Genomic DNA, 42,518 nt, shown 5'->3' with positions numbered 1-42,518 from the left:
GTGGTGCAGTCCTAGACAGCTCCACCACACCGGAGGTCTTCGCCATGATCAAGACCTGCGAGTGTCAACAACGCTCGTGATCAATACACCTAGGGGATGATGTGGCCGCATTCCTCGATGACGTGCCCGGTGAGGTTGTCGCCGTTGCTCCCCGGCTCGCCCGTGCGCGGGACCGGGCGGGCGGGCCGGGGAGCCCGGCGGTGTCACTTGGTCGCCCCCTGCGCGAACCCGTTGTAGATGTAGCGCTGGAGGAAGAGGAACACGAGCAGCGTCGGGACGATCACCAGGATGGTGCCGGCCGAGATGTTCTCCCAGTGCGCTCCGAAGGGGCCCTTGAAGCGGAACAGGGCGGTGGAGATCGTGCCCAGGTCCTCGGAGGGCATGTAGAGGAAGGGGATGTAGAAGTCGTTGTAGACGGTGATGCCCTTGATGATGACGACCGTGGCGATGGCCGGCTTCAGCAGGGGCAGGATGATCTTCCAGTAGATGGTGAAGGAGTTCGCCCCGTCCAGGCGCGCCGCCTCGTCGAGGGAGACGGGGATGCCCCGGATGAACTGCAGGAAGATGTAGATCGAGACGATGTCCGTGCCCATGTAGAGCAGGATCGGCGCCCAGAGGCTGTTGAACAGGCCGAAGCTGTTGACCACTTGGAAGGTCGCGACCTGGGTGGTGACGCCGGGGACCAGGGTGGCGATCAGGAACAGCGCCATGACCGGCTTCTTCGCGCGGAAGTCGAAGCGGTCGATGGCGTACGCGGTCATCGAGCCGATGAGGACCGTTCCGGTGATGGAGAACAGCAGGATGAAGCCGGTGTTGGCGAACGCGGACAGCATCCGGCCGTCGGTGAACGCCGTCGCGTAGTTGCCGAAGTTGAGCCAGTCGCCCGGCAGGGACAGGGCGCCGCCGTCGGTCACCTCCTCGGACGTCTTCAGCGAGGTGAGGAAGACGACGACGAGCGGCAGCAGGACGATCAGCGACGCGAGGATCAGGGACAGGTACGTCAGGGCGGGCGCGAGGCGGCGGCGCCGTGCGGGCGCGGGCGTGGTCATACGAGGTCCACCTTCTCGTCGGGCACGAGGCGGCGCTGGATCCAGGTGATGAGCAGGATGATCAGCAGCAGGACGACGGCGGCGGCCGACGCGAGGCCCGTCTTGTTGAACTGGAAGGCGAGCTTGACCGTCTGGATGACGAAGGTCGTCGTGCCGGTCGCGCCGCCGGTCATGATGTACGGGATCTCGAACACCGCCAGGGAGCCGGAGATCGCCAGGATGACGCTCAGGCTGACCACCGGGCGGATGCTCGGGGCGATGATGTGCCGGAACTGCTGCCAGCGCGTGGCCCCGTCCAGCTGGGCCGCCTCGTACAGCTCGGCCGGGATGGACTGGATCGCGCCGAGGAACAGCACGAAGTTCAGGCCGGTGAAGCGCCAGACGGAGACCCCGGCCAGCGAGGTGTTCGCCGAGGTGGGATCGCCGAGCCAGGCGTGGTCGGTGCCGGCGCCGAACCACGACAGCACCGAGTCGAGCGTGCCGCCGTCCTGGAAGAAGTACAGGAACACGAAGCCGATCGCGACGCCGTTGATCAGGTAGGGGAAGAACAGGATCCCCTTGAACAGGTTGCGGAAGCGCAGGTCGAAGCTGAGCACGGTCGCGAAGTACAGCGCGATCGCGATCTGCACGGCGGAGGCGGCGAGGTAGAAGAAGCTGACGAAGAACACCCGGAACAGCTCGGGACGGGTGAAGATCTGCCGGTAGTTGTCGAGGCCCGTGAAGTCGCGGTCGGGGCTGACGCCGTCCCAGTCGGTGAAGCTGTAGTAGATCATGTTGCCCACGGGCACGTAGGTGAACGTGACCAGCAGGACCAGGGGGACGGTGAGGAAGAGCCACGGCGTGAGGCGGCGGAGCGTTCCGCCACGCGGTGGCGCGGGGCGGCGCGCCCTCCCTGGAGGCCGGGCGGCGGCGCGCGGCACCTTCGCGGGTGCCGTGTGGGTCGTCTCGGTCATGTCGGGCCTTTCATCGTCCGCTGGTCTGCGACGGGCGGTCGGCCCCGTCCGCTGGTCCGGGCGGGGCCGGTGACGGTGGGTGGGAGAGAAGCCGGCGGGGGAGTCGCCGGGGTCGGGAACCGGTCGCCGGGGTCAGGAACCGACGGTGCCGGCCGCCTCGTTCCACCGCTTGTCGAGGTCCGCGAAGAACTCCTCGCGGCTGCCCTGCTGCGCGCCGCGCGCGGTGTCGACGAGCTTCTGGCGGTAGTCCGGCTTGTTGAGGCCGATCTCGGCCGCGTTGTCGATGGCGTTCACCGCGCCGGTCTCGGCCTCGGAGCGCTCCAGGAAGGTGACATCGTTGTCAACGAAGTCTTCGAGGGTCTCGGGCATGGGGGCCGACCGCAGTGCGGGGACCGCGCCCTCCTTCGCGGAGAAGCCGGACTTCTCGGTGAACCAGTCGATCCAGGCCCGCGCGGCGGTCTTGTGGTCGGAGTGGATGTTGACCGCCTGCTGGTAGTCGGAGGCGAGGACGGCGCAGTACTTGCCGTCCTTGCGCGCCGGGAAGGGCATGAACCCGATGTCGTCGGGGTCGGTGCCGGCCTTCTCGGCCGCGGCCCGCATCTGGGTGATGGCCCACGAGCCGAGCTGCATGGTGGCCACCTTGCCCCGGGCGATCATGTCCTTGGACGCTTCCCAGTTCGTGGTGTTGGGGTCCTTCTCGGACAGGCCGCCCTCGACGATGTCGTACAGCAGCGAGTCGATCGTGTGCAGGTCGCCGCCCCGCTTCCACGGGGACACGGGTCCGGCGAGCTTGTCGTTGGCCTTGGCGTCGCAGGTGACCGAGCCGATGTTGTTGCTCCAGGCGGTCAGCGGCCAGCCGTCCTTGAAGTTCGTGTAGTACGGCAGCGCGTCCGTCCTGGACTCGATCGCCTTCAGGTCGGCCACGAACTCCTGCGGCGTGGCCGGCCAGTCGGTGATGCCGGCCTTCTTCCAGACCGCCTTGTTGTAGAGGAAGCCGTTGGCGGTGCCGAAGGTGCTGATGCCGTAGATCTTGCCGCCGACCTCGGCCTTGTCGCTGAAGCGGTACTTGTCGCCCAGCTCGCCGGTGCCGCCCAGCGGGGCGAAGAACTTCGGGTAGTCGTTCTTGGCGACGGCGGCCGGGATCATCAGGACATCACCGTAGTCGTCGGTGTTCATCCGGATCTTGACCTCACCCTCGTAGTCGGTGAGTCCCTCGAACTTCACCTTCACGTCGGGGTAGACCTTGTTGAACTCGGCGGCGTACCGGTCCATCGTCCCGTTCTGCACGAGGTCGGTGCGGTGGGTCAGCACCTTGATGGTGCCCGAGGCGTCGGCGGGGTCGGCGGGTGCCTTCGCCGTCTCACCGGACGCCGCGCCCTGGCCACTGCATCCCGCGACGGTCATGATCGCGGTGGCCAGAAGCGCTCCCGTGAGCGTCTTCTTCTTCCCCATGTGCCCAGCTCCTTCAGGATTGCGGCTCAGCTCTGCGGGTGGGATGTCGGCACTATGTCAGTCCCGCGTTAACCGGTAAAGCTCAGATTTCGAGCGCGATGCCTAATCGTTACCGGAGTGCGGGAGGAGGGCGGGCTTCACGTGCGAAGACCGGGGTCTGTTGAATGATCTTCAGTGCTAGACCGGTTTATGGACAGGGGCTCGTCAGCGGGTTAGGTTGACCGCCGTTGTCCGTCCACCTGCCTGAGTCAGGCGATTGGAGCCGCACGATGAAGGACGTCACCCAGCTCACCGAGGGCTGGAGCCTGCGCCATGGAGACGAAGTGCTGGAGGCCACGGTGCCCGGCTGCGTCCACACCGATCTGCTGGCCGCCGGGGTGATCCCCGACCCCTTCCTGGACCGCAACGAGACCGACGTCGCCTGGGTGGGCCGCCGCGCCTGGACCTACGTCCGCCACCTCGGGTACGACAGCGGACACGAGCGCACCGACCTGGTCTTCGACGGCCTGGACACGGCCGCGTACATCACCCTCGGGGGCCGCCCCGTCGGCACCACCCGCAACATGCACCGCCGCTACCGGTTCGACGTCACGGGCCGGACCGGGCGGCTGGAGGTCCGCTTCGCCTCCGCGTACGACGAGGCCGCGGCCGTCCGCGCCGTCACGGGGGAGCGGCCCAACGTCTACCCGGAGCCCTCGCAGTACATCCGCAAGATGGCCTGCAACTTCGGCTGGGACTGGGGGCCGACCCTGGTGACCGCGGGCATCTGGCGGCCGGTGCGGCTGGAGCACTGGTCCACCGCCCGCATCGCCCACGTCCGCCCCCTGGTCACCGTGGACGAGGGCACCGGCCGCGTCGAGGTACGGCTGGAGATCGAACGCACCGCACAGGGACGGGGACGTACGCTGCGCGCCGAGGCCCGGGTGGCCGGCGCCCGCGCCGAGACCGTCCTGACCGGCGACGAGGCCGTGCTGCGCCTGGAGGTCCCGCAGGCGCGCCTGTGGTGGCCCCGCGGCCACGGCGACCAGCCCCTGTACGACCTCGAGGTCACCCTCGCCGACGACAGCGGCCCGCTCGACACCTGGCACCGGCGGATCGGCTTCCGCACCGTCGAGCTGGACCGCTCCGCCGACGAGCACGGCACCGGGTTCACCCTCGTCGTCAACGGCGTACGGATCTTCGCCCGCGGCGTCAACTGGATCCCCGACGACGCCTTCCCGTCCCGGATCACCCCCGAGCGCTACCGCACCCGCCTCACCCAGGCCGCCGAGGCGAACGTCGACCTCGTCCGCGTCTGGGGCGGCGGCATCTACGAGGACGACGCCTTCTACGACGCCTGCGACGAACTCGGGCTCATGGTCTGGCAGGACTTCCTCTTCGCCTGCGCCGCCTACCCGGAGGAGCCGCCGCTGCGCGGCGAGGTGGAGGCGGAGGCTCGCGACAACGTTGTCCGGCTGATGCCGCACCCCTCACTGGTGCTGTGGAACGGCAACAACGAGAACCTGTGGGGCTTCCGCGACTGGGACTGGGAGGGCCCGCTCGCCGGGGACTCCTGGGGCGAGGGCTACTACCTCGCTCTGCTGCCGCGGATCGTCGCCGAGCTGGACCCGACCCGGCCGTACACCGCGGGCAGCCCCTGGTCCGGATCCTGGGACCACCACCCCAACGACCCGGCGCACGGCACCCACCACTCCTGGGAGGTGTGGAACCGGGAGGACTACGCCGAGTACCGGGCGAGCGTGCCCCGGTTCGTCGCCGAGTTCGGCTGGCAGGCACCGCCCGCGCTCGCCACGCTGCGCCGCGCGCTGCCCGGCGAGGAACTCGCCCCCGACTCCCCGGGCATGCTCCACCACCAGAAGGCCGAGGACGGCAACGGCAAGCTGAACCGCGGCATCGCCCGCCACTTCGACCCGCCCGCCGGCGACTTCGACCGCTGGCACTACCTGACCCAGCTGGTGCAGGCCCGGGCGGTCGCGGCCGGGATCGAGCACTGGCGCTCGCACTGGCCGGTGTGCGCGGGCACCGTCGTCTGGCAGCTCAACGACTGCTGGCCGGTGACCTCCTGGGCCGCCATCGACGGCGACGGCCACCTCAAGCCGCTCTACCACGAGCTGCGCCGCGTCTACGCCGACCGGCTGCTGACCCTCCAGCCCGACGACGACGGCCTCGTGCTCGCCGCCGTCAACCAGTCCGCCGATCCCTGGCGGACGCCGGTGACGCTACGGCGGCTGCGGGCGGACGGAACGACCGTCGCGGAGAGCGTCCTTGACGTCGCCGCGGACCCGCGTGCCGTCGCCAGGATCACCGTCCCCGAGAAGCTGCTGCCGGACCCGCGCTCCGCGCGGGAGTTCCTGGTCGCCGACGCCACCGCACCGGGGGAGGACGACGGTCTGCGCGCCCTGCACTTCCCCGTCCCCGACAAGGACTTCGCCTACCCGCGGCCCCGCTACGACGTCACCCTGGAACCGGTGCCCGGACAGGGGGATAGAGTCGACATCGTGGTGAGTGCCCATACTCTCGTGCGAGACCTCCTGCTCCAGCCCGACCGGCTCGGACCGGCCGCCGCCTGCGACCGCGGACCGCTGACCCTGCTGCCCGGCGAGCGGGCACGCATCCGGGTGCGGGGCTGCGACACCGTCACCGCCGACGCCGTCACGGCCGCGCTGTTCTGTGTGGAACCGGTGTGAGCGCCTCCGCGGAGCGCGTCACCATCAAGGACGTCGCGGCCAGGGCCGGGGTGTCCAAGGGAGCGGTGTCGCTCGCCTTCAACCACAAGCCGGGCGTCTCCGAGGCCACCCGGGAGCGCATCTTCGCGGCGGCCCGCGAGCTGGGCTGGGCCCCGAGCGCCACCGCCCGCAGCCTGTCCAGCCAGCGGGTCGACATCATCGGGCTGGCCCTGTGCCGGCCCGCCCGGCTGCTCGGCCTGGAGCCGTTCTACATGGACTTCATCTCCGGCATCGAGAGCGTCCTCGCGGAACGGTCCTGCTCGCTGCTGCTGCGCCTGGTGCGCGATCTCGACGAGGAGGCCGCGGTCTACAAGGAGTGGTGGCGCGGCCGGATGATCGCCGGGGCGATCCTGGTGGACTTCCGCGAGGACGATCCCCGGCTGTCCTCGCTGCCGCCGCTCGGCATGCCCGCGGTCGCCGTGGGCCACCCCTCCCTGACCGGGCCGTTCCCCGCCGTGTGGACGGACGACGCGTCCGCGGTCGCCGAGGCCGTCCGCTACCTGGCGGCCCTCGGCCATCGGCGCATCGCCCGCGTGGGCGGCCCCGCCGACCTCGGGCACAGCGCCATCCGGGCCCGCGCCTTCACCGCCACCACCCGGGAGCTGGGCCTGGAGGAGGCACGGCAGATCGCGACCGGCTTCGACGAGAAGGAGGGCGCCCGGGCCACCCGCAGCCTGCTGCTCACCGCCGAGCGGCCCACCGCGATCGTCTACGACAACGACATCATGGCGGTCGCCGGGGCGGGCGTCGCGGCGGAGATGGGCTTCACCGTCCCCGACGATCTGTCGCTGCTGGCCTGGGACGACTCCCAGCTGTGCCAGATCACCCACCCGGCGATGTCGGCGATGAGCCACGACGTGCACCACTTCGGCGCCGAGGTGGCGCGGGTGCTCTTCGACGTGATCAACGGCTCGGACACGGTCGGTCATCAGGCGCCGACGCCGTCGCTGATCCCGCGCGGCTCCACCGCACCCGCACCGGGCACGCAGACCCCGTGACCCGGAGAAGGGCCGCGTCCGGTGCGGACGCGGCCCTCCTGTGTGCCGTACGACGGTTCCTCAGCTCTTGGCGCAGGCGGTGCCGTTGAGGGTGAAGGCGGCCGGGACGCCGTTGGTGCCGGTGGACGAGCCGTTGAAGCCGAAGCTCACCGAGCCGCCGGCCGGGATGGTCTCCGTCCAGGACTCGTTGGCCGCCCGTACCTCGCTGCCCTGCTGGACGGCCTTGGCGTTCCACGTCCGGCTCAGCTTCTGGTCGCCGGGGAAGGCGAACGCGAGCTGCCAGCCCTTGACGGCGGTCGTGCCGGTGTTGCGGATGGTCACGTCGGCGTTGAACCAGTTGCCCCAGTCGCTGAGGCGGTAGTCGACCGCGCAGCTGCCGGTGGCCGGGGCGCCGCCGTCGAAGACACCGGCCTCCTTGGCCGTCTGCTGGATGCCGTCGGCGCCGGTGAAGATGCGCCGCCCCCAGGCGGTGAGGCGTGTGGCGTCGAAGCCCGTGGCCATGTCCAGGTACTCGACACCGCCGCCGTTGCCGCTCCACGACCAGCCGAGGTAGCCGACCCCCAGCTGCCGCGCGGTGGACATGATGGCGTCCTCGTGCGGATCGCCGTCCGAGTGCATGTCGCCGAATTCCCCGACGACGATGGGAAGACGCTGGGAGGTGAACCGGTTGAGGTAATCCCTCACCTTGTCGGCGGTGTTGAATACGCCGTACATGTGGACGGAGAACACCGTGTTCTTCGCGGGATCCGCGGCGAATACCTCCGCCGCGTGGTCACGCATGGTGAAAGACCAGTCCTGGCCCCAGTTGGGGGCGTCGACCATGAGGGTGTGCTCGAATCCGGCCGCGCGCATACGGCCGATCGCGTTCTTCGTGTCGGCGGTCCACGGCGTCACTCCGGACGTGCCGTTGCCGTGCGGCTCGTTGCCGATGTTCAGGATGACGTACTTCTCCTGGCCCCTGACCGCGTCCCTGACGCTGATCCAGTAGTCGACGGCGCGGGAGAGGGAGACGGCTCCCTCCTGCTCGCCGTAGCCGGTCGTGTCGTGCGCCTCCAGGACGCAGACGAGCCGGTTCTGCTTGCACTGCGCGACGACGGCCGCGACGTCGGCGGTGTCGTTCTTGGCCCAGCGGTCGCCGGTGGCGAGCACCACGCGCACCGAGTTGGCGCCCAGCGCCTTGATGTCCTTCAGGGCCTGCGCGGTCCTGGTGGGGTACCAGGCGTGGGCGTGGTTGACGCCGCGCAGGACGAAGTCCCGGCCGCTCGCGTCCAGCAGCCGTCCGTCGGCGACGCGGAAGCCCGGTGCGGCCTGTGCCGCCGTCCGCGCCCCGCTGTGCGGCTCGGCCTGTGCGGTGGACGGTGCGGCCAGGACCGCGGAGGCGAAGGCCAGCAACGCTCCCGCCGCGGTGGCCAGTTTCTTCCTCATGCTGCTCCCGAGGTGATGGCTCGTGCGGCCGGTCTCCGGGCAGGCCCGGGCGGCGCGGCACGGCCGAGGTGTGTGGGGTTGTGTCCGGCTCGTCCGGTCCGGCCCGGCGTGGGGCGCCGGCGGACCGGGAAAGGCAGAGTTCTGAGCCGGTGGGATATCCCGCTGCCCGGGTTTCGAAAAGCGGCTCACACCGGGCAGCGGGACGCCTGTTCACCGCCGGCGAAGAACGGTTGCCGACGTCCTCGCGTCGAAAGGGGCGGCGAGGATTCGCCGTTCGATCGGCGGCTGGCAGAGAGGCTAGAGCGAAGACGTCCGCACGGACAACAGTTTGCGCGAAACCGGTTAAGTTTAGTGGTGGTTCAGTTGTCGTGCTCCGGTGCGGTGGTGGCCCGGAAGAGGGTTCCGGCACCGGAGACGGTGACGTTCTCGCCGGCCGGCGCGTACGCGGACTCACCCGGCGCGAGGGTGACTTCGGCGCCGTCGGAGGTGAGCCTGATGGTGCCCTCGGTGCACAGCAGGATCTGCGGGCGCGAGCCGGGCAGGACGCGGGCGCCGTCCCCCGCCTGCCGTACGAGACGGGACAGCCGGAAGTCCTCGACGGGCGCCGGGTACACCTCTTCGCCGTCCTCCGCGCGCTCCGGGCGCACCACCGGGGACGGGAGGGCGGCGAAGCGGACGACGCGCAGCAGCTCGGGCACGTCCACGTGCTTGCTCGTCAGCCCGCAGCGCAGCACGTTGTCGGAGGCGGCCATGATCTCCACGCCCAGTCCCCGCAGATAGGCGTGGGGTACGCCCGCTCCGAGGAACAGGGCCTCGCCGGGCGCCAGCCGGACGTGCCGCACCAGCAGGGCGGCCGGGACGCCGGGGTCAGCCGGGTAGGCCCGGGCGAGCCCGTCGTACACCGCGAACTCCTCCCGGAGCGGGCCGTCTTGCGCGGCGGCCGGCGCCAACGCGTCCCCGAACTCGGCCAGTCGGCGCGGGGAGAGGGAGAGGAACGCGGAGAAGACCTCCCGCAGCGCCGGTTCCGCCGGGTCCGAGCGGAGCGCGGCGATGTACGGGGCCGTCCAGTCCAGGTCCAGGGCGGCCAGCAGATCGGCGCTCTCGTGCGTCGGCCGGAATCCGCACAGGCCCTCGAACGGGGTGAGGGCGACGATCATCTCCGGCTTGTGCTGGGGGTCCCGGTAGGTGCGGTGCGGGGCGTCCAGGGGGATGCCCTGGGCGTTCTCCCGCGCGTATCCGGCGGACGCCTGGGCCGGGTCCGGGTGCACCTGGAGGGACAACGGGGCGTCGGCCGCCAGCAGTTTGACGAGGAAGGGCAGCCGCGGCCCGAAGCGACGCACGACCGCGTCGCCCAGCTCGCCCCGCGGATCCTTCTCGATGACCTGGTCCAGCCCGCGGAGGTACCCGTCGCGCTCCACCCGGGAGGGAGCCCCCGGATGCGCCCCCATCCACAACTCCGCCTGCGGCGAGCCGTCCGGGACGGTACCCAGCAGAGCGGGCAACGCGGTGCGGGAGCCCCAGGGGTAGGGGCGGATGGAGTTGATGAGGCGGTCCATGTGAGGTGGTTCCTTTCGGGCGGACGCCTGGTGTGGGGGTATGGCTGCGGGGTGGGGGTGGTGTGGGGCGCGGTGGTCGGGCCGGTGGCCGGCCGTCACCTGGGGGTGGGGTCGTGCAGGAAGGGGGCGGGTGTCCCGCGGCCGGGCACGGTGTGGTCGGCGGGGCTCTGTGGAGCGGCCGGCGCGGCGTCGGCGGAGGCGCGCGGAGCGGCCGGTGTGGCGCCGACGGGGGCTTGAGCGGCGGCCGGTGTGGTGTGGGTGGAGGCGCGCGGAGCGGCCGGTGTGGCGGCGACGGGGGTTTGCGCGGCGGCTGGTGTGGTGTGGGCGGGGGAGCGCGGAGCGGCCGGTGTGGCGCCGACGGGGGCTTGAGGGGCGGCCGGTGTGGTGTGGGTGGAGGCGCGGGGCGCCGCCTGGCTGCCGTCGGCGTAGGCCTGCGGTACGGCCGGTGGTGCGGCGTCGGCGGGCAGGGCCGCCGTTCCCCGCGGCCTCCCCGCGCTCGGAGCCGACGCGGCCACGCTCTGCGTCTGCGTCGCTCCGGCCGCCGGGTCCTCCGTCGTTCCGGCCCCTGGGCCCGCCACCGTTCCGGTCACCGACCGCGCCGCCGCCCCGGCCGCCGATTCCGCCGCGGCGCCCGCGCCGCCCGCCGCCACCGCCGCCGCGCCGATCAGCCCGGCGTTCAAGGCGAGGGCGGCCGGGACGACCGGGAGGTCGCGGGCGAAGTCGAGGACGGCGTAGTCGGCGAGGTGGCGGCGCAAGGGGGCGAACAGGGTGTCGCCGGCCTGTGCCACGCCTCCGCCGATCACGACGAGGTCGAGTTCGACCAGAGCGGCCGTCGCGGCGATCGAGGCCGCCAGGGCCTGCGCGGCACGGTCGTACACGGCCCGGGCGACGGGGTCGCCGGACCGGGCCGCGGCGGCGACACCCGCCGCGGTGGCGGCGACGCCCGGGGGCGGGGTCCAGCCCGCCGCCAGGGCGCGCGCGGCGATCGCCGTGCCGCTCGCCAGTCCCTCCACACAGCCCCGCGCACCGCACGGGCACGCGGACCCGTCGAGGTCGACGGAGATGTGCCCGATGTGGCCCGCGTTCCCCGTGCGCCCGGCGTGCAGGCGTCCGCCGAGGACCAGTCCGCCGCCGATGCCGGTGGAGACCACCATGCACAGCGCGCTGTCCACCCCGCGCGCGGCGCCCAGCCAGTGCTCGGCCGCTGTCATGGCGACGGCGTCCCCGACCAGTACGGGATCCGCGTGGGCGGGCACCCGAGGATGCGAGCGGACCCGTTCGACCAGCGGAAAGCCGCGCCAGCCGGGGATGTTGACGGGGCTCACCGTCCCGGCGGCCCGGTCCACCGGCCCCGCGCTCGCCACGCCCAGGCGCGCGAGGTCCTGCCAGGCGGAGTGGCCGGACAGCTCGTCCAGTACGGCCGTCACGGCGCCCATCAGCACCTCGGCCGGCTCACGGGCGGGTGTCGGCCGCTCCGCCCGGGCGAGCAGCCGACCGCGCGGATCCACCAGTGCTCCGGCGATCTTCGTGCCACCGATGTCCAGCGCTCCGTACACGACCATCACGTCGGTCCTTCCATGCGAACGGCGGGCGAGCCGCGCGGCTCGGCCCTCGAGGACGGAACTCTGCCGAGTCCTGACAACGTTGTCTAGCTGGACTGCGAGTTTAGCTCTAGGTTTAGTCAAATAAACGAGTAAGTGAGAGCCCAGAGCGCACGAGAGCTGTACAGAACCGGTTTAGGTGTCGAGGATCTTTGGCTGTGAGTGACTTTCCTTCCTTCCCGCCCGGGTTCGTCTTCGGGGCGGCCACCGCCGCCTTCCAGATCGAGGGCGCGGTCCACGAGGACGGCCGGGGCCCCTCCATCTGGGACACGTTCGCACGGCGCCCCGGCGCGGTCCTCGGGGGCGACACCGGTGACGTGGCGTGCGACCACTACCACCGCTACCGCGAGGACATCGCCCTGCTGAAGGAACTCGGCGTGCGCTCCTACCGGTTCTCCGTCGGCTGGCCCCGGGTGCAGCCCACCGGCTCCGGACCGGCCAACGCGGCGGGACTCGACTTCTACGAGCGCCTGGTCGACGGCCTCCTCGACGCCGGCATCGAACCCGCCGTGACGCTCTACCACTGGGACCTGCCGCAAGCCCTGGAGGAGCGCGGCGGCTGGCGTGACCGCGACACCGCCCACCGGTTCGCCGACTACGCGCGACTGGTCGCCGAGGCACTGGCCGACCGGGTGCCCCGGTGGATCACCCTCAACGAGCCGTGGTGCAGCGCCTTCCTGGGCTACGCGGGCGGGCAGCACGCCCCGGGCGCCCGCGAGGGGACACCGGCCCTCGCCACCGCCCACCACCTGCTCCTCGGCCACGGACTGGCCGTACCGGTGCTGCGCGAGGCGGGCGCCCGCGAGGTCGGGATCACGCTCAACCTCGACCACGTCACCCCCGCCACGAACGCCCCCGAGGACGTGGCCGCGGCGCTGCGCGCCGAGACCCAGCGCAACCTGATGTGGACCGAGCCGCTGCTCAAGGCGCGCTACGCGGACGGCGAGGACGACACCTGGGAGGACCTGATACGCCATCAGTCCTTCCGCCGGCCCGGCGACCTCGACGTCATCGCCGCGCCGCTGGACTTCCTCGGCCTCAACTACTACACCCCGTCGGTCGTCCGGAACGCGCCCTACCGGGACCCCGACCCGCGCTCGCGCACGGCGGACGACAACCGCTTCGAGGGGGTGGGCATCCCGGAGGCCAGGCACACGGCCATGGGCTGGCCGGTCGTCCCGCACAGCCTGCGCGACCTGCTCACCGGCCTGCGCGAGCGCTACGGGGACGCGCTGCCGCCGGTCCACATCACGGAGAACGGCTCCGCCGAGGACGACGTACCGGCGCCCGACGGAGCCGTCCACGACCCCGACCGGATCTCCTACCTGGACGGCCACCTCCGGGCCGTGGCAGCCGCGATCGCCGACGGTGTCGACGTACGCGGCTACTACGTCTGGTCGCTCCTCGACAACTTCGAGTGGGCGTACGGGTACGGGAAGCGGTTCGGTCTCGTGTACGTGGACTACGCCACCCAGCGCCGTATCCCCAAGGACAGCTACCGCTGGTACCGGGACTTCGTCGCCACCGTCACCGGCGGCGGCTGAGCCGTCGTACGCGACCGGCAGCACCCTGACGCCCGCCGGTCATGTGGTCAGGAACGGCCGGCGGTGGCGGTCTCGCTGTCGGGATACAGCGGGAAGATCTGGTCGAGGCCCACGATGCCCAGCACGCGCAGGGTGTGGGGCGGCACCGCGGCGAGGGCCACGTCGGCCTGGACCGCCTGGGCGTGGTTGCGTGCGGCGATCAGAGCGGTGATGCCGCTCGAATCGCAGAACACCATGTCGGCCAGGTCCAGGACGAGGCGTTGGCCCGGCTGGAGGGCGAGGACGGAGAGCTGGGCGCGCAGCTCGGGCGCGGTGCTGTAGTCCAGGTCGCCGATGATCTTCAGAACGGGACCGGTCAGGGCGTCTCGGGCAGTGATCTTCAGTGGGCTCATTCTGGTGTTCTCGTCGCAGGGCCGGTGGGGAGGTCGGCGGGGACGCCCAGGGCCAGCAGGGCGGTGTCGTCGTCGAGGCCGTCGCCGAAGCTGTCCAGCAGCTCGGTGAAAGCCCGGATGACGGCGCGCGGGGTCGCCGGTGTCGTGCGGGTCGGGCCGCTGTTCGCGGCACATCATCGCAGGGCCGCCAGGAACTCCGTGATCGCCCGGTTGGTGGCCTCGGGTGCGGACAGGTGGGGGCAGTGCCCGGTGGCATCGAGCGTGACCAGCGTGGAGCCGGCGATCGCCTGGTGGACGAAGGCGCCGACCTCTCGGGGAGCGATGACGTCCTGCGTGCACTCCAGCACCAGCGTCGGGACACACACGCCCTTCAGGTCGTCCCGCGAGTCCGACAGGAAGGTGGTCCGCGCGAAGACGCGGGCCATGTCCGGGTCGGTGGCGCAGAAGCTGTTCTTGAGCTCGTCGCCGAGTTCCGGTCGTTCGGGGTTGCCCATGATCAGCGGTGCCATCGCCGCCGACCAGCCGAGATAGTTCGCCTCCAGCGACTCGAGCAGCTCGTCGATGTCCTCGGCGCTGAAGCCACCCCGGTAGCCGTCGCTGTCGATGTACCGCGGAGACGGCGCCACCATCACCAGTGCGCCGATCCGCTCCGGAGCCATGCCGGCGGCCAGCACGCCGATCATCGCGCTGACCGAATGCCCCACGAAGACCGCGTCGCGCAGGTCGAGCGCTTCACACACCTCCACCGCGTCCCTGGCGTAGCCGCTCAGGGACGCGTACCGGTCCTCCGAGAACTCGGACGAGTCGGAGCGGCCCGAGCCGACGTAGTCGAACAGCACCACCCGGTGGTCCCGGACCAGCGCAGGGACCGTCAGCCGCCACATGTTCTGGTCACAGCCGAAACCATGGGCCAGCACCACCGTGCGCCCCTGGGGGTTGCCGGTGACGGTGACGTTGTTCCTGCGGACGACATCCATGCAGCCAGTGTCGCAGGCACCCGGGCAATACCGCTGTCGAGGGGCGGGCCAGGGCGGGGAGGTGGCGGGAGGTCGTGCGGGCTCCCCCGTGCGGGCCTGTCCCGCCCGAACGTCCGGCATGCCCGCGTGGGCCCGGCCGTGTTCGGCAGGGCCCACGCAGGAAAAGCGATGTCCGCGGGTCAGATCACCATCGATACCAGCGACCGCGTCCGCCGTCGGCGCTGGTGGAGCGCATGACGAAGCCGAGAAGCCACAGCACCAGGACGGCGAGGGCAACCCACCAGAGAATCTTGACGGCGAAGCCGGCGCCGAAGAGGAGCACGGCCAGAAGCAGAACGAGAAGAAGGGGAACCATTGTCAATCGACCTCCTGGCCGTCCGTGTGCCCTCCGATTCCCCGCTCATGCACTGATCGGGACCTTGCTTTCGCAGGTCAGTGGACACGAGAGGAATGCGGATCGGCGCTGGGGGTATGCGCCTGCTTGCCGAACGCCGGACCGGCGGCGGCGACACCGAGCGACTGGGAGGGACCTGATGACCGCGACGACGGCCGAGCGGACTGCCGAGAGGACGGTGGACGTTCCGGAGATCGCGGACCCGACCACGGTCGCGCCGAAGGACGCCCGGGAGCTGTCGAAGGTGTTCTTCGATCGGCTGGCGGTGCTGGAGGAGGGCACGCCGGAGTACCAGCACGCGCGCAACACGCTGATCGAGATGAACATGTCCCTCGTCCGCTACGCGGCCGGCCGGTTCCGCAGCCGTGGCGCGGAGGAGATGGAGGACATCGTCCAGGTCGGCATGATCGGACTGATCAAGGCGATCGACCGGTTCGAGCTGTCCCGCGGGGTGGAGTTCACCTCCTTCGCCGTGCCCTACATCGTCGGAGAGATCAAGCGGTTCTTCCGTGACACCTCCTGGGCCGTCCATGTGCCGCGCCGGTTGCAGGAAGCCCGCGTCGAACTCGCCCGCGCCAACGAGGAACTGCGCAGCCGACTGGGCCGCACGCCGACCACCAGGGAACTGTCCGAGCTGATGTCCCTCCCCGAGAACGAGGTGGTCGAGGCTCAACTGGCCTCCAACGGCTACAACTCGGCCTCCCTCGATGCGGCGATCAGCGGCAGCGAGGACGGCGAGGCCGCGTTGCAGGACTTCATAGGCAACGAGGACGCCGCTCTGGAACTGGTCGAGGACTTCCACGCGCTCGCTCCGCTGATCGCCGAACTGGACGAACGCGACCGCAAGATCATCCACTGGCGCTTCGTGGAGGAGCTGTCCCAGGCCGAGATCGGCGGACGCCTGGGAGTCTCCCAGATGCAGGTGTCCCGGCTGATCAAGCGACTCCTGGGCCGTCTGCGCGAAGGCATGACGAGTACCGCCTGACCGTCCGCGGAACCGGCAGTCGGACGGCAGCGCCGGTGGGGCGCGGGTCAGCGGGCCGAAGGTCCTGACTGCTTGACGCCGAGGCCGATGCGGCTGCGCGCGTTCGTCTCGGCGAGACGGGCGTGGAGCAGTTCCGCCGGGGTGAGCGGACGGACGTGGTCCGGGTCCGCGTCCCATTCCCGGCCGCCCGACAGGGGGCGGAGCTGGAGATACGGTCCCTCGTGACCCATGACCACCCCGACGCGGTCGCGGACGGTGTCCCGGACGGCGGTGCCGGGTGGCGTGACGCTCACCGAGCGGAACCCCGCGCGATGACGGCGGCGAGCGCGCGGGCCACGGGAGCCGAGCAGACGCCGAGGTGAATGAGCGCGTATCCGGCGGCGGCGTGGGTGCGGACGTCCATCGCCGGGAGCTGGATACCGGCGGCGGTCAGGGCGGCGGCGAGCGCGTCGCGGGCGGCGAGGGCTTCCTGGGACTTCGAGGTCGGCATGGGCCTTCCTTCCCTTTTTGTGGTCGATCGGCCTCCGGGTCCACGTCCGGTGAATTACCGTGCGTAGTCGAGGTGTTACGACCATGCCTCCGGGCCGGGCCCGGCCGTGCCGTGGACGCGGTGCGGTTCCCCGCCGGGTCCTGCACGTTCCACAACTTCCACAAGCACTCGAGGGAGTCACCTTGCCGCAACGACGCCTCGTCACAGGACGCAGTCAGGAACCACGCCAACGGTTCGCCGAGGAGTTACGCACGTTGCGGGCCCAGCGCGGGGAGAGCCTGCGGCAGCTCGGCGAGCGGCTGGGCTGGGACTGGTCGCTGTTCGGGAAGATGGAGAAGGGGGAGACACTGGGTAGTCCGGAGGTCGTCCAGGCCCTCGACCAGCACTACGGCACGCCGGGCCTGCTGTTGGCCCTCTGGGAGCTGGCGGCCGGTGATCACACCCAGTTCCGCGAGCGCTACCGGCGCTATATGGCGCTGGAGGCCGAGGCGGTCAGCCTGTGGCACTTCGCGGTCAGCGTGCTGCCGGGGCTGTTGCAGACGCCGGAGTACGCGCGGGAGGTGCTGACCGCGGGCGGCATCAAGGGCGCGGAGCTGGAGCAGCAGGTGAAGGCGCGGATGGGGCGCCGGGAACTGCTGGAGGGGGAGGACGCGCCGCCGTTTCGGACGATCCTCGCAGAGGCGGTCCTGAGGACACCGTTGCAGGACGAGGGGGAGTGGCGCGCGCAGTTGTCGCACGTGGCGGCGATGACGGAGCGAGAAAACGTGACGGTCCAGGTGCTGCCGCAGAGCGCGGGACTTCACGGCTTGGTGGCGACTGACGTGTGGTTCCTGAGGCTGCCCGACGGCCGTCCCGTGGCCTACACGGAGAACGCTCAAGGCGGCGAACTCGTCGAGGAATACGCTCGGATCGAGCGCTTGCAGCGTGCCTACGATGGAGTGCGCGACAAGGCCCTGTCCCCGGCCGAGTCGCAAAAATACATCCTGCGCATGTTGGAGGAAGCGCCGTGCGACCCATCGACTTGAGTGCCGTGACGTGGCGCAAGAGCAGCTACAGCAATCCGGACGGCGGCGCGTGCCTTGAGGTCTCCGACGACTTCGATGCCCTCGTCCCGGTGCGAGACAGCAAGCACATCGCCGGGCCCGTGATCATATTTCCCGCCACCGGGTGGCGCTCCTTCGTGTCCGCCCTTCAGCGCGGCGAGTTGAGGCCCTGACCCCGGGCGACCGGCGGGAACCCTCGTCCCCGCCGGTCGGCCGGTGGCGTCAGCTCGTTGCGCAGGTCGTGCCGTTGAGGGTGAAGCTCGTCGGAGCGGTGTTCGTCGTACCCCGGTTGCCGGTGAAGCCGACGGTGACGGAGCCGTTGGCGGGGATCGTGGCCGTGTAGGACGCGGCGGCGACCTTCACCGCGGAACCGGTCTGGGTCGGGGTGCCGCCCCACATGTTGGTGATGGTCTGGCCGTCGGCGAAGGAGAAGGCCAGGGTCCAGCCGCTGATGGGGGCGGTGCCGGTGTTGCGGAGGGTGATCTCGCCCTGGAAGCCGCCGGGCCACTGGTTGGTCACGCGGTAGCCGACCGCGCAGCCGGTGCCGGGGGTGCCGTTGTCCTTCTCGGTGGTGACGGTGACCGTCGCGGAGCGGGCCGAGCGGTTGCCGGCCGCGTCCTTGGCGTAGACCGCGAAGGTGTACGACGTGTCCGGGGTCAGGGAGGAGACGGTGACGCGGTTGGTGGTGGTGGACGCGGCTGCCGTCTCGGTGGTGCCGTTGACGCGGACCACGTCGTAGCCGGTGACGGCAACGTTGTCGGAGGCGGCGGGCCAGGTCAGGGTGACCGAGGTGGGAGAGACGGCGGAGGCGGTGGGGGTGCCCGGCGCGGTCGGGGCCTGGGTGTCGGGGGCGGTGCCGCCGAAGATCGTGGCCTCGCGGGAGGTCTGGGCGATGCCGTTGGCGCCGTGGAAGATGCGCTGGCCCCAGGAGCTGAGCCGCGCCGGGTCGAAGTCGATGGCCAGGTCGAGGATGGGATCGGTGTTGCCGCTCCAGGACCAGGCCAGGTAGCCGAGGTCGAGCCGCTCGGCGGCGGCCATCATCGTGTCCTCGTCGGGGTCGCCCCACTGGTCGGGCGGTCCGCCGAACTCACCGATGACGATGGGGAGTTCGGCGCTCACGAAGGTGTTCAGGTAGTCGGTGATCTCCTGCGCCGTGTCGTAGACGCTGTACATGTGGATCGAGAAGATCAGGTTGCCGGTGGGGTCGGCGGCGTGGACGGACTGGGCGTTGGCGCGCATGACGCCCTGCCAGTCCTGGCCCCAGTTCGGCGCGTCCACCATGATCGTGTGCTGGAATCCGGCGGCGCGCAGCTTCTTGACCGCGGCGATCGTCGGCTCGGTCCAGCCCTGCGGGTTGGTGTTGCCCCAGGGCTCGTTGCCGATGTTGACGATGACGTAGTTCTCCTCGCCGGCCAGGACGTCCTTCAGGCTGATCCAGTAGTCCGCGGCGTGGTCGAGGGTGCCGGCGGCGGCCTCCTCGCCGTAGCCGGTGGTGTCGTGCACCTCCAGGACGCAGATCAGGCGGTTGGCCTTGCAGTCGTCGACGACGGCCGCGACGTCCTCGGGGCTGTTGCGGGTCCAGCGGTGGCCGTCGGAGAGCACGACCCGGACGGTGTTGGCGCCCAGCTTCTTGATGTCGGCCAGCGACTGGGTCTCGCCCGGGTACCAGGTGTGGGCGTGGTTGACGCCGCGCATCACGAAGTCGTTGCCGTTGCCTTCGAGGAGACGGCCGCCCGCTATGTGCAGGCCGGTGGCGGCGGCGCCGGGGGTGTCGGGCGGGGACTGCGCGTGGGCGGCGGCCGGGGCGAGGGTGAGCAGGCCGAGGAGCGTGGCCAAGGCGGTCAGGGTGGTCAGTACGGCGCTTCTTGTCGTTCTCACTGCGACTCCAGGGAATGAGCCAAGAAACCTGCGGGTGGGTGGAGAGAGCGGAGCGAAAGGGTGTGGGAGCGCTCCCATGACGCTCCCATGAAGCCATTGCGCCAGGGACACGTCAAGGGGCGGGGGCGGAACGAGGCCGCACCCGGGTGGGTGCGGCCTCGTGGAGCGGAGGGGTGGATCAGGCGAGGGTCGGCTCGGGCAGGACGCCCGGCTCCAGCGCGGACTCCAGTACGGACGCGACCTCGCACTCGAGGGCCGGGTCGGGGGCGGCGGGGTCGCGGGAGAGGCGTACCGGCTCGGGGGCGGGCTCGTAGTGGCCGACGTAGTCGGGACCCGCGATCGGGACCCGGGACAGGAACTCCTCCGGCAGGTCGAAGGCGTCGACCAGGGTCATCAGATGGGGCGCCAGATCGGCGACGACCCCGTCGGCGGTGTCGTGCAGGGACACCACCTGCTCCGGCGTCATCAGCCCGGCGGCCAGCAGATCGCCGGTGTGCCGGCTGAGCTGCTCCAGGAGGAACAGGCGCGAGACGTTCTCCAGCAGGAAGCGGGCGCGGGCGTTGCGCGCCTTGCCCACGGCGGCCAGCAGGGCGTCCGCCGCCTGGAGCCGGGCGTGCGCGGAGACCATCTCCAGGGCGGCGCCTGAAGTGACGTTCCAGCGGCCGATCGGGTCACCCGCCGGTCCGCCGCGCAGGGCCTCTCGGGCGCGGGTCTGCCAGATCCGCTCGGCGGAGGCGAGCAGGTCCCGCAGGAAGCCGAGGTCGGCGAGGTCCCGTCCCGCGGGCGGCACCGGCTGCCCGGGACCCGACGGGCCCGACGGCCCCGACTCATGGCCGAAGACCATCTCGGAGGCGGCCTTCACCCAGATCACCAGGTTGTCGCCCTCGGCGGTGATACCGCCCTCCACGTTCAGCTGAAGGTCCGCCAGATTGTTGTGCGGGAACAGGCCTTGCGCCCCGCACCGCTCCCGGCACTCGATGGTGATGTCCCGGGCCTGCCAGGTGATCCAGCCCTTGGCGATGGCGATCAGCCGCTCGGTCTCCTCGCGCTGCTCGCGGTCGCACTCGTCGAGGGCCGTCCAGCGGTCGACCATCGTCCGCTGGAGGAAGGTCATGGCGTACGCCGTCGACAGCGAGCGCAGCAGCCGGGCGTGGTGGCTGCGGTGCGCGGTCAGCGGGATGCGCTGGCCGGCCTTGGGGCCGCCGATGTGCCGGTGGTGGGCGTAGCGCACGGCGATGGTGAGGGCCGCGCGGGCCATGCCCAGGGTGCCGGCGCTCATGCAGAGCTTGCCCACGGTGACGCGGCCGACGGACCGCAGGAACCGCTTGCGGCGGTTGCCGAGGGAGCTGGTGAGCTTCCCGTCCTCGTCCAGCCGGCCGTGGGCGGCCTCCAGCATGGCCTCGCGCGGCAGCCGGACGTGGTCGAAGGAGGTCAGGCAGTGATCGACCGGGGTTCCCGTGCGTTCGGGCAGTCGGCGGACCCGAACGCCGGGGAGGTGACCCTTGTCGTCGCTGAGCGGGGTGAGGAAGAGGAAGATGCCCTGGTCCTCGTCGTCGACCAGCAGCCGGGCGGCGACCACCGCGCTCTTCGGGCCGCCGGTGAGGCTGGTGTTGGGCATGAACTTCTGCGCGCCCACGGTCGGCGTGTGCAGGACGAAACCGCCGGTCTCGCGGTCGTAGCGGGCCACCGTCCGGAGGTTCGCGACGTCGTTGCCGTGCTCCAGCTCGGTGCACAGGAAGACCCCGGTGCGCCGCATGGCCGCGTACGGTGACAGATCGCGGCGGTAGCCGTCGTGGTCGAGCAGGCTGCCGAGGAAGAGGTTGTAGTGGATGCTCGCCAGCGTGCACAGGCCGCCGTCGACGAAGCCGGTCCACTCGTGCAGCGCGGCGAGCCGGCGGGCGTCGTAGGTGAGCGCCTCGGCGGACGGTATCGCGCTGTTGACCAAGCGGAGCCGCCGGTACGAGAGTTCGGCGCGCTCGCGGGGCGTCAGGTCCGGGCGGTAGGCGAACTCCTCGCCCGCGACCAGGGCGCGCCAGCGGCCGTGTACGCGATCGCGCTCGTCCCCCTCGAAGAGCAGATGGCTGAGCTCGTCCACGGCGTTGCCTGCGATGGTTGTGGTGGGTGCGGTGCTTGTGGCTGCGGTGCCTGCGGTCCCCCCGGTGTCCGCGTCGGCTGTGGTGCCCGCGTGGGCTGTGGTGCCCCCGGCGGCTGCGGTGGCCGCGATCGCTTCGGCGGGCGGGGTGCTGGTTGCTTCCGGAGCCGCAGCGGGTGCGGGTGCGGATGCGGTGGTGGTGCTGAGATGCGGAATAGAACCGTCCGCGCGGTCTGATTCGCCGGCGTTGCCTCTGAACGGTGCTTCAACCTGCTGAAACATCGACTGTCCCCCAGTGAGTGCCAAGCCAGAAGGTGTGTGTTGTGGCGGCGCTGACCCAAAAACTACGGACCAATCGGTTTGTTTTCAAGACCTTGCAAAACCGGCTGGGTGGTTTTATTGTTCCGGTCGGACGTGTGAATTGACCGGTTTCGCGCGCCCGGTCTCCTGCGACGGGGGTTGTGCGGCCGGGCGCCGACTCATCACTCCATGCGGGCTATAGGAATACAAACCACTCGGTCTCTTCTTGGGTCGAGAGGTGACGGAGGGATGCAGTGGCACAGCAGGAGCGGGCCATCCGTACGCGCCAGAAGATCGTCATGGCGGCGGCGGAGCTGTTCGACGAGGTCGGCTATGAAGCGGCGACCATCTCGGAGGTCCTGAAGAAGTGCGGCGTGACCAAGGGAGCGCTGTACTTCCACTTCTCCTCCAAGGAGGAACTCGCCCAGGAGGTGCTGGCCGGGCAGGTGTCCGCGCTGCCTCCGGTTCCCCCGCAGGAGTTGTACCTCCAGCAGAGCATGGACGAGGCGCTGCTCCTCGCCCATCTGCTGCGCCTCGGTGATCCCATGGTGCGCGGCAGCATCCGTCTCACCGTGGACCAGGGCTCCCCGCAGGACGGACTGGACCGCAGGGTGCCCATGCAGGGCTGGATCAACCACAACATGGACGTCCTGGCCCAGGCCAAGGCGGCCGGCGAGCTGCTGCCGCATGTCGATGTGGCCTCCACGGCCACGTTGTTCACCAGCAGTTTCACCGGTGTGCAGGTGCTCTCCAAGATCATGACCGGGCACGCGGACATGGTGGAGCGGGTGACGGACCTGATGCGCAACCTCATTACCGCCATCGCCGTTCCGGGCGTCCTCGTCCGGCTGGACTTCGCCCCGGACCGCGCGGAGCGGGTCTACGCGGAGGCGCTACGGCTCCGCGACCAGCAGCAGCCGGCCGCGGCGAGCGCGTGACGTAGCGAGGCGGGGGAGGGCGTGGCGCAAAGGGGCGCCCGCCCGAGGTGCGGCGACCGGTGCCGCGCGTGCGCTCCTGGCGCGCCGCCGGTGCGTACAACTCCTTTCCCTCCAACCCGATCTGGCGGAAACGCTGTCCGAACCGGCGGTCACCCGGTAGAACTACGGGCCAGCGAGGACGACGACCCACGCGAGCACCGGCCGGACACCGGCCTGCGCGAGCGGGGGTCCGTCCGTCCGGACCGGGGGCTGAGCGAGCGAGGGCCGCCGGAGGGGCGGTCCGCGCTGGTGAGGGGCTGTGTGAAGGGCCTGCGTGACGGGTCTGTGTGACGGGTCTGTGTGAGTCGTGGTCCGAGTGGACTGCGGCTGTCGGAGGGGGGGTCGGTTCTGGTGGGGATCTGTAAGGACGATGGCCCGAGCGAGCGACGGCCCGCCTGAACGGCGGCCCGGCCTACGGCTTGCGTGAGCGACGGCGATGGGCCTGGGGGTCGTGCGAGAAACGGTGTCAGACCTACGGGTTGTACGGGCAACGCGCCGGCCAGGTCTACCGCCTGCGTGAGCAGCGGCTCGTGAACACGGCGGGCTGTGGAAGCAACGGCCCGTATGTGCGGTGGGTTGTAGGAGCAGGTCCCGCAGCACTGCGGTCTCTGCGCGCGGTGGCCCGAATGTATGGCGGCCGGTGCGAGCGGCGGCCGTGTGAACGATGGTCCGTGCGAGCGGTGGCCCGCCGGGAGGGGGACCGCGCCGGGCACTGGTCCGTGTGAACGGGGGCCCGTACGAGTGGAGTTCGCCGGAACGACGACCTGGCGAGTGCGTGGCTTCTGAGAACGAGGGCCCGCGTGGGCAGTGATCCGCCGGAACGGCGGTCTGTGGGCGCGTGGCCTGTGTGAACGAAGGTCTGTGTGAACGACGGCCTGTGCGAGCCGTGTCCGCCGGAACGGCGGCCCGCGCGTGCATGGCCTGTATGAACGACGGCCTGCGCGTGCAGTGGACCGCCTGAACGGTGGACCGCGCGTGCGTGGACTGTGTGAACCACGGCTCCGCGTCCGGTCGACGACGTACCTCGCCCGTCGGCCGGCGGACGAGCCACGCGCCGGTTCGACGGCAGGGTTGCGGCCGTCCGACGGCAGCCATGCTGCCGTCCGAGGGCGGAGAGCTGCCGTTCGTCGGCCCCGCGGCCGGTCCGTGGCGTGCGTGTCGCCGATCCGCGGCACGCATGCCGTCAGTGGGTCGCGGCAGGCACGCCGCCCGTTCACCGCGAGGCGGGCATGTGCCGGCGGACGGCAGGAACACACGCCGGGCCCGGTGGTGCGATGCGCGCCGGTCGGGGTGTGAGGGTGCAGGCCTGTGACGGGGCGGCACCACGGGGGAGGAGCAGCCGCCGGGCTCCTCGGTCTCCTCGGTATGTGTGCGTACGGCTGGGGGCGGAACGCGACGACGACCGAACGGAGTAGAAGAGAATGAACGTTACTTCTGATCTGTACACACTCGACGTGACCGGACGGGGCATCGCCGCCGAGGGCGCGATGCTGCGGGAGCAGGGACCGGCCGTGGAGGTGGAACTGCCGGGTGGGGTGACGGCCTGGGCGGTGGTGGGGCAGAGTCAGGTGGAGCGGCTGCTGGTGGACCCGCGGGTCTCCAAGGACGCGCGGCGCCACTGGCCGGCGTTCATCGAGGGGCGGATCACCCCCGACTGGCCGCTGTTCCCCTGGGTCGCCAACGAGAACATGCTCTTCGCGTACGGCGCGGAACACGCGCGCCTGCGCAGACTCGTGGCCGGTGCCTTCACGGCCCGGAGAACCGCCGCGCTGCAGCCGCGCATCGAGGAGATCACCGCGTCGCTGCTGGACGCGATGGACGCCGGATCGGACGGGCGGCCGGTGGAACTGCGCTCGGCGTTCGCCGAGTCGCTGCCGCTCCAGGTCGTCTGCGAGCTGTTCGGCGTCGCGGAGGGCGAGATGCGCACCGCGCTGTGTGCGGCCCTGCGGGTGGTGTTCTCCTCCAGCGTCACGGCCCAGACCATGGAGGCCGCGCGCAACACGGCGTTCCGGCTGCTGGCCGAGCTGGTGTCCGAGAAGCGGAAGGAGCCCGGCGACGACCTGACCTCCTCGCTGATCGCCGCCCGCGACGACGGCGACCGGCTCACCGAGAACGAACTGCTCGGCACGCTCTTCCTGATGATCGCGGCCGGGCAGGACACCACCTCCACGCTCATCGTCAACGGCGTGGGCTCGCTGCTCACGGACCCGGGGCAACTGGAGCACATACGCGCCGGGCGGGCCGGCTGGGAGGACGTGGTCAACGAGACCCTGCGCGTGCACAGCCCGGCCTCCTACTCGCCGATGCGGTTCGCCGTGGAGGACATCGACCTCGACGGGGTGCTGATCCGGCGGGGCGACCCCATCCTCGTCAGCTTCGCGGCGGGCGGGCGCGATCCCGAGCGGCACGGGGAGGATGCCGCTCGCTTCGACCTGCTGCGCACCGGCCGCGACGTCCTGGGCTTCGGGCACGGTACGCACCGCTGCCTCGGCGCCCCGCTCGCGGTGCTGGAGGCCACCATCGCCTTCCGCGCCCTCTTCGAGCGTTTCCCGGACGTGGCCCTCGGCTGCCCGCCGGAGGAGCTGCGCCCGCTGCCCACGTTCCTGCTGAACGGCTTCGGGGCGCTGCCGGTGCTGCTGCGGGGCTGACACGAGGGCCGGGCGGAGTGGGGACCGGACGGAGCGCGGTGGGGTGATGCGATCGCGCCAATGACGGCTACGGGATCCGGCGGCGGACGGGCCGCCGGGAGAGGGGATGGCGTGCCCGGCGTGCCGTGACGGCGCCCGAGGCGCGGTGTGCCGTAGGTGCATGACGGGGCCCGTTTTCGCGGGCCCCGTTTGCCTGTCCGGGTGATCCGGTACGACGGTGGGGGTCGGCGCGTTCGCCCATCGGCTGTTCATCGGGCGCTCTCAGGGCGGGAATCGCGCAGGTCGGTTTCCGGGCTTTCCCAGGTCCGGGGCGTTCCGGGGTAGAGAAACCGCGAAGCCGGTTTGTTACAGTGGTGGGTCTGCGGCTGTCGGACGGCGACCGAACGGAACCCTGTCTTCCGCAGCACTGACCCCCAGTGGAGCAACGGAGTTCGCCATGGCCAAACAGGAACGCGCGATACGGACGCGCAACGCACTCATCAACGCCGCGGCCGAGCTGTTCGACCGGGACGGGTTCGAGGTGGCGTCCCTGGCCACCATCAGCGCCAAGGCCGGGGTCAGCAGCGGGGCGCTGCACTTCCACTTCGCCAACAAGGCCGCCCTGCTGGACGCCGTCGTGGCCGCGGCCGGGGAGCGGCTGCTGTGGATCACGCGGCCCCGTGACGCGCTGTCCCTGCAAGTGCTCATCGACGCCAGTCACCTCCTCGTGCAGGGGCTGGCCCAGGACGTCGTGCTGCGGGCCGGCTTCGCGCTGAGCTCCCGCCCCGAGCGCACCGGCGCCACCCCGGATCTGCGCCGTGAGTGGCAGAGGTGGGTGGAGGACACGGTCGAACGGGCCGGGCGCGAGGGCGCCCTGATGCCCGGGGTGGCCACCCGGGACCTCTCGACGGCCGTGGTGGCCGTGGCGGCCGGTCTGGAGGCCCTCGGCGGCCGGGACCGCCGCTGGCTCGAGCGGACCACGCTGACGCGCTTCTGGACCCTTCTGCTGCCTCGGGTGGTGGGCCCGGCCGCGCGGGACCTGTTCGTGGCCTCGGGGCACCTCGGGGCGGAGCCGACGCCGTGCGGGGTGCCGGTGGCCAGTTCCGTGGGCGAGTTGTAGCGGGGGCGAGCGGCGGCGGGAGGAGTTTTCGGCGGGAAGTGACGGCCTCGGGTGGTCCCGGGGCCGTTTTTCGGTGGGTGCCGGGTTACCACTCGATGACCGACGAGTGATCGTAATCCGACTGTCATGGCTGTTTTGGTCGAGAGGCCTGACAGGGTGAGGGGCGGGGTGCCGGTGGCATAGGCGCCCGATTCGCCCATTTATAGGGCGACTTGGACGATACCTCGCTCGGGGATGACGGCAAGGTTTACGCGACCGACCCCGCAACCGACTTGACAAACAGCGGAGCCGGTTTGTTTTCTAGTGGGTGTTGAGAAACCGTCCAATGCGTGGGGGATAGTATGCGGTTCAACCTTCTTGGTCCGCTCGAACTGATCACATCAGAACGAGCACTACCGCTGGGCGGGGTCATCCAGCGGGCCACCCTCGGCTATCTCCTGCTCAACCCGAACAAGACCGTCGCCACCAGCCGGCTGGTGTCCGCCCTCTGGGGCGACGACGCGCCGACCACCTCCCGGAAGATGGTGCAGAACGCGGTCTCGGGCATCCGCAGGATCTTCGAGCAGAACGGCCTGGAGGGGCGCGGCGTCCGGCTCACCACCGCTCCGCACGGCTACCAGCTGCGACTGGAGCCGGAGACCGTCGACGCGTTCCGCTTCCGCCGGCTCGCGGCCCAGGGCCGTGCCGAACTCGCCGCCGGATTCCCGGACGCGGCCGTCGACTCGCTCGCCCAGGCCCTGTCCCTGTGGCGGGACTCCGTCCTCGTCGACCTCGCCGAGACCGGCATCTGCTGGCCGTCCTTCGCCCAGCTGGAGCGCGAGCGGCTGACCGTCTACGAGGACTGGGCCGCCGCCGGTCTGGAGCTCGGCCGGCACCGCGAACTCGTCTGCGAACTGGAGCAGATGGCCGCCGTCGTGCCCACCCGGGAACGGCTGTGCCACCAGCTGATGCTGGCGCTCTACCGCTGCGGTCAGCAGACCGAGGCACTGGCCGCGTACCGCCGTACCCGGCAGGCACTGGTTGACGTGCACGGGCTCGACCCGACGCGGGACCTCCAGGAGCTGGAGCGCGCCATCCTCAACCAGGAGCCGCGACTCCTGGGCCGGCGGCCCCAGTTGGTCTGACCGCTCATCCCACGGTAATTCCGGAAACCTCTGGGGTGGGCTAGGGGATCCCTGAGACCGCTGCGACTTCTACGTTCTTCAGAAGAACGAAGGAACGTTTCGCGGTCATTCAGGGAGGGTCAGGAAAATGCAGGAACAGCATGTCGATTCCACGGTCGAGGAAGACCCGCGCATCGGGCTCACTGTCGCGCTCGACGCCGCGATCAGCATTTTCACCGGCAATCTCCGGTCGTATTCCGGAACCCCGAACGAGAGCACCACGGACCGAGCGGACCGCTATACGGCGCTCGCCTGGCACCATCCCGCGCTGATTCCCGAGTGAGCGCCGAGAAAAGGGGGCGCCCGGAGTATTCCGGGCGCCCCCTTCGTGCGTTTCGGGCCTTGCTCATGCCTGGAGCATCTCCGCGACCAGGAAGGCGAGTTCGACGGACTGTTTCGGGTTCAGCCGCGGGTCGCAGCTGGTCTCGTAGCGCTGGGCCAGCGCCTGCTCGTCGATCTCCTGCGCGCCGCCCAGACACTCGGTGACGTCGTCGCCGGTCAGCTCGATGTGCAGGCCGCCCGGGTGGCTGCCGAGCGCCTTGTGCACCTCGAAGAAGCCCTTCACCTCGTCGAGGATGCGGTCGAAGTGGCGGGTCTTGTAGCCGCTGGCCGCCTCGACGGTGTTGCCGTGCATCGGGTCGCACTGCCACACCACGCGGTGGCCGCTCGCCTCCACCTTCTGCACGATCTCCGGCAGTACGTCGCGGACCTTGCCGTTGCCCATCCGGCTGATCAGGGTGACGCGGCCGGGCACGTTGTCCGGGTCGAGCCGTTCGACGTACTCCACCGCCTGCTCGGGCGTGGTGCCCGGGCCCAGCTTCAGGCCGACCGGGTTGGCCAGCAGCGACGCCAGGGCGATGTGCGCGCCGTCGAGTTGGCGGGTGCGCTCGCCGATCCAGAGCATGTGCGAGGACAGACCGTACAGCCGTCGCTCGCCGGCCGGGGAGGACGCCCAGCGCAGCAGGCCGTCCTCGTACTCCAGCAGCAGCGCCTCGTGGCTGGCGTAGATCTCCGTGGTGTGCAGGGCGCCGTGGTCGGCGCCCGACGCCGACATGAAGGCCAGGCCGCGGTCGATCTCGGCGGCCAGGGCCTCGTAGCGCTCGCCTGCCGGTGAGGTGCGGACGAAGTCGCGGTTCCAGTCGTGCACCCGGCCGAGGTCGGCCAGGCCCGAACCGGACAGGGCGCGGACCAGGTTGAGGGAGGCGGCCGAGTTGGCGTACGCGCGCAGCATCCGCTGCGGGTCGGGGACGCGGGCGCCGGGGGTCGGGTCGAGGGAGTTGACGATGTCGCCGCGGTAGACCGGCAGGCCGAGGGCGTCCGTGGAGTTGGAGCGGGGCTTGGCGTACTGGCCGGCGATCCGGCCGATCTTCACGACCGGGACGCTGGCGGCGTACGTCAGGACCACGGCCATCTGGAGCAGGGTGCGGATGTTCGCGGTGACGTGGGACTCGGTGTTGCCGTCGAAGGTCTCCGCGCAGTCGCCCGCCTGGAGGAGGAAGCCCTGGCCGTTCGCGACTCTGCCGAGCTGGGTCTGGAGGCGGTCCACCTCGCCCGGTACGACGAGGGGCGGGAGCTGGGTGAGGGCGTCCCGCGCGGCGCGGGCGCGGGACGGATCCGGCCACTCGGGCTGCTGGGCGGCCGGCCGGGCCACCGCGGCCTTCACCTGGGCTTCGATGTCGTCGGGGAAGCGGGGGGTTTCGGTCCCCGGGGCCGTCATGTCGCCGATGGTTGGATTCATGCCTCGCAGGCTAAGAAGGGGGCGGCCATGGGGAGGTCACCGTGGCGGCACTGGCTGGGAACTCGGCGTCGGGGAGGGGGGAGTGTGGGGCCGCTGGGGGGAGTGTGGCCGGAGTTGTGGCTGGGCGGGGGTGGTCTTGGGTGGCGTGGCTTGGTCTGCGCCCGCAGGCTAGGGAGGAGGTGGGTGGGCCGCGCCGCAGGCTGGGTTGGGGGGGAGAGCGTGCCCGCGGGCTGGGTGGGTGGAGAGCGTGCCCGCGGGCTGGGTGGGCTGGTGTGGGCGTGGGTCCGCAGGCTGGGTGGGTGGGGGCGCCCGTCCGTCGTCGTTCGTCAGCCCAGGTCGAAGAACTCCCTGTAGAGCCGTAGCTGTTGGGTCAGCATGTGGGCGCCGTAGTGGGTGGGGAGGCCGAGGGAGGAGGCTGTGCGGAGGAGGCGGGTTTCTCGGGGGGTCATGATGATGTCCGCGACCACCGTGCCGGGGGAGAGGTCGGCGGGGTCGAAGGGGAGGGGGTCCGAGTCGCGCAGGCCCAGCGGGGTCGCGTTGACGACCAGGTCGGACGTGCGGACGGCGGCGGCCGTGCCCGCGCGGACGCGGTCGCCGGCGTGGGGGGTCAGGCGGGACAGGAGGGCCTGGACCCGGGAGGGGTCGAGGTCCACCACGTCCAGGCCGGCCACGCCCGCCGTCACCAGCGCCGCCGCGATCGCGCCGCCCGCGCCGCCCGCGCCCAGCAGGGTCACGCGCCGTCCGGCCGGGGAGTGGCCGGCCGCGACCAGGCCGGCGACGAAGCCCGCGCCGTCGAAGTTGTCGGCGTACCAGCGCCCGTCGGCCCCGCGGCGCAGCGCGTTGGCGCTGCCGGCCAGCCGTACCGCCGGGCTGAGCACATCGGCGTAGTCGCACACCGCCGCCTTGTGCGGGACCGTCACCAGCAGCCCGTCGACGTTGGCCGCCCGCTGCAAGCCGCGTACCACCTCGCCGAGGTGGGCCACCGGCGCGTGCACGGGGACCAGGACCGCGTCGAGGCCGAGTTCCGCGAACACCGGATTCAGCATTTCCGGCGCCCGCACCTGCCGCACCGGATCACCGAGAACCGCGAAGAGACGAGTCGTTCCGGAGATCACGGGAAGCTGATTCCGGGAATTCGAGATCACAGTCGAATCCTTTCCTTGCCGTTTTCGCGTGGCTTTTGATCGGGGCCAATTACCTTGGCGTTCCCTCGCATTGAGTCACAGACCCCTACCCTGGCACGCACCCGGGCGGCAACACAGGGACTTCTTAGGGGGGTTGATAGTGGATCCGAACGGCGGCGGAAATGTGACGCTGGTGGCTCCGCTGCAGAAGTCTTTCACTCGACGAGAGGTGTCCGCCATGCTGCGAACCGAATTGATCCGGCCGGTGCCCGAGCTGCTGAGGGCGAACGCCGATCGCTTCGGGGCCAAGGTCGCGTACCGCGATGCGCGGCGGAGTGTGAGCCATGCCGAACTGGAGGCCCGCACTCGAAGGCTCGCCGGTCACCTGGCCGGCCTGCGACTCCAGCCGGGCGACCGGGCCGCGATCCTGCACGGCAACAGCGTGGAGTTCGTCGAGAGCTATCTCGCGATCACCCGCGCGGCGGCCATCGGCGTCCCCCTCAACCCGCGCCTCACCGAGGCCGAACTCTCCTACCTCCTCGACGACAGCGGCGCCCGTGTCCTCATCACCGAACCCGCGCAGCTCGAGGTCGTGTCCCGGCTCGTGCAGGACCGGCCGCAGGTGAAGGTCGTCGTCACCGGGGACGAGGGCATACCCGTCGGCGCGCCCGCCGGCACCGTCCACTTCGAGACCCTCGCCGAGACCGAGCCCGCCGAGCCCGCCCGCGACGACCTCGGGCTCGACGACGTCGCCTGGATGCTCTACACCTCCGGCACCACCGGCAAGCCCAAGGGCGTGCTGTCCACCCAGCGCAACTGCCTCACCTCGGTGGCCGCCTGCTACGCCCCCATCCCCGGCCTCACCCACGAGGACCGGGTCGTCTGGCCGCTGCCGCTGTTCCACAGCCTCGCCCACATCGTCTGCGTGCTGACCGTGACGGCCGTCGGCGCCACCGCCCGGATCGTCGACGGCTTCTCCGCCGGGGAGATCCTGGACGCCGTACGCGAGGAGAAGGCCACCTTCCTCGCCGGGGTGCCGACGATGTACCACTACCTGGTGCAGGCCGCGCGCGAGCGCGGGTTCACCGCCCCCGAGCTGCGGATGTGCCTGGTCGGCGGCGCCATCACCACCGCCGAGCTGCGCCGCGCCTTCGAGGAGACCTTCGGCGCGCCCCTCCTCGACGCCTACGGCTCCACCGAGACCTGCGGCTCCATCACCATCAACTGGCCCACCGGCGCCCGCGTCGAGGGCTCCTGCGGCCTGCCCGTGCCCGGCCTCGACGTGCGCCTCGTCGACCCGGAGACCGGCGAGGACGTGCCCGTGGGGCAGGAGGGCGAGGTCTGGGTCAAGGGCGCCAGCGTGATGGTCGGCTACCACAACCAGCCCGAGGCCACCGCCGAAGCGTTCCGGGACGGCTGGTTCCGCACCGGCGACCTCGCCCGCCGCGACGAGCAGGGCTACTTCACCGTCACCGGCCGCATCAAGGAACTCATCATCCGCGGCGGCGAGAACATCCACCCCGGCGAGGTCGAGGAAGTGCTGCGGACCGTGCCCGGCGTCGCCGACGTCGCCGTCGCGGGCCGCCCCCACGACGTGCTCGGCGAGGTCCCGGTCGCCTTCCTGGTGCCGGGGCCGCAAGGGCCGGACCTGGAGCGGCTGTTCGAGGCGTGCCGGGAGAACCTGGCGTACTACAAGGTCCCCGAGGAGGTGTACGAGGTCGACCGCATCCCGCGCACCGCCTCCGGCAAGATCATGCGCCATGTGCTGCCGGCCCGCCCGGCCCGGCTGCGCGCCTCCGGCGACGGCCGCTACGCCTCCCTGTTCCGCACCGACTGGCTGCCGCTGCCCTCCGTGCCCGCCCCGCCGGCCGCCCCCGCCCGGTGGGCGCTCGCCGGCGACATCTACGGCACCGGACTCGCCGCCGCCCTGGAGGAGCTGGGCCACACCGTCGACACTCACCTCTCGCTCGGCGGTCTCGCCGCGCTCGCCGACGTCGACGCCACCTGCGGGATCGACGCCCTCGACGCGCTCACCGAGGAACTCGCGGGCGGCGCCGACGCGCCCGACGTCGCGGTGCTGCTGCTCGGCGACGACACCCACGGCACCGGGGCGGCCCGCCGCGCCGAGGCCGCCGAGGCGCTGGTCGCCCGGCTCACCGAGACCCTGGACGGCTGGCTCGCCGAGCCGCGCACCGCCGACGTCCCGCTGGTCCTCGCCACCCGCGACGCCGTCGCCACCGGGCCCGACGACGCCCTCGACGGGCTCGCGCACGCCGCGGTCTGGGGCCTGGCCCGCACCTACCAGTCGGCCCACCCCGACCGGTTCCTGATCGTCGACCTCGGCGCCGACGAGGAGGCCGACGAGGCCCGCCTCGCCGCCGCCCTCACCCTCGCCGTCGCCGCCCGCGAGCCGCAGACCGCCGTCCGCGACGGCGTCGTCCTGCGCCCCCGCCTGGTCCGCGCCACGGCCGCCACCCACGGTGCCGCAGCCGCCACCCACGGTGCCGCAGCCGGCACCCACGGCGCCGGAGCCGCCCACGGTGCGGGAGCCGGCCACGGTGCCGGAACGGCCTCCCGCGGCGCCCGCCCCACCGCCCCCGACACCACCGGCACCGTCCTCGTCACCGGCGCCGACGGCGTCGCCGCCGAGCACCTCACCCGCCACCTCGTCGCCGTGTACCGGGCGCGCCGGGTGCTGCTGGTCAGCCGGGGCGGACGCAAGGACGCCGCCGCCGTCGCCCTGCGCGACGACCTGGCCCGCGCGGGCGTCGAGGTCCGCCTGGAGGCCGCCGACGTCGCCGACCGCAAGTCCCTCGCCAAGCTCTTCCCGAAGGCCCCCGCCCCGGTCACCGCGATCGTGCACACCGCGGGCCGCCAGGACCTGGACACCGAGCGCGGCCGTCGGCTCGCCGTGCAGGGCGCCCTCGCCCTGCACGACTTCACCAAGAACTCCACCCTCGCCACGTTCGTCGTCGTACCCTCCGCGGACGGCCTGCTGGGCACCCCGGGCCACGGCCCCGCCGCCGCTGCCGCCGCTGCCGCCGCGGCCGTCGACGCCCTCGCCGGCCACCGCCACGCCCTCGGCCTGCCCGCGCTGTCCTTCGCGCTCGGCCCCTGGGACGGCACGGCCGACACCGCCGCCGGGCCCGCCCCGGCCGGCACCGGCACGCTCAGTGTCCAGGAGGCGCTGGCGATGTTCGACGCCGCGCACACCGTCGCCCAGCCGCAGCTGACCGCCGTACGCCTCGACCCGCTCGCCGCCGGGCCGGTGCCCGCGCTGTTCGCGGACGTCGTCGACACCCCGGCGAGCACGGCCGCGGCCCCCGACGACGACTCCACCGCCGCGCTGCGGGCGCGCCTGGCCGACCTGCCCGAGGCCGAACAGGACCGGGTGCTGCTGGAGCTGGTCGCCACCCAGGTCCGCGCCATCACCGGCCTGGACTCCTTCGACCCGGGCCGCAGCTTCAAGGAGCTGGGCTTCACCTCGGCCACCGCCGTCGAACTGCGCAACCGCCTCACCGAGGACTCCGGACTCCACCTGCCGGTCACCCTCGCCTTCGACCACCCCAAGCCGACCGCGGTCGCCGCCTACCTGCGGGGCCGCCTCATCGGCTCACCGGCCGACGACACCCCCGCCGACCTGCCCGAACTCGCCGTCTCCGACGAGCCGATCGCGATCGTCGCCATGGGCTGCCGGCTGCCCGGCGGCGCGGTCACCCCCGAGGAGCTGTGGCGGCTCGTCGCGAACGGCACCGACGCCATCAGCGAGTTCCCCGACAACCGCGGCTGGGACCTGGACGGCCTCTACCACCCCGACCCCGACCACCCCGGCACCTCCTACACCCGGCACGGCGGATTCCTGCCGCAGATCGCCGACTTCGACGCCGCCTTCTTCGGGATCTCACCGCGCGAGGCCGTCGCGATGGACCCGCAGCAGCGGCTCCTGCTGGAGACCTCCTGGGAGACCTTCGAACGGGCCGGGATCGACCCGACCTCGCTGGGCGGCTCGCACATCGGCGTCTTCAGCGGCCTGATGCACCACGACTACGGCAGCAACATCCACCAGGTCCCCGAGGGCACCGAGGGCTACCTCGGCATCGGCATCGCCGGCAGCGTCGCCTCCGGCCGCGTCTCCTACACCCTCGGCCTCGAAGGCCCCGCCCTCACCGTCGACACCGCCTGCTCGTCCTCCCTCGTCGCCCTGCACCTCGCCGTGCAGGCGCTGCGCGGCGGCGAGTGCTCCATGGCCCTCGCGGGCGGCGCGGCCCTGATGCCCACCCCCGGCGTCTTCGTCGAGTTCTCCCGCCAGCGCGGCCTCGCCGTCGACGGCCGCGCCAAGGCCTTCTCCGCCTCCGCCGACGGCACCGCCTGGTCCGAGGGCGTCGCCGTCGTCCTCCTGGAGCGCCTGTCGGACGCCCGCCGCAACGGGCACCCCGTGCTCGCCGTCGTCCGCGGCTCCGCCGTCAACCAGGACGGCGCGTCCAACGGGCTGACCGCCCCCAACGGCCCCTCGCAGGAACGGGTGATCCGCCAGGCCCTGGCCAGCGCCCGGCTGACCCCGGCCGACGTGGACACCGTGGAGGCCCACGGCACGGGCACCACCCTCGGCGACCCGATCGAGGCGCAGGCGCTGCTCGCGACGTACGGCCGCAACCGGCCGACGGACCGGCCCCTCTGGCTCGGTTCTCTGAAGTCGAACATCGGGCACGCGCAGGCCGCCGCCGGTGTCGCGGGTGTCATCAAGATGGTGATGGCGCTGCGCAACGAGGAGCTGCCGAAGACGCTGCACGTCGACGAGCCGAGCCCCAAGGTCGACTGGTCGGCGGGCGCGGTGGAACTGCTGACCGAGGCCCGGCCCTGGCCCAAGGAGGACGGCCGGGCCCGCCGGGCCGGTGTCTCGTCCTTCGGCGTGAGCGGCACCAACGCCCACGTCGTCATCGAGGAAGCCCCGGCCGCCGAGGAAACCGCCCCCGAGCGGCCCGAGTTCACGGCTCCCGTGCCGCTGGTGGTGTCCGGCCGCTCCGAGCAGGCCCTGCGCGCCCAGGCCGCCCGCCTCGCCGACCACCTGGACGACCGCACGGCCGGAGAGCCGGCCGAACTGCTCGACGTCGCCCACTCGCTGCTCACCGCACGCGCCGCCCTGGAGCACCGCGCCGCCGTCGTCGCCGAGGACCTGCCCGAGGCCGTCGCCGGACTGCGCCGGATCGCCGACGGCGAGGGCGGCACGGTCGCCGCCGACGGCCGCCTGGCCGTGCTGTTCACCGGCCAGGGCGCCCAGCGGATCGGCATGGGCCGCGAGCTGTACGACACGTATCCCGTCTTCGCGGAGGCCTTCGACACGGTCGTGGCCGAGCTGGACCGGCATCTGCCCAGGCCGCTCAAGGACGTGATCTTCGAGGACGCGGAGGAGCTGAACCGGACGGAGTTCACCCAGCCGGCGCTGTTCGCGATCGAGGTCGCTCTCTACCGCCTCGCCGAGTCGTGGGGCGTCCGGCCGGACTTCGTCGCCGGTCACTCCATCGGTGAGCTGGCCGCCGCCCATGTGGCCGGCGTGTGGAGCCTCGCCGACGCCGCCCGCCTGGTCGCCGCGCGCGGCAGTCTGATGCAGGCGCTGCCGTCCGGGGGCGCGATGATCGCCGTACAGGCGACGGAGTCCGAGGTGCTGCCGCTGCTGACCGACGAGGTCGGCATCGCCGCCATCAACGGGCCGACGTCGGTGGTGGTTTCGGGTGAGGAGGCTGCCGCCGAGGCGGTTGCCGCGGTCTTCGAGGCGCAGGGCCGTAAGACCAAGCGCCTGACGGTCAGCCACGCCTTCCACTCGCTGCTGATGGACCCGATGCTGGAGGAGTTCCGGCAGATCGCCGCGGGGCTCACCTACAACACTCCGCGCATCGGTGTCGTCTCCAACGTCACGGGCAAGCCGGCGACCGCCGAGGAGCTGACCTCCCCGGACTACTGGGTGCGGCACGTGCGTGACGCCGTCCGGTTCGCCGACGGGGTGGGCACGCTGCACGAACTCGGTGTGACCACCTTCCTGGAGGCGGGTCCCGACGGGGTCCTCACCGCCCTCGCGCAGGGCTGCCTCCCGGACGCCGAGGGCACCGCGTTCGTCACGCTGCTGCGCGGCGGTGTCCCCGAGCCCCGGGCCGCGACGACCGCGCTCGGCCGGCTGTTCGAGCACGGGGTGGCTCTGGACCGGGAGAACGTGTTCGCCGGTACGGACGCCTGCCGGGTCGAGCTGCCCACCTACGCCTTCCAGCGCGAGCGCTACTGGCTGGAGGACGCGGGCGGCGCGGCCGACGTCTCCGGTGCCGGGCTCGCCGGAGCCGGGCATCCGCTGCTCGGCGCGGTGACCCCGCTGCCGGACTCCGGCGGCGCGCTGGCCACCGGTCTGCTGTCGCTGCGCACCCACCCGTGGCTGGCCGACCACGCCGTCGCGGGCACCGTCCTGGTGCCGGGCGCCGCGCTGATCGAGCTGGTCGTGCGGGCCGGTGACGAGGTCGGCGCCGGCACCGTCGAGGAACTGGTCATCGAGGCCCCGCTGGTCCTGCCGGAGAAGAGCGGCGTCCGCGTCCAGGTCGTCGTCGGCGGCGCCGAGGACGGGCGGCGCACGGTCAGCCTGTACTCCACCCCGCAGGACGCCGGAGCGGAGACCCCGTGGACCCGGCACGTCACCGGCACCCTCACCGAGCACACCGGGGAGGCGGACTTCGACTTCACCGCCTGGCCGCCCGCGCAGGCCGAGAGGATCGACCTGGACGGCTTCTACGAGGGCCGGGCCGCCGCCGGGCTCGAGTACGGGCCCGTCTTCCAGGGCGTACGGCAGGTCTGGCGGCGCGGCGACGAGGTGTTCGCGGAGATCGCGCTGCCCGAGGAGTCGGCCGCCGACGCCGCCCGGTTCGGGCTGCACCCGGCGCTGCTGGACGCGGCCCTGCAGTCGAGCACGTTCTGCCCCGGCCAGGAGGCCGACGCCGAGCAGACCCGGCTGCCGTTCGCCTGGAACGAGGTCGCCCTGTACGCCTCCGGCGCCGCCGCCCTGCGGGTCCGCGCGGTCCCGGCGGGCTCCGACGGGGTCTCCCTGGAGTTGGCCGACGCCTCCGGCGCGCCCGTCGCGGCCATCGGCTCGATGGTGCTGCGCCCGGTCGCCGCGGACCAGCTCGGCGCCGCCCGCACACCGGTCCACGACGCGCTGTTCCTGGTCGACTGGACGCCGGTCGCGACGGATGCGGCCGAGCAGGCCGAGACCGGCGACGTCATCGCCGACTTCACCGAGCCGGCCGCCGTCGCCGAAGGTCCCGTCGCCGAAGGCCCCATCGCCGAAGGCCCCGTCACCGAGGGCCCCGTCACCGAGGGCCCCGCCGTCGCCCTCAACCTGACCGCCCGGGTCCTCGCCGCCCTCCAGAGCAACCTGGCAGAGCACGACAACCGGATCGTCGTCCTCACCCGTGACCCGCTGACCGACCCGGCCGCCTCGGCGGTGTGGGGTCTGCTGCGCTCCGCCCAGTCCGAGAACCCCGAGCGGATCGCCGTGGTCGCGCTCGACGACGAGCCCGCCTCCCGCGCCGCCCTGCCCGCCGCCCTCGCCACCGGCGAGCCGCAGCTGGCGATCCGCGCGGGCCGGATCACCGCGCCCCGCCTCGCCCGCGCGACGGCCTCCGACGCGCTGGCCGTGCCCGCCGGCACCGACGCCTGGCACCTGGACGTGACCGCCACCGGCACCCTGGAGAACCTGGCGCTGCTGCCCAGCCCCGAGCTGGGCGAACCGCTCGCCGAGGGCCAGGTGCGGATCGCCGTCCGCGCCGCCGGGCTCAACTTCCGCGACGTGCTGATCGCGCTCGGGATGTACCCGGGCAAGGCGCACTTCGGCGGCGAGGGCGCGGGCGTGGTCCTGGAGACCGGCCCCGGGGTGACCTCGCTCAGGCCCGGCGACCGGGTGATGGGTCTGCTCCGCGACGGCTTCGGCCCGCAGGCCCTGGCCGACCACCGCCACCTCGTGCGGATGCCCGCCGGGTGGACGTACGAGCAGGCCGCGAGCGTCCCGATCGTCTTCACCACCGCCTACTACGGCCTGTTCGACCGGGCCGGTCTGAGCGCGGGCGAGTCGGTGCTGGTGCACGCCGCCGCCGGCGGTGTCGGCATGGCCGCCGTCCAGCTCGCCCGGCACGCGGGCGCCGAGGTCTTCGGCACCGCCAGCCCCGGCAAGTGGGACGCGCTGCGCGCGAACGGCCTCGACGAGCGGCACATCGGCAACTCCCGCGACCTCGCCTTCAAGGAGCGGTTCCTGGAGGTCACCGAGGGCCGTGGCGTGGACGTCGTCCTCGACGCGCTCGCCCACGAGTTCGTGGACGCCTCCCTCGACCTGCTGCCGCGCGGCGGACGCTTCCTGGAGATGGGCAAGACCGACATCCGCGACGCCGACGAGGTCGCCGCCGCCCACCCCGGCGTCGCCTACCAGGCGTTCGACCTGGTGGAGGCCGGCCCGGACCGGGTGCAGGAGATCCTGACCGACCTGGTCGAGCTGTTCGAGCGGGGCGCGCTCGCCCCGCTGCCCGTCAAGGCGTGGGACGTCCGCAAGGCCCCCGAGGCGTTCCGGTACGTCAGCCAGGCCCGGCACATCGGCAAGGTCGTCCTCACCGTGCCGCGCCCGCTCGACCCGGAGGGCACCGTCCTGCTCACCGGCGGCACCGGCACCCTGGGCCGCCTGGTCGCCCGGCACCTGGTCATCGAGCACGGCCTGCGGCGCCTGGTGCTGACCAGCCGGCGCGGCAGGGCGGCCGAGGGCGCCGACGAACTCCTCGCCGAACTGGCCGAGTTGGGCGCCGAGGCCCGTATCGAGGCCTGCGACGCCTCGGACCGTACGGCGCTGCGGGCGCTGCTGGAGTCGATCGAGCACCCGCTGACCGCGGTCGTCCACACGGCCGGCGTCCTCGACGACGGCGTGATCTCCGCGCTCACCCCCGAGCGGCTGGCGAAGGTCTTCCAGCCCAAGGTGGACGCGGCGTGGAACCTGCACGAGCTGACGAAGGACCTGGACGACCTCGCGGCCTTCGTCGTCTACTCGTCCGCCTCCGGCGTCTTCGGCAACCCCGGCCAGGGCAACTACGCCGCCGCCAACGGCTACCTCGACGGCCTCGCCCGGCACCGCCGCGCGCTCGGCCTGCCCGGCACCTCGCTGGCCTGGGGGTTCTGGTCCGAGACCAGCACCATGACCGAGAACCTGGACGGCGCCGCCCTCCAGCGCAACAAGCGCGACGGCATGCTCGGCATCACCGCCGAGATCGGCAATGCCCTCTTCGACGCGGGACTGCGCTCGCCCGAGGCCGCGCTGGTCCCGGCCCGCCTCGACCTCGCCGGCCTCCAGGCCCGCGCGGCGGGCGACCCGGTGCCGCTGCTGCTGCGCGGCCTGGTCCGCCAGACCCGGCAGGCCGCCAGGGCGGCGGCCGCGTCCACCGGTTCGCTCGCCCAGGAACTGGCCGCCCTCTCCGCCGAGGAGCAGGAGCAGCACCTCCTCGACCTGGTCCGCGCCCAGGCCGCGACCGTCCTCGGCCACTCCGCCGCCCACACCATCGACGGCGAGAAGGCCTTCAAGGACGCCGGCTTCGACTCGCTGACCTCGGTCGAGCTGCGCAACCGGCTCTCCGCCGCCACCGGCGTGCGGCTCTCGGCGACCGTGGTCTTCGACTACCCGACCCCGGCCGTCCTGGCCCGGCACATCCGCGCCGAGCTGGGCATCGACGCCGGTGCCGAGGAGCAGCCCGCCACGGCGGTCGCCACCACCCGCCGGCGCACCGCGGGCACCGACGAGCCGATCGCGATCGTCGCCATGGGCTGCCGCTTCCCCGGCGGCGTCACCAGCCCCGAGCAGCTCTGGCGGCTGGTCGCCGACGGCGTCGACGTCATGGGCGGCTTCCCCGACAACCGCGGCTGGGACCTGGACACCCTGTTCGACCCGGACCCGGACGCCATCGACAAGTCGTACGTCGACCGGGGCGCGTTCCTGCACGACGTCGGCGAGTTCGACGCGGGCTTCTTCGGGATCTCTCCGCGCGAGGCACTGGCGATGGACCCGCAGCAGCGGCTCCTGCTCGAAGTCACCTGGGAGACCCTGGAACGGGCCGGCATCGACCCGGCCGCCCTGCGCGGCACCGACACCGGTGTCTTCACCGGCATCATCAGCCACGACTACACCGTCCGCCTCCAGCAGGCCCCCGGCGAACTCCAGGGTCTGCGCCTGACCGGCACCGCGGGCAGCGTCGCCTCCGGCCGCGTCTCCTACACCCTCGGTCTCGAAGGCCCGTCGCTCAGCGTCGACACCGCCTGCTCCTCGTCCCTCGTGGCCATGCACATGGCCGTGCAGGCGCTGCGCGGCGGCGAGTGCTCGATGGCGCTGGCGAGCGGGGCGATGGTGATGGCCACCCCGGACACCTTCATCGAGTTCTCCCGGCAGCGGGGCCTCGCCAAGGACGGCCGGGTCAAGGCGTTCTCCGCCGGCGCGGACGGCACCGCCTGGTCCGAGGGCGTCGGCGTCCTCCTCCTGGAGCGGCTGTCGGACGCCCGCCGCAACGGGCACCAGGTGCTCGCGGTGGTGCGGGGCACGGCCGTCAACCAGGACGGCGCCTCCAACGGCCTGACCGCGCCCAACGGGCCCTCCCAGCAGCGCGTCATCAAGCAGGCCCTCGCCAACGCCGGCCTCACCCCGGCCGACGTGGACGCCGTCGAGGCCCACGGCACCGGCACCGCCCTCGGCGACCCGATCGAGGCCCAGGCGCTCCTCGCCACCTACGGCCGGGACCGCGACGACCGCGACCCGCTGTGGCTGGGCTCGGTGAAGTCGAACATCGGCCACGCGCAGGGCGCCGCGGGCGTGGCCAGCGTGATCAAGATGGTGATGGCGCTGCGCAACGAGGAACTGCCGAAGACCCTGCACGTCGACGAGCCGACCCCGAAGGTCGACTGGTCCGAGGGAGCCGTCGAGCTGCTGACCGAGGCCCGCCCCTGGCCCCGCCAGGACGGACACGCGCGCCGCGCGGGCATCTCCTCCTTCGGCGTGAGCGGCACCAACGCCCACGTCGTCATCGAGGAGGCCCCGTCCGCCAAGGAACTGCCCGCGCAGCGCGGGGAGTTCACCGGACCACTGCCCCTGGTGGTGTCCGCGCGATCGGTCCAGGCCCTCAAGGCCCAGGCCGACCGGCTGGCCGACCACCTCGCCGAGGACCCGGCGGCCGACCTGCTGGACGTGGCCTGGTCGCTCGTCGACAGCCGGGCCGCCCTGGAACACCGGACCGTGGTGGTCGCCGTCGACCGCGAGGAGGCCGTCACCGGCCTGCGCGCCCTCGCCGCCGCCGACACCGGCGCGACGACCGTCGACGGCCGCCTGGCGGTCCTGTTCACCGGCCAGGGCGCCCAGCGGATCGGCATGGGCCGCGAGCTGTACGACACCTACCCCGTGTTCGCGGAGGCGTATGACGCGGTGGTGGCGGAGCTGGACCGGCATCTGCCGAAGCCTCTGAAGGAGGTGGACGCGGAGGAGCTGAACCGGACGGAGTTCACCCAGCCGGCGCTGTTCGCGATCGAGGTCGCTCTCTACCGCCTCGCCGAGTCGTGGGGCGTCAAGCCGGACTTCGTGGCCGGTCACTCGATCGGTGAGCTGGCCGCCGCGCATGTGGCGGGGGTGTGGAGTCTGGAGGACGCGGCCAGGCTGGTGGCGGCGCGTGGCCGGCTGATGCAGGCGCTGCCGTCCGGGGGCGCGATGATCGCCGTGCAGGCGACGGAGTCCGAGGTGCTGCCGTTGCTGACCGACGAGGTCGGCATCGCCGCCATCAACGGGCCGACATCGGTGGTGGTTTCGGGTGAGGAGGCTGCCGCCGAGGCGGTTGCCGCGGTCTTCGAGGCGCAGGGCCGTAAGACCAAGCGC

Annotated in this window: 26 protein-coding genes and 1 pseudogene (1 of these 27 cut by a window edge); 12 read left to right on the top strand and 15 right to left on the bottom strand. The window is 72.0% G+C overall.

Translation table 11 applies throughout. The annotated features are described in order from the left end of the window. Positions 1-203: 203 nt before the first annotated feature. The 3 genes from ACIG0D_RS27870 to ACIG0D_RS27860 form a co-directional block, all read right to left on the bottom strand. A complete protein-coding gene (locus ACIG0D_RS27870; protein ID WP_399806095.1) occupies positions 204-1,049 on the bottom strand; it encodes a carbohydrate ABC transporter permease in 846 nt (281 codons plus the stop codon). Next, positions 1,046-2,002 carry a sugar ABC transporter permease gene (locus ACIG0D_RS27865; protein WP_365765252.1) on the bottom strand — a complete coding sequence of 319 codons (957 nt, stop codon included), beginning with the start codon at positions 2,000-2,002 and terminating at the stop codon, positions 1,046-1,048. Before ACIG0D_RS27865 ends, ACIG0D_RS27870 begins: the two co-directional genes overlap by 4 nt. A gap of 132 nt (positions 2,003-2,134) precedes the next feature. Next, positions 2,135-3,454: an ABC transporter substrate-binding protein gene (locus tag ACIG0D_RS27860; protein WP_399806092.1), complete on the bottom strand. Its 1,320-nt coding sequence runs from the start codon at positions 3,452-3,454 to the stop codon at positions 2,135-2,137. Between the two features lie 269 nt (positions 3,455-3,723). Here ACIG0D_RS27860 and ACIG0D_RS27855 point away from each other — a divergent pair, with 269 nt between their 5' ends. Together ACIG0D_RS27855 and ACIG0D_RS27850 are read left to right on the top strand one after the other, a co-directional pair. Further along, positions 3,724-6,141: a glycoside hydrolase family 2 protein gene (locus tag ACIG0D_RS27855; RefSeq protein ID WP_399806090.1), complete on the top strand. Its 2,418-nt coding sequence runs from the start codon at positions 3,724-3,726 to the stop codon at positions 6,139-6,141. Further along, positions 6,138-7,178: a LacI family DNA-binding transcriptional regulator gene (locus ACIG0D_RS27850; RefSeq protein WP_399806088.1), complete on the top strand. Its 1,041-nt coding sequence runs from the start codon at positions 6,138-6,140 to the stop codon at positions 7,176-7,178. The genes ACIG0D_RS27855 and ACIG0D_RS27850 overlap by 4 nt, the downstream gene beginning before the upstream one ends. Positions 7,179-7,238: 60 nt before the next feature. On the opposite strand, the gene ACIG0D_RS27845 is transcribed toward ACIG0D_RS27850, so the two are convergent. The 3 genes and pseudogenes from ACIG0D_RS27845 to ACIG0D_RS27835 all read right to left on the bottom strand — a co-directional run. Next, entirely contained in the window at positions 7,239-8,603 is a 1,365-nt protein-coding gene (locus ACIG0D_RS27845) for a cellulase family glycosylhydrolase (protein ID WP_399806086.1), read from the bottom strand. Between the two features lie 359 nt (positions 8,604-8,962). Then, entirely contained in the window at positions 8,963-10,159 is a 1,197-nt protein-coding gene (manA, locus tag ACIG0D_RS27840) for a mannose-6-phosphate isomerase, class I (protein WP_399806084.1), read from the bottom strand. Between the two features lie 605 nt (positions 10,160-10,764). Continuing rightward, positions 10,765-11,721: pseudogene (locus tag ACIG0D_RS27835) on the bottom strand (ROK family protein); the annotation flags it as partial. 197 nt (positions 11,722-11,918) lie between these two features. Here ACIG0D_RS27835 and ACIG0D_RS27830 point away from each other — a divergent pair. Beyond that, a complete protein-coding gene (locus ACIG0D_RS27830) occupies positions 11,919-13,304 on the top strand; it encodes a GH1 family beta-glucosidase (protein ID WP_399806082.1) in 1,386 nt (461 codons plus the stop codon). Positions 13,305-13,351: 47 nt separating this feature from the next. Here the strand turns inward: ACIG0D_RS27830 and ACIG0D_RS27825 are convergent, their stop codons facing one another. From ACIG0D_RS27825 to ACIG0D_RS27815, 3 genes are all read right to left on the bottom strand, one after another. Beyond that, the gene (locus ACIG0D_RS27825) at positions 13,352-13,696 is read right to left on the bottom strand and encodes an STAS domain-containing protein (protein ID WP_399806080.1); all 345 of its coding nucleotides are present in this window, start codon (positions 13,694-13,696) and stop codon (positions 13,352-13,354) included. Positions 13,697-13,869: 173 nt separating this feature from the next. Continuing rightward, on the bottom strand, positions 13,870-14,673 hold the full coding sequence (locus tag ACIG0D_RS27820) for an alpha/beta fold hydrolase (RefSeq protein WP_399806078.1): 804 nt from the start codon (positions 14,671-14,673) through the stop codon (positions 13,870-13,872). Between the two features lie 184 nt (positions 14,674-14,857). Further along, positions 14,858-15,028 carry a hydrophobic protein gene (locus tag ACIG0D_RS27815; protein WP_365766296.1) on the bottom strand — a complete coding sequence of 57 codons (171 nt, stop codon included), beginning with the start codon at positions 15,026-15,028 and terminating at the stop codon, positions 14,858-14,860. Between the two features lie 178 nt (positions 15,029-15,206). On the opposite strand from ACIG0D_RS27815, the gene ACIG0D_RS27810 reads away from it, so the two are divergent. Beyond that, entirely contained in the window at positions 15,207-16,052 is an 846-nt protein-coding gene (locus ACIG0D_RS27810) for an RNA polymerase sigma factor SigF (protein ID WP_399806076.1), read from the top strand. 47 nt (positions 16,053-16,099) lie between these two features. Here the strand turns inward: ACIG0D_RS27810 and ACIG0D_RS27805 are convergent, their stop codons facing one another. Both ACIG0D_RS27805 and ACIG0D_RS27800 read right to left on the bottom strand, forming a co-directional pair. After that, positions 16,100-16,282 carry a hypothetical protein gene (locus ACIG0D_RS27805; protein WP_399806105.1) on the bottom strand — a complete coding sequence of 61 codons (183 nt, stop codon included), beginning with the start codon at positions 16,280-16,282 and terminating at the stop codon, positions 16,100-16,102. A gap of 59 nt (positions 16,283-16,341) precedes the next feature. After that, a complete protein-coding gene (locus ACIG0D_RS27800; protein WP_399806074.1) occupies positions 16,342-16,542 on the bottom strand; it encodes a hypothetical protein in 201 nt (66 codons plus the stop codon). Between the two features lie 182 nt (positions 16,543-16,724). On the opposite strand from ACIG0D_RS27800, the gene ACIG0D_RS27795 reads away from it, so the two are divergent. Continuing rightward, on the top strand, positions 16,725-17,567 hold the full coding sequence (locus tag ACIG0D_RS27795) for a helix-turn-helix domain-containing protein (protein WP_399806072.1): 843 nt from the start codon (positions 16,725-16,727) through the stop codon (positions 17,565-17,567). After that, positions 17,549-17,758 carry a DUF397 domain-containing protein gene (locus tag ACIG0D_RS27790; protein ID WP_399806070.1) on the top strand — a complete coding sequence of 70 codons (210 nt, stop codon included), beginning with the start codon at positions 17,549-17,551 and terminating at the stop codon, positions 17,756-17,758. Before ACIG0D_RS27795 ends, ACIG0D_RS27790 begins: the two co-directional genes overlap by 19 nt. Positions 17,759-17,807: 49 nt before the next feature. Here ACIG0D_RS27790 and ACIG0D_RS27785 read toward each other — a convergent pair whose 3' ends face one another. After that, a complete protein-coding gene (locus tag ACIG0D_RS27785) occupies positions 17,808-19,463 on the bottom strand; it encodes a cellulase family glycosylhydrolase (protein ID WP_399806068.1) in 1,656 nt (551 codons plus the stop codon). Positions 19,464-19,641: 178 nt separating this feature from the next. Further along, a complete protein-coding gene (locus ACIG0D_RS27780) occupies positions 19,642-21,558 on the bottom strand; it encodes an acyl-CoA dehydrogenase (RefSeq protein ID WP_399806066.1) in 1,917 nt (638 codons plus the stop codon). 551 nt (positions 21,559-22,109) lie between these two features. On the opposite strand from ACIG0D_RS27780, the gene ACIG0D_RS27775 reads away from it, so the two are divergent. The 5 genes from ACIG0D_RS27775 (at position 22,110) to ACIG0D_RS27755 (ending at position 28,025) form a co-directional block, all read left to right on the top strand. Continuing rightward, positions 22,110-22,793 (top strand): ScbR family autoregulator-binding transcription factor, encoded by a 684-nt coding sequence (locus ACIG0D_RS27775; protein WP_365766289.1) that lies wholly within the window; start codon positions 22,110-22,112, stop codon positions 22,791-22,793. 1,460 nt (positions 22,794-24,253) lie between these two features. Continuing rightward, positions 24,254-25,480, top strand: coding sequence for a cytochrome P450 (locus tag ACIG0D_RS27770; protein ID WP_399806064.1), 1,227 nt, complete (start codon positions 24,254-24,256; stop codon positions 25,478-25,480). 436 nt (positions 25,481-25,916) lie between these two features. Next, a complete protein-coding gene (locus ACIG0D_RS27765) occupies positions 25,917-26,579 on the top strand; it encodes a ScbR family autoregulator-binding transcription factor (protein WP_399806062.1) in 663 nt (220 codons plus the stop codon). Between the two features lie 329 nt (positions 26,580-26,908). Then, positions 26,909-27,703, top strand: a complete 795-nt coding sequence (locus ACIG0D_RS27760) for a BTAD domain-containing putative transcriptional regulator (RefSeq protein WP_399806060.1) — start codon at positions 26,909-26,911, stop codon at positions 27,701-27,703. 127 nt (positions 27,704-27,830) lie between these two features. Then, positions 27,831-28,025 (top strand): hypothetical protein, encoded by a 195-nt coding sequence (locus ACIG0D_RS27755; RefSeq protein WP_365766285.1) that lies wholly within the window; start codon positions 27,831-27,833, stop codon positions 28,023-28,025. A gap of 63 nt (positions 28,026-28,088) precedes the next feature. On the opposite strand, the gene ACIG0D_RS27750 is transcribed toward ACIG0D_RS27755, so the two are convergent. Next, the gene (locus tag ACIG0D_RS27750) at positions 28,089-29,480 is read right to left on the bottom strand and encodes a class II 3-deoxy-7-phosphoheptulonate synthase (protein WP_365766284.1); all 1,392 of its coding nucleotides are present in this window, start codon (positions 29,478-29,480) and stop codon (positions 28,089-28,091) included. 326 nt (positions 29,481-29,806) lie between these two features. Continuing rightward, positions 29,807-30,526: a shikimate dehydrogenase family protein gene (locus ACIG0D_RS27745; RefSeq protein ID WP_399806057.1), complete on the bottom strand. Its 720-nt coding sequence runs from the start codon at positions 30,524-30,526 to the stop codon at positions 29,807-29,809. 316 nt (positions 30,527-30,842) lie between these two features. On the opposite strand from ACIG0D_RS27745, the gene ACIG0D_RS27740 reads away from it, so the two are divergent. Beyond that, positions 30,843-42,518 carry the 5' portion of an SDR family NAD(P)-dependent oxidoreductase gene (locus ACIG0D_RS27740; RefSeq protein WP_399806055.1) on the top strand. It continues 3,219 nt past the right edge of the window, so only the first 11,676 of its 14,895 coding nucleotides appear in the window; it begins with the start codon at positions 30,843-30,845; its stop codon lies off the right edge, out of view.

Origin of the sequence: Streptomyces sp. NPDC052773, assembly GCF_044547145.1 — a bacterium.
Classification (GTDB): Bacteria; Actinomycetota; Actinomycetes; order Streptomycetales; family Streptomycetaceae; genus Streptomyces.
This window is presented reverse-complemented; position numbering and strand designations above follow the sequence as displayed.

Bases quoted from the DNA above. Each gene is read 5' to 3' on its own strand.
- ACIG0D_RS27820 (WP_399806078.1), bottom strand. From the start codon at position 14,673: ATGGATGTCGTCCGCAGGAACAACGTCACCGTCACCGGCAACCCCCAG.
- ACIG0D_RS27865 (WP_365765252.1), bottom strand. From the start codon at position 2,002: ATGACCGAGACGACCCACACGGCACCCGCGAAGGTGCCGCGCGCCGCC.
- ACIG0D_RS27855 (WP_399806090.1), top strand. From the start codon at position 3,724: ATGAAGGACGTCACCCAGCTCACCGAGGGCTGGAGCCTGCGCCATGGA.
- ACIG0D_RS27750 (WP_365766284.1), bottom strand. From the start codon at position 29,480: ATGAATCCAACCATCGGCGACATGACGGCCCCGGGGACCGAAACCCCC.
- ACIG0D_RS27825 (WP_399806080.1), bottom strand. From the start codon at position 13,696: ATGAGCCCACTGAAGATCACTGCCCGAGACGCCCTGACCGGTCCCGTT.
- ACIG0D_RS27770 (WP_399806064.1), top strand. From the start codon at position 24,254: ATGAACGTTACTTCTGATCTGTACACACTCGACGTGACCGGACGGGGC.
- ACIG0D_RS27810 (WP_399806076.1), top strand. From the start codon at position 15,207: ATGACCGCGACGACGGCCGAGCGGACTGCCGAGAGGACGGTGGACGTT.
- ACIG0D_RS27755 (WP_365766285.1), top strand. From the start codon at position 27,831: ATGCAGGAACAGCATGTCGATTCCACGGTCGAGGAAGACCCGCGCATC.
- ACIG0D_RS27815 (WP_365766296.1), bottom strand. From the start codon at position 15,028: ATGGTTCCCCTTCTTCTCGTTCTGCTTCTGGCCGTGCTCCTCTTCGGC.
- manA (WP_399806084.1), bottom strand. From the start codon at position 10,159: ATGGACCGCCTCATCAACTCCATCCGCCCCTACCCCTGGGGCTCCCGC.
- ACIG0D_RS27845 (WP_399806086.1), bottom strand. From the start codon at position 8,603: ATGAGGAAGAAACTGGCCACCGCGGCGGGAGCGTTGCTGGCCTTCGCC.
- ACIG0D_RS27745 (WP_399806057.1), bottom strand. From the start codon at position 30,526: ATGCTGAATCCGGTGTTCGCGGAACTCGGCCTCGACGCGGTCCTGGTC.
- ACIG0D_RS27805 (WP_399806105.1), bottom strand. From the start codon at position 16,282: ATGGGTCACGAGGGACCGTATCTCCAGCTCCGCCCCCTGTCGGGCGGC.
- ACIG0D_RS27765 (WP_399806062.1), top strand. From the start codon at position 25,917: ATGGCCAAACAGGAACGCGCGATACGGACGCGCAACGCACTCATCAAC.
- ACIG0D_RS27800 (WP_399806074.1), bottom strand. From the start codon at position 16,542: ATGCCGACCTCGAAGTCCCAGGAAGCCCTCGCCGCCCGCGACGCGCTC.
- ACIG0D_RS27870 (WP_399806095.1), bottom strand. From the start codon at position 1,049: ATGACCACGCCCGCGCCCGCACGGCGCCGCCGCCTCGCGCCCGCCCTG.
- ACIG0D_RS27860 (WP_399806092.1), bottom strand. From the start codon at position 3,454: ATGGGGAAGAAGAAGACGCTCACGGGAGCGCTTCTGGCCACCGCGATC.